Source organism: Enterobacter cloacae complex sp. I1M, assembly GCF_014982425.1.
Lineage (GTDB): Bacteria > Pseudomonadota > Gammaproteobacteria > Enterobacterales > Enterobacteriaceae > Enterobacter > Enterobacter intestinihominis.
In genome coordinates this window covers 1-57,671 of the sequence record NZ_JADCLG010000018.1, presented here as the reverse complement: position 1 = coordinate 57,671, position 57,671 = coordinate 1, and the positions used below count along the sequence as shown (strand labels likewise).

Here is a 57,671-nt window from a genome sequence, read left to right as displayed (position 1 = left end):
AAACTCCGCGACAATAGACTTAGGAAGCGCACGAGGCTTCATTATGGTTGGATCAACACAGACAATCAGGACTTCAGCTGAGTTCAGTACCGTGTTCTCTGCATTGACTATCCGCTGCGTGAAAACCAGTGAAGTTCCGCGCATTGATGTAATTTCTGTTTGGACTTCGAGCATATCGTCGAGTCTGGCAGGCGCAAAATACTCAAGCGTCATCTTGCGTACCACGAAGGCAACTCGCTCAGCCAACAGCACCTGTTGACTAAAGTGATGATGGCGCAGCATCTCTGTGCGTGCCCGTTCATAAAAAGCAACGTAGCTGGCGTGGTAGACCACACCACCGGCATCGGTATCTTCGTAATAGACACGTACCGGCCATCGAAACAGCGTTGTATTCACTTTACATCCCGGTAATACAAGAAAAGTTGGAGCTTTCAAACTTCGCTACTATACGCGCGGGAATGATGGTTTGGAATGGGGGAAAGTAAACGGAGAGTAAATTTTTATGGGCTCGGGTAAGCCCATATCATTAACGGACATTTCTTATTCAGAAGAAGAAGAAAATCAAACCGGCGAGAAGAACCAGATCGGCAATCAGCGGGCAGAAGATACCCTGCCAGTGAAGCGCTTTCGGATGAAAGCCGACACCGTGAATCACACCTGCACACACCGCCCACATAATCAGGAAGCCGTGCCAGATCTCAAGCTCGCTGGTTTTAGCCGCGAAGCGCGACGGGTCCCAGAAGATACAGCCCGCCAGCAGTAATGCCATAATGAGGGAAAGCGCCCGCAGGGGGCGCTTGTCCATTACCGCATATAACGTTGCGATAATATTCATTAGTGCTTATCTTCACCTGCTTTAGACGCTTCTACATGCTCAAGCGCCAGGGCAGTGATGACACCAAATGCACAGGCAAGAAGCGTCCCTAAAATCCATGCGAAATACCACATATTCAGCTCCTTACTTAATACATAGAGTGGGTGTTGCTTTCGATATGTTCTTTAGTGATGCGACCGAACATTTTCCAGTAACACCAGGCGGTGTAGAGCAGGATAATCGGCACGAACACGCAAGCAACGTACGTCATCAGGTTCAACGTCAACTGGCTGGACGTTGCATCCCACATGGTCAGGCTAGCATTCATCATGGTGCTGGATGGCATCACGAATGGGAACATAGCAATACCTGCCGTCAGGATAATGCACGCAAGCGTCAGGGAAGAGAACACGAACGCCATAGCGCCTTTCTCCAGACGAGACATTAACACTGTCAGCAGTGGCAGCAGCACACCCAGAGCAGGGATAGCCCACAGCGCAGGCATATTGTTGAAGTTCACCAGCCATGCGCCAGCCTGACGCGCCACCTCTTTGGTCAACGGGTTAGACGGTGCGGTATGGTTAATGGCGGAGGTCACCACGTAGCCATCAATACCGTACACGACCCACACGCCTGCCAGCGCGAAGCAGACCAGCGTCACCAGCGCCGCCACCTGAGCGGTCGCACGGGAACGCAGGTGCAGTTCACCTACGGTACGCATCTGGAGATAGGTTGCGCCCTGGGTGATGATCATCGCCACGCTCACCACGCCCGCCAGCAGACCAAACGGATTCAGCAGCTGGAAGAAGTTACCGGTGTAGAACAGACGCATATATTCGTCGACGTGGAACGGTACGCCCTGTAACAGGTTACCGAACGCCACACCAATGACCAGCGGTGGAACGAAGCTACCAATGAAGATGCCCCAGTCCCACATGTTACGCCAGCGGGTGTCTTCAATCTTGGAACGGTAGTCGAAACCCACCGGACGGAAGAATAAAGAGGCCAGCACCAGAATCATCGCCACATAGAAGCCGGAGAACGCAGCCGCGTAAACCATCGGCCAGGCAGCGAACAGCGCGCCGCCTGCGGTGATCAGCCACACCTGGTTACCGTCCCAGTGCGGGGCGATGGAGTTGATCATGATTCGACGCTCGGTGTCATTACGACCGAGGAAACGGGTGAGCATGCCCACGCCCATATCGAAACCATCGGTGACCGCAAAACCAATCAGCAGAACGCCGATCAACAGCCACCAGATAAAACGCAATACTTCATAATCGATCATTTGATGACTCCTGTCTTAGCGTGCCGGCTGAGTAGTCGTAACAGACTGCTCGTAGTGGTAGCGACCGGTTTTCAGGCTGCTTGGGCCAAGGCGCGCGAACTTGAACATCAGGAACAGTTCAGCCACCAGGAACAGGGTGTACAGACCGCAAATCAGCAGCATGGAGAAGATCAGGTCGCCTGCGGTCAGGGAGGAGTTCGCTACCGCTGTTGGCAGCACCTCACCGATCGCCCATGGCTGACGGCCATATTCCGCAACAAACCAGCCGGACTCGATAGCAATCCATGGCAGTGGGATACCGTACAGCGCGGTGCGCAGCAGCCATTTTTTCTCACCGATACGGTTACGAATGACTGACCAGAACGAGGCCGCGATGATCAGCAGCATGATAATGCCGCAACCCACCATGATGCGGAACGCGAAGTACAGCGGCGCAACGCGTGGAATAGAGTCTTTGGTTGCCATCTGAATCTGCGCTTCCGTCGCGTCGGAGACGTTCGGGGTATAGCGTTTCAGCAGCAGACCGTAACCGAGGTCTTTCTTCACGTCGTTAAATTGATCGCGAACGGCCTGGTCGGTAGAGCCGGCGCGCAGCTGTTCCAGCAGCGAGTAGGCTTTCATCCCGTTACGGATACGCTCTTCATGCTGCACCATCAGATCTTTCAGGCCAGTCACCTGTTTGTCGACGGAGCGCGTGGCGATAATACCCAGAGCGTAAGGAATTTGAATGGCGAAGCGGTTTTCCTGCGCTTCCTGGTCAGGCACGCCGAACAGGGTAAACGCTGCCGGTGCCGGCTGGGTTTCCCATTCAGCTTCAATTGCGGCGAGTTTGGTTTTCTGCACGTCACCCATTTCGTAACCGGATTCATCACCCAGAACAATAACGGACAGAATCGCGGCCATACCGAAGCTTGCTGCGATAGCGAAAGAACGCTTGGCGAACGCGAAGTCACGGCCGCGCAGCATATAGTAGGAGCTGATGCCCAGCACGAACATCGCGCCGCACACATAGCCAGACGCCACGGTGTGCACGAATTTAACCTGGGCAACCGGGTTCAGGACTAGCTCAGCGAAGCTGACCATCTCCATACGCATGGTTTCGAAGTTGAAATCAGATGCGATTGGGTTTTGCATCCAGCCGTTCGCCACCAGGATCCACAGTGCGGACAAGTTGGAGCCTAATGCCACCAGCCAGGTTACCGCCATATGCTGGACTTTACCCAGACGGTCCCAACCGAAGAAGAACAGACCTACAAAGGTGGATTCGAGGAAGAAGGCCATCAGACCTTCAATGGCCAGCGGCGCACCGAAAATATCCCCTACATAGTGGGAATAGTAAGACCAGTTTGTCCCGAACTGGAACTCCATGGTCAGACCGGTTGCCACGCCCAGCGCAAAGTTGATACCAAACAACTTGCCCCAGAACTTGGTCATATCTTTATAAATCTGTTTGCCGGAGAGGACGTAAACCGTTTCCATGATGGCCAGCAGGAACGCCATACCGAGCGTCAGCGGCACAAAAAGGAAGTGGTACATCGCGGTCAAGGCAAACTGTAAGCGCGACAGTTCGACTACGTCTAACATTATGACTCCTTGCTCATCGCATGAAGACTCCGAGAGTGAACCCCGTTAGATAAGGATCCACACGCATGCCCCAATACAAAGTTATCTGCTTCCCTTCTTCGTTGCTTATTCTCTACAGGAGGAAAAAGCAATGATGAAAGGTTACAAATACGTTAAGAAAAAACCAAATTGATCCCGTAAATATAATACGCTGCAAAACCCTTACAATAAACAGGTTTTTATTCGAACAGATTTACGTTTTTCGACGGCGATCAATTTATAGCAAAATTACCACTTTTCGGCCATTTTGATCGGGAACAATTTAACGCCTTTTGGAGCCTTTTTCCAAGGATTAAACATTGATTTAAATCAAAAACAGTCGGTACTGTTAATGATGTTTCTTTGTGACATGGATAGTAAAAACCTTGTTAATAACATGTATATTTAAAGGCATTAATGGTTATAAAAGCCAGAAGATAATATAAACAGTTGTGATTTTTATTAACGCGTGTGAAAAAAGACCTTTTTGCAGGGAGAGAAACATATAATGTTATCCGCTTCACAGTATTTTTCTTTCGTTTTACTACCCGCCTAAAAGATTACATTTCATTCACCTTCGCTAATCTTAAAATTAACACCCTTTGGTGACTATTTGATGAAATAAAGGCCGCAGGGGATGCGGCCTTGATATTGTTCTTGAGATTATCTTTCAATTTTTATGCTGAAGGTCCGTGACTGGCCTGGCCTGAAAGGCCCCGTAATGGCTGAGCCCTCCTCCCCTTGCGCTTTGCACACCTCATTCATGTCCGTTTCGCAACAGGCCTGGACCTCACGGTTCACAGACAAAGCCACGTCACAGGAGCGGGTCTCCGAAGGGTTGTACAGACGAAGAATCATCTCGTCACGATCCTCCGCTTTTTTCAGCGCACTGAGTACACATCCGTTAGGCGCCAGCGTTAGCAGGCTATAGCTACAGGGTGTGGTGAAAGAGGCACGGTTAAGCTTCATCGCATCCCACGGAATTTTGTTATAACAGTGCACTGGCGTTAACCACGACTTCGCCTGCTGCGCAACGCCAGCACTGACGGGCGTACCATTAAAACTGAACAGGCTAAAGCGACAGGTTAACTGGCCCCGCATCTGCGAATCAGGCACCGGCATTTTGATCCCGGACGGCCTGCCAGGGCGCAGAAGTAAGTCTTCCTTCCCAAGCAACCCGACGCCGCGAAGCAACGTCAGGGCAAACGTGTTTTGACGCTCACCTGTTACTTCAAATTCGCGCAACCCTTCGGTAAAAAGCGCCATCCCGTTACGCCGTTCCTGGAGCACTGCGTAGTTGAGCAGATTCCACACCGGCAGCGGCGCTTCCTTCCATCCCTCCTCCTGCCAGTTTGCCATCGCTTCATCCTGTACAGGGCGCGTCAGCGAACCAAACTGGGTATCGGCTAAGACCGTCTCTGTGGTGAATGGTGTCGGGATCAGCACCCGCACACGGTGGTCATCCGCGTGATTTCCGAGACGTGCCTTGACGTCGATACGTCGGCTGTTATGGCTGAGCGTGACCGTGAGTTCTGCCTCAAGCGTTCCCGTCTGCTGACGCGCAGAACGTTCAGCGAGATCCGCTGGCACCGCCATTCGATGGCGGATCACCGCCCTGCTCTGCCAGGCCTCGTGGATCACCTCAACCTCATGTTCGCCCTGCGCGGAAGAGAGTCTCCACTCTTCCCGTGAAGGCGAGTAGTCGTACTCATCGCCATCATCCGAGCTCTCTTCAATTTCCAGCGCGCGGTCATAGATAAGCCCGGACGCTTTATCGAGCAGACGCAAAGTACCGTCCTCGTTTAACGTTACTTCCCAGAAAGCATTTTCCAGTAACGCCTCCGGCGATTTATCTGGCGTCTGCAGTTTGCCGGCCACGTGCGGCTCGATATAGAGCGTGCGGTAACCCATAGATGGCAGGATCTGGTTGAGCTGGATGTCAAACTCCATGAAGGGATCGTAGTTGCCGTAATGCACTATCTGCCGGTCAATCAGCCCGGGGTCTATCTCACGCGCGCTGCGGAGATAATAAGGGATTTCATTTCCCTTTTCGTCCAACAGGCGGAACTGGCTGGCGCGCAGACGTATCGTGGTGTTGATCACTTCCTCACGCGGCCAGGGCGTGAGGTTAAACATCACCAGTTTGTCTTCCTCGCTCTGCGGCATGTTGTCGACAATCTTGCGCATATAGAAGCACGTCAGGTTATCGGCCATGTCTTCCGCCAGCTCAAAGCGTGACATCACCTCGCGATGCACTTTATCGCTGCAGCAGCAGCCGATACTGTCGTGGGCGTGATTCTTGAGGATCTCTTTCCACATTTTTTCCAGCAAGCCGTGGTGATAGTCAAAGCCCAGCGTCCAGGCAAGCGTAGCCAGCGGCTCAAGGACGTTGACGATTTTATTCTCTATCCGGGCGTGGGCGATTTTGATGTCCATCCTCGTGGAGCCGATCGTCCGGTGCACCCGCATATATTTACCGTCAATAAATTCCCCTTTCAGCGTCGCCAGTTCATCTCGGTGCGCATCGATATGGTCAAACACCTCCTCGAAGCGGCTCATCACAAACTGACGCTGCGGGTAGATTTTGCGCAGCTTATCCATCACCGCAAATATGTTCTGCTGGAGCGGCATCTGATCATGGCCGTTAGGCAGCAAAATTTCTTTCGTCACGGAGGCTTTTTCGAGCACCTCGAAGTAGTTGTCGAGCCGTTTGCGCAGTCCGGCTTCATCCTCCGGTAAGTACTTACCAATCGCGTAGCCCAGCGGCAGTACCTGTGCCGTCACTTCGCTACCGTCCTGGCTTTGCCAGAGAAATTCGGTTTTATCGGTACCGTGCCGCTCGGAACACCCGCGCCAGAACATGGTGCGCGTGATGCCAAAACCGTTGTAAATGTGTGGCAGCTGGGAAGACATGCCGAAGGAGTCCGGCAGATAGCCAATTTTCATCGGCTCACCAAAGGCCAGACAGTCGCGCATGCCGTACATCAGATTGCGCACAATCGACTCGCCGGAGACAAGGGTGGTGTCCGTCTGGGTATACCACGGCCCGATAATCAGCTTCCCGGCCGCCACCAGCGCCTTCACGCGTGGCCTGTTTTCCGGTTTCACGGCAAAATAATCTTCCAGCACCGCCGTCTGGCCGTCGAGAACGTAGTATTTATACTCTGCGTCCTGCTCAAGACGGGTGAGGATCTCTTCCATATTATTGACCAGAAGAATACGTGACGCTTCGGTGGTGAAGTACCACTCCCGGTCCCAGTGCATATGTGGCGTGATATGAACGCGAGATACAGCTTTCATCTTCGTTTCCTGTCAGTGCGTGTTTAGGATGGTATGTCTTCAGTCACGTAGGTACCGCTCTTCACGGCCTGGCGTCGCCAGAGCAGTAAAATGAGCGTAGAGATTGCGGCGCCCACCAGCGCGGCGCCAAACCACCCGGCAGCGGCTATCACGCCGCCCAGCCCGGCATCATGCAGTAAGAAGAGAGAGAAAATGCCCGCGCCCGGGGTGGAGAGCCCAATACCCATCGCTCCGACAATCGCTCCGGTCGCCATTGACCCCAGAACAAATGAGCCGATGACTCGCAACGGATCCTCGATAGCCATCGGAATTGCCCCTTCGGTGATGCCCGCCAGCCCCAGCAGCCAGGTGGATTTTCCGGTCTCAATTTCGAACTGTTTAAACAGATTCGGAGCCAGCATCGTTGATGCCGTCACGGTAAAGGCCGAAACCATTTTGACGGAGGCGAAGATCGCATAAGGCCCGTATACGCCGTTGGCCATCGCGCCCAGACAGAACGCGTAAGAGGCTTTGTTGACCGGACCGCCCAGATCGAACGAGCACATAAAGCCCAGGATCGCCCCCAGCAGCAACGCGTTCGCGCCGGAGAGACCATTAAGCCAGGCGGTCAGGGCGTTATTGATCCAGGCCACCGGTTCGCCGATCACAAACAGCATCAGGCTGCCTGCGCCCAGTACGCCAATCACCGGATAGAGATAAAAGGTCAGAAAGCCGTTGTAGCGGCTACTCAGCCGGATGTGGTTTTTCACCCAGCGCATCAGGTAGCCCGCAATCAGCCCGCCGACGATGGCCCCCAGAAAGCCGGAGCCGATCATATTGGCGGCAAGGCCCGCCGCAAAACCCGGCGTAAGCGCAGGTTTATCCGCCAGCGAGTAAGCGGTATAGGCCGCCAGAACAGGGACCATCAGAATGCCGAGCATCCCACCGCCCAGTTTGCGGTACATCCACAGCCACGAGTTTTCCTGATCGAACAGGTGCTGCAAGCCCAGGATTTGCGCCAGGAGTACCGACACGGCCAGCACCGTGCCGCCAGCGACAATCAGCGGCACCGCAAAGGAGATACCGCTGAGCAGCGCTTGCTTGAGTTCGGTTTTAACGGACTTTTTCGCGTCCGAGTCGACATGCGCAGGACGCGCATCGGATACAGGCTGTAGCGCCAGCGCACGCTCAATGAGCGCTTCCGCATGGCGCAAGGGTTCCGCGACGGGCACGGAAATGGCGGGGATCCCCTGAAAACGCTCACGCTCTTTGATCGCCACTTCCGCCGCGAAGATACACGCTTTTGCCTCCTGCAAATGCTGCGCGGTGATGCGCCCCTCAATACCGTTTGCCCCCTGCTTTTCGACCACTACATTGACGCCGAGCTTACGTCCCGCTTTTTCGAGATATTCCGCCGCCATGTAGGTATGGGCGATCCCGGCCGGACAGGCGGTAACGCAGACGATCGTCGGGGCATTCTCTGCGACGGCGGTTTCTTGCGCCTCAGGCGCCGTTTCCAGCGCAGCAAGCACCGCTTCCGCGCTGGTCGCCGTCATCACGTGCGCCCTGAGATCGTCATCCGCCAGGCGGGACGTCAGTTCCGTCAGCACCTGAATATGCGTTGATCCCGCTTGTGCGGGAGGAATGGCGAGCAAAAAAATCAGCTCGACTTCCTCCGGTCCGTCCACGCCTTCCCAGACCAGCGGCTCGCGCAGTGTTGCCACGGCAAAAGCCGCTTCCTTTACTGCCGCTGATTTACCATGGGGTACGGCCAGCCCCTCGCCCAGCGCCGTCGGGCCAAGCGATTCGCGATGGAAAACCTCTGCCAGAAACGTATCGGCGTCGGCTATTTTGCCCAACGCTACCAGCCGCGTCGCAAGCTGACGGATTGCCTCATCACGGCTGGTAAACTGCGCCTGCACGCAGACAGCACGGGGGTCGGTCAGAGTCGTCAGGTTCATAAGATCCTCACCTATCCAAAGTTATTGTCTGGGGAGGATTGTGGCAGACTGGATAATACATTTATGTAATCATTTTCACTAACAACGATATTTGTATTTAATTTGTATTATTTACAAATCAGTCACTGAAGGCATAATTCCCCTAAAAAGGTATTAAAAAGGCGTAACACAATGGGCAATAAACCGATGTACCGGCAGATCGCCGATGCGTTCCGCGAGAAGATTAACGCCGGGGAATTAAAACCCGGAGACGCGCTGCCGACGGAATCCAGCCTTCAGGAGGCATTTAACGTTAGCCGTGTCACCGTGCGGCAGGCTTTGAAGCTGCTCGCCGACGAGCAGATCATCGAAAGCATTCAGGGCAGCGGCTCGTATGTAAAAGAGGAGCGGGTGAATTACGATATTTATCAGCTTACCGGCTTTTACGAAAAACTGGCGGATCGCAACGTTGATACGCACAGCGACGTCAGCGTCTTCGAAGTGGTGAAAGCCGATGAGCGGCTCGCGGCAAAACTGGCGCTCAATCCGGATGATAAGGTCTGGCACGTCAAGCGCGTACGCTTCATCAGGGAAAAGCCGGTGAATCTGGAAGAGACATGGATGCCGCTGGCGATGTTCCCCGACCTCACCTGGGAAGTGATGGAACAGTCGAAATACCATTACATTGAGCAGGTCAAAAAGCTGGTTATCGATCGCAGCGAGCAGGAGCTGGTGCCAGTCATGCCATCGGACGAGGCGATTGCCGCCCTGGCGCTCGATCCGGCAAAACCAATTCTTGAAAAAGTTTCCCGCGGCTTCCTGAAAGACGGCCGGGTATTTGAATACAGTCGCAACGTGTTTAATACCGACGACTATAAATTCACTCTGGTGGCTAAACGCAGGCAATAAAAAAAGGCCGCTTTACAGCGGCCAACCATGTCGAAACGGACATTTTTTTATACTTCAACGCGCCCCATTCGGAGAGCAGAGAGGACTTACTTAATGATGGATTTCAGTGCTTCACCGATATCCGCCAGGCTGCGAACGGTTTTCACGCCTGCGGCTTCCAGTGCTGCGAATTTCTCATCAGCCGTACCTTTACCGCCAGCGATAATCGCACCCGCGTGACCCATACGTTTGCCTTTCGGCGCGGTCACACCCGCGATATAACCCACCACCGGCTTGGTCACATGATCTTTGATGTAAGCAGCCGCTTCTTCTTCCGCGCTACCACCGATCTCACCGATCATCACGATCGCTTCGGTCTGTGGATCTTCCTGGAACAGCTTCAGGATGTCGATAAAGTTAGAGCCTGGGATCGGGTCACCGCCGATGCCCACGCAGGTGGACTGGCCGAAGCCGTAATCGGTGGTCTGCTTAACCGCTTCATAGGTCAGGGTACCGGAACGGGACACGATGCCCACTTTGCCCGGTTTGTGAATGTGGCCCGGCATGATGCCGATTTTGCATTCGCCCGGGGTGATAACGCCTGGGCAGTTCGGACCGATCATGCGCACGCCTGCTTCGTCCAGCTTCACCTTCACGGTCAGCATATCCAGCGTCGGGATACCTTCGGTGATGGTGATGATCAGCTTAATGCCTGCGTCGATCGCTTCCAGAATAGAGTCTTTACAGAACGGCGCTGGAACGTAGATCACGGTCGCGGTTGCGCCCGTCGCTTCTACTGCTTCACGCACGGTGTTGAACACCGGCAGGCCCAGGTGCGTGGTGCCGCCTTTACCTGGCGTTACGCCGCCAACCATCTGCGTACCGTAGGCAATCGCCTGTTCGGAGTGGAAAGTCCCCTGGCTACCGGTGAAGCCCTGGCAGATAACCTTGGTATCTTTATTAATTAAAACGGACATTATTTCCCCTCCACTGCGGCAACAACCTGCTGAGCTGCATCCGTCAGACTTTTCGCTGCAATAATATTCAGGCCGCTGTCAGCCAGTTTTTTCGCGCCGAGTTCAGCGTTATTCCCTTCCAGACGTACAACAACCGGAACGTTAACGCCCACTTCTCCTACCGCGCCGATGATACCGTCGGCGATCAGGTCGCAACGTACGATACCGCCGAAGATGTTCACCAGAACCGCTTTTACGTTGCTGTCAGAGAGAATGATTTTGAACGCTTCGGTTACGCGCTCTTTGGTTGCGCCACCGCCCACGTCGAGGAAGTTCGCTGGCTCACCGCCGTGCAGCTTAACGATGTCCATGGTGCCCATTGCCAGGCCCGCACCGTTAACCATGCAGCCGATGTTGCCATCCAGCGCCACGTAGTTCAGCTCCCACTGGGCAGCCTGCGCTTCACGCGGATCTTCCTGAGACTGGTCGCGCATTTCGCGCAGATCCGCCTGGCGGAACAGCGCGTTGCCGTCAGCGCCCAGCTTGCCGTCGAGGCAGATCAGGTCGCCCTGGGTGGTGATCACCAGCGGGTTGATCTCGATCAGCGCCAGATCGCGCTCCAGGAAGATGGTCGCCAGCCCCATGAAGATCTTGGTGAACTGCTGAACCAGCTTGCCTTCCAGACCCAGTTTGAACGCCAGCTCACGACCCTGGTAAGGCATTGGGCCCGCCAGCGGATCGATTGCCACTTTGTGGATCAGGTGCGGGGTCTCTTCCGCCACTTTTTCGATTTCCACGCCGCCTTCGGTAGATGCCATGAACACCACGCGACGGGAGCTACGGTCTACGACTGCGCCGAGGTACAATTCTTTCGCGATGTCGGTTGCCGCTTCAACCAGGATCTGGTTGACCGGCTGGCCATTCGCATCTGTCTGGTAGGTTACCAGACGCTTGCCGAGCCAATGTTCAGCAAACGCACGGATCTCTTCTTTGCTCTTAACAACCTTCACACCGCCCGCTTTACCACGGCCACCAGCGTGAACCTGACATTTAACTACCCACGGGCCGGAACCGATTTTAGATGCGGCTTCTTCTGCTTCACGCGGGGTAGTACAGGCATAACCCACCGGAGCCGGTAAGCCTGACCTGGCAAACAGCTGTTTGGCCTGATATTCATGTAAGTTCATGTGTTCTATCCATCCTTCAGGGTAATCGTTATCTTCAAACCTGTAGACCGGCGCTACGCTTATCCGGCCTACAGGGCAGGTGATGCTAAATAGTTACTAAACGTCCAGCAGCAGACGCGTTGGATCTTCCAGCAGCTCTTTAATGGCAACCAGGAAGCCTACGGACTCGCGGCCGTCGATCAGGCGGTGATCGTATGAGAGCGCCAGGTACATCATCGGCAGGATCTCAACTTTACCGTCTACCGCCATTGGACGATCTTTAATGGCGTGCATACCCAGGATCGCGCTCTGCGGCGGGTTGATGATCGGGGTAGACATCAGCGAGCCGAACACGCCACCGTTGGTAATGGTGAAGTTACCGCCGGTCAGGTCTTCAACGGTCAGCTTGCCGTCGCGGCCTTTCACGGCCAGCTCTTTGATTTTCTTCTCAATGTCAGCCATACCCAGGGTGTCCACATCACGCAGAACCGGGGTGACCAGGCCGCGTGGGGTAGAAACCGCCATGCTGACGTCGAAGTAGTTGTGGTAAACCACGTCATCGCCATCGATAGACGCGTTCACTTCCGGGTAGCGTTTCAGCGCTTCAACTACCGCTTTCACGTAGAAGGACATGAAGCCCAGACGGATACCGTGACGTTTTTCAAACGCGTCACCGTACTGCTTGCGCAGGTCCATGATTGGCTTCATGTTGACTTCGTTGAAGGTGGTCAGCATCGCGGTGGAGTTTTTCGCTTCCAGCAGACGCTCGGCCACGCGCTTGCGAAGGCGGGTCATCGGCACGCGTTTTTCGCTACGTGCGCCCAGAGCTGGCTGTGCCGCTGGTGCTGCCGCAGGGGCTTTCGCTTCCGCTTTCGCCTCTGAAGGCGCTTTTGCCAGATGCTTGTCGATATCTTCGCGAGTCAGACGGCCACCCACGCCGGTACCTTTGATGGCTGCCGGATCGAGGCTGTGCTCAGCCAGCAGGCGACGGATCGCCGGGCTGAGCGCGTCATTAGTTTGCTCTTCCAGAGACGCCTGCTGGCGCTGGGCTGGGGTAGACGCTTTCTCTTCAGATTTCGCGCTGGACTCTTTGCCCGCGCTGTTGCCTTCACGCAGGCGACCCAGGATCTGGCGAGAAGTCACGGTCGTACCTTCGTCTTCCAGGACTGCATCCAGAATGCCATCCGCTGAAGCCGGTACTTCCAGTACCACTTTGTCAGTTTCGATTTCTACCAGCACTTCGTCACGGGTTACCGCGTCGCCTGGTTTTTTGTGCCAGGTGGCGACGGTTGCATCTGCTACGGACTCAGGCAGGTCGGGAACAAGAATATCTACGCTACTCATTATGTATCCTTTAATTAATCGACGTTCAGCGCGTCATTGACCAGATCTTGTTGCTGCTTCTGGTGAACGGACATATACCCTACCGCCGGAGAGGCGGAGGCCGGGCGACCTGCATAACGCAGGGCAGACCCAAATGGAATCACTTCACGGAAATGATGCTGGCTGCAATACCATGCGCCCTGGTTGAGCGGCTCTTCCTGGCACCAGACAAAATCATGAACGTGAGCGTACTGTTTCAGCACTTCCTGCATCGCCTGATGCGGGAACGGATAAAGCTGCTCGATACGCACGATGGCGACATCTTTCTGATCGTTCTTACGGCGCTGTTCCAGCAGGTCGTAATAAACCTTACCAGAACACATTACGACACGCTTAACGGCCTGCGGATCCAGCTCGTCAATTTCACCGATGGCTGGCAGGAAGGTGCCGTTAGCCAGTTCATCCAGGCTCGAAACCGCCAGCGGATGACGCAGCAGGGATTTTGGCGACATGACCACCAGCGGACGGCGCATACCGCGCAGCGCCTGACGACGCAACATGTGGTACACCTGAGCCGGGGTGGACGGCACGCAGACCTGCATGTTCTGCTCGGCGCAGAGTTGCAGATAACGCTCCAGACGCGCGGAGGAGTGCTCCGGCCCTTGTCCTTCATAGCCGTGCGGCAGCAACATCACCAGACCACACATACGGCCCCACTTCTGCTCACCGGAGGAGATGAACTGGTCGATGACGACCTGCGCACCGTTGGCGAAGTCACCGAACTGCGCTTCCCAGATAGTCAGGGTGCGGGGTTCTGCGGTGGCGTAGCCGTATTCGAAGGCCAGAACCGCTTCTTCTGACAGCACGGAGTCCCAGACCTTGAACTGGCCCTGACCGTTATGCACGTGCTGAAGCGGAGTATAGGTTGAACCGTTAGACTGGTTGTGTACAACCGCATGACGGTGGAAGAAGGTGCCACGACCCGCATCTTCACCGGACAGACGAACCGGAATACCTTCGTCAACCAGCGTCGCATAGGCCAGCGTTTCCGCGCCGCCCCAGTCGAACAGCTTCTCACCCGCCGCCATGGCCTGGCGGTCGCCATAGATCTTGGCCACGCGGGATTGCATTTCGATCGCTTCCGGCACGGTGCTGATGCGTTTAGCCAGCTCCTGCAAACGCTTCATCTCAACCTTGTTCGGGTAGCTCTCGTCCCACTCGTGGTTGAGGTACGGCGACCAGGTAAAGGAGTGCATGTTCATTGGGCGCAGCTCTTTGACCACGCATTCACCCGCGTCCAGCGCGTCGCGATAAAGATTGACCATTTCGGTCGCATCTTCCAGCGTCGCCACTTTTTCGCTTTCCAGCTTGTCAGCATAGATTTTACGCGGCGTCGGGTGTTTTTTGATTTTCTGGTACATCAGCGGCTGGGTTGCACTTGGCTCATCCGCTTCGTTGTGGCCGTGACGGCGGTAGCAGAAGAGGTCAATGAACACGTCGCGCTTAAAGGTGTTACGGAAGTCCAGCGCCAGACGGGTAACGAAAGCAACGGCTTCCGGGTCATCCGCGTTTACGTGGAAGATTGGCGCCTGAACCATTTTACCGATGTCGGTGCAGTACGGGGTAGAACGCGCATCCAGCGGGTTAGAGGTGGTGAAGCCCACCTGGTTGTTGATTACGATGCGAACGGTACCGCCCACTTCATAACCACGCGCTTTCGACATGTTCAGGGTTTCCTGAACCACGCCCTGCCCTGTGACTGCCGCATCACCGTGAATGGTGATTGGCAGCACTTTATTGCTGCTCGGCTCGTCCAGACGATCCAGACGCGCACGCACGGAACCGATAACCACCGGGCTGACGATTTCCAGGTGCGACGGGTTAAACGCCAGCGCCAGGTGAACCTGACCGCCCTCGGTTTCGATATCCGACGAGAAACCCATGTGGTACTTCACGTCACCGGTGCCGAGGTGCTCTTTATGTTTACCCGCAAATTCGTCGAACAGATCCTGCGGTTTTTTACCCAGCACGTTAACCAGCACGTTCAGACGGCCACGGTGCGCCATGCCCAGCACCACTTCGCGCGTGCCGCTCTTACCGGCATGACGAATCAGCTCTTTCAGCATCGGGACTAACGCATCGCCGCCCTCCAGTGAGAAGCGTTTTGCGCCCGGGAATTTCGCGCCCAGATAGCGCTCAAGGCCTTCGGCTGCCGTCAGTTCGCTGAGGAAACGTTTTTTCTCGTCTGCTGAGAAATTCGCGTGACCCGCCACGGATTCGATACGCTGCTGGATCCAGCGTTTCTCTTCGGTGGAGGTAATGTGCATATATTCCGCGCCGATGGAGCCGCAGTAGGTTTGCTTGAGCGCATCAATCAGATCGCCCAGTTTCATCGTGTCTTTGCCGATGGCAAAGGAACCTACGTTAAAGCTTTCCTGGAAATCGGCCTCGGTCAGATCGTGATAAGCCGGATCGAGATCCGCTACACGTTCCTGCTGCCACAGTCCCAGCGGATCGAGATTCGCATGCTGGTGACCACGGAAGCGATAAGCGTTGATAAGCTGCAGGACTTTTACCTGCTTCGCATTGGTGTCAGGGTCGGAAATCGCAGAAGAGTAACGTGAGGCATCCTTCGCCAGACGACGGAAATAATCACGTGTTTTTGAATGGAATTGATCCGGTTTGACCCCTGTACCAGGCAACTGCTGGAACATGGAACGCCAGTTTGCGTCCACTGAGTCAGGATCGGTTAAGAAGTCTTCATAGAGCTGTTCTATCCAGCTCTGGTTTGAACCAGAGAGGTAAGAAGAGTCCAGCCAGGCTTTCATTGCGCCGTTCTGCATCGTGATCCCTTAAGCATTTTTATGCTTACTTTCGCCGTAGAAACTACCACGCACACCACGTGTACGTGCCGGGGTTCACCTGCGAGCTCTTTTCATTTGGCCCGCGAAGGAACCTTTAGAAACTGTCTAAACTTCAGGGCAGTTTTTAAAGGTTTCTGCAATTTGCCCGGTGGCGCTACGCTTACCGGGCCTACTGTTACGTAGGCCGGATAAGCGCAGCGCCATCCGGCGTTGTTACTTACGCACTGCGCTGCAACAACATCGACTTAATATGGCCGATGGCGCGCGTCGGGTTCAGCCCCTTAGGACACACACTGACGCAGTTCATGATGCTATGGCAGCGGAATACGCTGAAAGCGTCACTTAACCCTTCCAGACGATTCTCGGTTTCGGTATCGCGGCTGTCGATCAGGAAGCGATAGGCAGCCAGCAGACCCGCAGGGCCGATAAATTTATCCGGGTTCCACCAGAATGACGGGCATGACGTTGAACAGCATGCACAGAGAATACACTCGTACAACCCATCGAGTTTTTCACGCTGCTCAGGCGACTGTAAGTGCTCGCGAGCGGGTGGATTTTGCCCATTATTCAATAAGTAAGGCTTAATCTTCTCATATTGTGCATAGAATTGCCCCATGTCCACCACCAAATCACGCACGACCGGCAGGCCAGGCAGAGGACGGATGACAATTTTCTGGCCTGCACGCTGTAGCGCTGAAATTGGCGTGATACAGGCCAGACCGTTTTTGCCGTTCATGTTTACACCGTCAGAGCCACATACCCCTTCACGGCAGGAGCGGCGGAACGACAGCGTAGGATCTTTTTCTTTCAGCTGGATTAAAGCATCCAGCAGCATCATGTCACGACCTTCTTCCGCTTCGAGGGTGTAATCCTGCATACGCGGAGCATCGTCTACATCCGGGTTATAACGATAAACTGAGAATTCGAGTTTCATTATCCTGTCTCCGCATTAGTAAGTACGAATCTTCGGCGGGAACGCCGGACGCAGTTTCGGTTCCATGTTAACGCTACGACGCGTCATGGTTTCCGACTCTGGCAGATACAGGGAATGGCACAGCCAGTTTTCGTCATCACGATCCGGGAAGTCGAAGCGGCTATGGGCGCCACGGCTTTCGGTACGGAAGTTTGCCGACATCGCAGTGGCGAACGCGGTTTCCATCAGGTTATCCAGCTCCAGGCACTCAACGCGCTGGGTGTTGAACTCGCTCGAGGTATCGTCCAGACGGGCATTCTTCAGACGCTCGCGGATCGTTTTCAGCTGCTCCAGCCCTTTGGCCATCGCGTCACCTTCACGGAATACCGAGAAGTTGTGCTGCATACACTCTTGCAGCGCTTTACGGATTTCCACCGGATCTTCGCCGTTACGGTTGCCGTTCCAGCGGTTGAGGCGCTCAAGAGAGGCATCAATCTCGTCGTCGGTCGCATCACGCAACGCGCCCTGCTCGGCAATAGATTCCTGGAGATGCAGCCCCACCGCACGGCCAAATACCACCAGGTCCAGCAGGGAGTTGCCGCCCAGACGGTTTGCGCCGTGCACGGATACGCAGGCAATTTCGCCTACCGCGAACAGACCAGGGATGACCACGTCTTCACCCTGCTCGTTCACGGTCAGCGCCTGACCGGTCACTTTGGTCGGAATACCGCCCATCATGTAGTGACAGGTTGGGATAACCGGAATCGGCTCTTTCACCGGGTCGACGTGGGCGAAGGTGCGGGACAGTTCCAGAATGCCCGGCAGACGGGATTCCAGCACTTCTTTACCCAGATGGTCGAGTTTCAGCTTCGCGTGCGGGCCCCAAGGGCCGTCGCAGCCGCGGCCTTCACGGATTTCGATCATGATGGAACGCGCCACCACGTCACGGCCCGCCAGGTCTTTCGCATTCGGGGCATAACGCTCCATAAAGCGCTCGCCATGTTTGTTCAGCAGATAGCCACCTTCACCACGGCAGCCTTCTGTCACCAGCACGCCCGCACCGGCGATACCGGTTGGGTGGAACTGCCACATCTCCATGTCCTGCACCGGCACGCCAGCGCGGATAGCCATCCCAACGCCGTCACCGGTGTTGATGTGGGCGTTGGTAGTGGACTGATAGATACGGCCTGCGCCGCCGGTGGCCAGCACGGATGCGCGCGCTTTGAAATAGACCACTTCACCGGTTTCAATGCACAGTGCGGTACAACCCACCACCGCGCCATCGGCGTTTTTCACCAGATCCAACGCATACCACTCGGAGAAGATGGTGGTGTGGTTTTTCAGGTTTTGCTGATAAAGGGTATGCAGCAAAGCGTGACCGGTACGGTCAGCCGCTGCTGCGGTACGTGCCGCCTGTTCGCCGCCGAAGTTTTTCGACTGGCCGCCAAACGGACGCTGATAGATGGTGCCATTTTCCAGACGGGAGAACGGCAGACCCATGTGGTCCAGCTCCAGAATCGCTTCCGGGCCGGTTTTACACATATATTCGATGGCATCCTGGTCGCCGATGTAGTCGGAACCTTTTACCGTATCGTACATGTGCCATTCCCAGTTATCTTCATGGGAATTACCCAGCGCAACGGTGATACCGCCCTGCGCAGACACAGTGTGGGAACGGGTCGGGAATACTTTAGAGAGCAGCGCACAGGTCTGGCCGCTCTGGGAAATTTGCAGTGCGGCGCGCATACCTGCGCCACCCGCACCAATCACAACAGCATCAAATTCTCTGACTGGCAGTTTCATTACACACCCCACACCACAACAAATCCATAAATGACGTAAACCAGCAGAGCAACAACAATAATCAGTTGCAGCGGAAGGCGAATCGCCAGCGGTTTAACGTAATCGGTCAACACCTGCCACATGCCAATCCAGGCATGAATAAGGATGGAGAACAGGGCCAGCAGGGTGAACACTTTGGTGAAGGCCGATCCGAAGAAACCACTCCAGATTTCCCACGTCAGTGTGCCGCTAGTGGCGAAGAAACCGATCATATAGATGATGTAGAGCGTGAGGACGATGGCGGTAGCGCGGACCAGGATGAAGTCATGTACGCCGTTGCGTCCTAATGCGGAGGCGTTGCTTACCATACGAGAACTCCTGCGAGAAGTGAAAGCACGACAGTGATCACAAATGAAATGTTAGCGGTACGTTTACCGGCCTCGAACGTCTCTTCCAGGTAACCAAAGTCCATCAGCATATGGCGAACGCCGCCAACCACGTGATAGGCCAGCGCGGTCAGAATGCCCCACATGATAAATTTCACGAAGAAGCTGTTCATGATGGCTGAGGCCTGGAGGAATCCTTCAGGAGATGAGAGGCTGGTTCCCAGTAACCACAGCAAGATACCAACCGCCACAAACGTAATCACACCAGAAACACGGTGCAGAATGGACGCTATTGCTGTTACAGGGAATCGGATCGTTTTGAGATCCAGATTGACAGGTCTTTGTTTTTTCACATTTCTTATCATGAATAACGCCCACATGCTGTTCTTATTGTTTCCTTCCTCCGGACTGCGATGCGGGTCAGACAGCGTTCCTTTTCTATAACTGCGCGTCATGCAAAACATTGCTTCCAAATGCTAAAACGACACGTTACAACGCTGGGTGGCTCGGGATTGCAGGGTGTTCCGGAGACCTGGCGGCAGTATAGGCCGTTCACAAAATCATTACAATTAACCTACATACAGTTTGTTGGGTTTTCTCTGGAACAGTGATCGGGGTCACGATAACAACATCTTTTTAATTTTTAATCATCTGATTTGACAAATGTTAAACAATATTGTTACAAACGTCATCAGAAAAGGCATATAATGCGCAAAAGTTATGAGGTCTCTCTTTCACCTGACAAATAGTTATGTAACAGTGTGATGGTATTGACCGAAGTTATCAGGACAGTTATTAGTGATATACAGGTTTGAATAATTCGGACTGCAAAAACGCTGATTTGCTGTTGTTTCACTGATATTTCATTCGTTTACCTGCAAGGCGCCATAGCTCTGTACCCTGGTTTCTCCTCGTGAGCTGAGCGGTAAGCCAAATAACAATCTGGTAACGATGATTAACAGCTGAAAGCAAATCCGGTAAAGCGCAGTCTTAAGCATAAGGCGCTAAGGAGACCGTAAATGGCTGATACAAAGGCAAAACTCACCCTAAATGGTGATGATGCTATTGAACTGGATGTGCTAAAAGGCACGCTCGGTCAGGATGTTATTGATATCCGTACGCTGGGTTCCAAAGGGGTATTCACCTTTGACCCTGGATTCACCTCCACCGCATCTTGCGAATCCAAAATCACCTACATTGACGGTGACGAAGGTATCCTGCTCCATCGCGGCTTCCCCATCGATCAGTTAGCCACCGAATCCAACTATCTGGAAGTGTGCTACATCCTGCTGAACGGCGAAAAACCGACGCAGGCCCAGTACGATGAATTTAAAACCACCGTGACCCGTCACACCATGATCCATGAGCAGATTACCCGTCTGTTCCATGCGTTCCGTCGTGACTCTCATCCGATGGCGGTCATGTGCGGTATTACCGGTGCGCTGGCGGCGTTCTACCACGATTCTCTGGACGTGAATAACCCACGTCACCGTGATATCGCGGCGTTCCGTCTGCTGTCCAAAATGCCTACTATGGCGGCGATGTGTTACAAATACTCTATCGGTCAGCCGTTTGTGTATCCACGCAACGACCTCTCCTACGCAGGTAACTTCCTGCGCATGATGTTCTCCACGCCGTGTGAAGAGTATGAAGTGAACCCGGTGCTGGAACGCGCGATGGACCGTATTCTGATCCTGCACGCTGACCACGAACAGAACGCCTCGACCTCTACCGTCCGTACCGCAGGCTCTTCCGGCGCGAACCCGTTCGCCTGTATCGCTGCGGGTATCGCCTCCCTGTGGGGACCGGCGCACGGCGGCGCGAACGAAGCAGCACTGAAGATGCTAGAAGAGATCAGCTCCGTTGAGCACATTCCTGAGTTCGTGCGCCGCGCGAAAGACAAGAATGACTCCTTCCGTCTGATGGGCTTCGGTCACCGTGTTTACAAAAACTACGACCCTCGCGCGACCGTTATGCGTGAGACCTGCCATGAAGTGCTGAAAGAGTTGGGCACCAAAGATGATCTGCTGGAAGTGGCGATGGAGCTGGAACACATCGCGCTGAACGACCCGTACTTCATCGAGAAGAAACTCTACCCGAACGTCGATTTCTACTCCGGTATCATCCTGAAAGCGATGGGCATTCCGTCTTCCATGTTCACCGTGATCTTCGCCATGGCGCGTACCGTGGGCTGGATTGCGCACTGGAACGAAATGCACAGCGAAGGCATGAAAATCGCCCGTCCTCGTCAGCTGTATACCGGCTACGAGCAGCGTGATTTTAAGTCTGACATTAAGCGCTAAAAAACACGCCCGGCGGCGCTTCGCTTGCCGGGCCTACAAGTGCGAGATGTAGGCCGGGTAAGGCGTAGCCACCACCCGGCTTTTTTACATCTGGCACCCAGGGCACCAGTAAAACGGCCTGGAAGAGATCGTCGCTTTCTCAATCATCCCGCCGCACCGCTCACACTTTTTACCTGCCCGATGAAACACCTTGAAGCGGAACAGCGCCCCGTGATGCTTGTTCTCATCCACCACGCCGCGCGTGTTGTACGACAGCCGTGGAATATCCAGTAACGCGTACGACAGCGCCTCCAGCTGTTCATCGCTTAGCTGCGACGCTTTGCGCTGCGGCGCCAGCCCCACTCCCCAGAGGATCTCCACCCGCAGGTAGTTTCCCAGCCCCGCCAGAAATGCCTGATCGAGCAACAGCCTGGAAAACTGCCGGTTGCGGAATGTGGGCGATAACAGCCGGGCTTTCACATCGCTTGCCGTCAGGCGCATATCCAGCACGTCCGGCCCAACCCGCTGTAAGAACGGGTGCGTGAGCAACTGCTCCGGCGTTAACATTTCGATATCAGAAGCGCTATAGAGCAGGATCGCCTTATCCGCCGTTTGTAGCCGCACGCGCAGCACGCGGGTCGTTTGCGGCTGCTCGTCCGCCTTTACCACCCGCCAGACGCCGTAAAGCTGATTGTGGCTATATAACGTCAGGTTATGGGAAAAGTGGGTGAGTAACGCTTTGCCGCGCGTTTCAATGTGGGTCACCGTCTGTCCCACCAGCTCTGTTTCAAACGGTTTGAGTTGAGGAAAGGCAAACCAGACGTGTGTCAGAGTTTTGCCCTTTATCGCCGCCTCCAGGCTATCCGCCGCGCGGCGGATCTCCGGACCTTCTGGCATGTTATTGTCCTTTCATGATTATTCTGCGCTGACAACAATGCCCTCTTCCGAGAACGCCGCCCGCAGGCGTCGTGCAAACTGGAGCGCATGCTCGCCGTCACCGTGTAAGCACACCGTATCAGCCTGAACGTTTGCCGTTGTACCCTCCGTTGAGGTTACTCGCCCGAAGCGCACCATCTCCAGCGTCTGCGCCAGCGCTTTACCTTCGTCGGTGATCAGCGCACCGGCCTGCGCACGCGGAACCAGGCTGCCGTCCGGCAGGTATCCCCGATCGGCAAACACTTCCTGCCGCGTGGTCAGCCCCAGCCGTTCGCCGGCACGGATAAGCTCGCTGCCCGCCAGGCCCACCAGCACCAGACGCGGATTGCAGTCCCGTACCGCGCGGGCAATGGCGTCTGCCAGCGCCGGATCTTTTGCCGCCTGGTTATAGAGCATGCCGTGCGGCTTGACGTGGCGCATCTCGCCCTTCTCAGCGCGCACTATCGCCTCCAGGGCGCCGATCTGGTAGAGCATTTGCGCGTAAACCGTCTCAGGCGCCAGATCCATCGCCGTGCGACCAAAGTTTTCCCGGTCCGGAAAGCTGGGGTGAGCGCCTATCGCCACGCCGTTTTTCATGGCATTGCGCACGCTCGCCAGCATGGTCTGCGCATCGCCGGCATGAAACCCACAGGCGATGTTCACCGAGGAGACCAGCGTCATCAGCGCCGCATCGGCGCTGCTGCCCTCCCCCAGATCGGCGTTTAAATCAATCTTTACCATCGAGCCTCCACGCCAGCTGTTCGAGATAACGCTGCTGATCCTGACGGGCTTTCAGCGCCTCCTCCAGCGAACACTGCACAAAATGAATGGGCTGACCGAGAGGAATTTGCGCCAGATGGTAGCGATCCGCTTCAATAATGCAGGCAATACGCGGATATCCTCCCGTGGTTTGCGCATCGTTCATCAGTACGATAGGCTGGCCGTTGCCCGGCACCTGAATCACCCCCGGCAACAGACCATGGGAAAGCAGCTCCCGGTCAGTCGTGCGGGTCAGCGGCTGGCCCTGAAGCCGGTAACCCATGCGGTTACTCTGCGGGCTGATCTTCCATGGCGAGCGCCAGAAAGACTCTTTTGAGGCCTCATCGAACTCATGATATTCCGGCCCCGGCAGGGCGCGGATCAGGTTCCCCCACAACAGCTGCTTCACGCCCTGCGTGATGGTGAAATGGCGCGCTGATGGCTTAATCGCCAGGCGATCGCCGTCGCGCAGCAGCCGTCCTTCATGTCCGCCCATTCCCGCTTTCTGGTCGGTGCTGGATGAGCCCAGCACCTCCGGCACGTCGATACCTCCCGCCACCGCAAGATAGCTGCGCACGCCGTGCAGAGGACGCTTGAGCGTCAGACGCTGTCCGGCTTTCGCCCGCAGGCGCCAGCCGGTCCACACCGTTTTGCCGTCCAGCGTCGCGTCACAGCCCGCGCCGGTTAAGGCAAACCAGGTTTCCTGACCAAACTCAATCACGCACTGACCCAGCGTAATTTCTAACGCCGCCGTGCTGCCGGCGTTGCCTACCAGCAGGTTGGCAATCTCCAGCGAGGGACGATCAAGCGCACCGCAGTAGCTCACGCCCGACTGACGCAGGCCAAAGCGCCCGGCATCCTGTACCGAGGTGTAAAGCCCTGCGCGAATAAGCGTTAACATATCCCCTCCTTTTGCGGGATAAAGCGCAGGGTATCCCCCGGACGCAGGAGTATGGGCGCGTCCTGGCCAGGTTCAAATAACGGCGTGGATGTGTGCCCGATAAGCTGCCAGCCTCCCGGCGAGGCGAGCGGATAAATTCCCGTCTGTTCGCCACCAATCGCCACGCTGCCCGCCGGTACGCTCAGGCGCGGCTCAGCCCGGCGCGGCGTATGCAACTGGGGCGATAACCCGCCCAGATAGGGGAAACCCGGCTGAAATCCCAAAAACCAGACAACATAGTCGACTGAGCTATGCAGCTCCACAACCTGCTTCTCCGTTAATCCACAGTGCTCGGCCACGACGCCAAGGTCGGGGCCTCCCTTGCCGCCATAGACAACCGGGATCTCAATCGTCCGCGATTCCGGCTCCAGCGCCTCGCTCTCCTCCCACCAGCGTTGCAGGCGCTCAATGGCATCCAGCGCCCCCGTGTGCGGATCACGCAGCACCACGGTGATATTATTCATACCCGGAATAGCTTCAACCACGCCAGGTAGCTCGGGCAGTCGTTGAGCCAGACGCCAGATACGCTTTTGCGTGGCAAGCGTCACCGGAGGCTCAAGTTCCAGAACCACTGCGGTTTCACCCAGAAGATAACAACGCGCTCGCTGCACTTAACTACCTCTCATCAGGCCGGATTAGGGATATCAATAAACGTCACATCCAGATCGGTATTTTCCGTCAGCCACTCGCTGAGGGCGCGGATGCCGCCACGCTCGGTAGCGTGATGGCCTGCCGCGTAAAAATGCAGGCCTTGTTCACGGGCAGAGTGAATGGTCTGCTCGGAAACCTCGCCGGTAATGAAGGCGTCGACACCGAAACGCGCCGCGCTATCAATAAAGCCCTGGCCGCCGCCGGTGCACCATGCCACGCGCTTCACGGTATCCGGCCCGGTGTCGCCGCACCACAGCGGACGACGCCCCAGGCGTGCTTCGATCCACGATGCCAGCTCCAGACCCGGAACCGGCATCGACAGTTCACCCCACGGCACCAGGGGTTCAATTTCGCCCATCACGGTAATCCCCAGCAGCTGCGCAAGCTGAACGTTATTCCCCAGTTCAGGATGCGCATCGAGCGGCAGGTGATAGCCGTACAGGTTGATGTCATTCGCCAGCAGCGTTTTGAGACGGTTGCGCTTCATGCCGCGAATAATCGGTGATTCGTTTTTCCAGAAATAACCGTGATGGACTATCACCGCGTCGGCTTCCTGACGCACAGCCTCATCCAGCAGCGCCTGGCTTGCCGTTACGCCGGTGATGATTTTTTGCACCGTCTCGCGCCCCTCCACCTGCAAGCCATTCGGACCGTAGTCGCTAAACGAGGCCGTGTTGAGTTTTTCGTTAATCAGGCGTTCCAGTTCACTGTTTTTCATCATCATTCTCTCAAACTTTTCGGGCGGTTTCGTACGCCGCCAGCGTGGCGACACGCGCCTGTTTATGGTCGACAATGGGACGGGGATAGTTCAGGGTAACACGCTGTTTATCCGCCCATGCCCAGGGTTCATGAATGGCTTTAGCGGGGACATCCTTAAGTTCAGGCAGCCAGCGACGGATAAACTCGCCGTCGACGTCAAATCGTTGTCCCTGCGTGGTCGGATTAAAGATCCGAAAATAGGGAGCCGCATCCGTGCCGGTGGAGGCCGCCCACTGCCAGCCGCCGTTATTTGCCGCCAGATCGCCATCGATCAGCTGAGAGATAAAATAACGCTCTCCGGTTCGCCAGTCGATAAGCAGATCCTTTACCAGGAAGCTGGCGGTAATCATACGCAGACGGTTATGCATCCACCCGGTTTCATTGAGCTGCCGCATAGCCGCATCAACAATCGGGAAGCCGGTGAGCCCACGCTGCCATGCCTTCAGCAGCTTATCATTCGACTGCCACTGTACCTTATCGGTCCAACGAATGAAGGGGCGATGTTTACATAAATCAGGATGATACGTCATCAGATGGCGATAAAACTCACGCCAGATCAGTTCGTTCAGCCACACTGCGCCCGCCCCCCCGTCTACCGCCTGAGGCTGTTCCGCCAGTAGCCGATGTAAACACTGGCGCGGGGAGAGCGCGCCCAGCGCTAAACAGGCCGACAGGCGGCTGGTGCCTTCAATCGCTGGAAAATCCCGCCGCGCCTCGTAATCCGCCGCCCCCTGCGCGCAGAACTGACGCAACCGGGCGATAGCCGCTTTCTCGCTGGCGGGGAATACTGTTTCATCAAACGACTGCTGGGGATAATTCAGCCTGATGTCCTGCAGATCCGTTATCGTTTCCCCTCTTATGGCCGGGGCGGGAACGCATTCTGGCAGCCCCTCTTTCAGGCGTTTGATAAAAGCATTTTTAAATGGCGTGAAAACTTTATACATCTCGTGACTGCCGGTCATCACGCTGCCCGGTGCGAGCATCACGCTGTCATCAAAGCCTTCACAGACCACGCCCGTAAGGTTTTTCTCCAGCTGACGATCCCGCTGCTGCTCGTTAAATTCATACTGGTAGTTGTAAAAAAGACGCGTTACCGCGTGCTGCTTACAGATTGCCTGCACCATCTCAAGCTGTGCGGCAAAATCATGGGCCTCTTTATAGATCAGCGGAATGCCTTTTTCGGCCAGTGAATGTTGCAGGTCATTCAGATACGCGCTGAGTAATGCCGCTTGCCGGGGCGCCATGTCATGCTGCCGCCACTGTTCAGGCGTGGCGATAAACAGGGCCAGCACATTCGCGTCTTTAGCGCGGCAGGCGGCCGCGAGAGCGAAGTTGTCGTGAATGCGTAAATCCGCGCGAAACCAAACCAGATGGGTGGGCATAAAACTCCAGGCAATTGTCCATTATGTCCGTAAGGGCATGCCGTAAAAGGAAAAAGGCACGCATTGAACTACTTTGCCATGAAGTGTAGACGGGATGAAATAAAAAAGGCCGCCCGAGGCGGCCTTAACGCTACTTGTCCTGCGCTATCGGGGTAAAGGCAATAAACACATCCGGTTTATCACTCTTTACAACGAGTGCGCTGGCGACAATGAACGCGATGCATAAATAGCGTTTCACTATGCGGTCCCTGCTGCTAACCGCTCCACCTATCACCACCGGTGATAAATCGGTGGACACAAGCTCTGTGTGGAGCCTGACTCACGGTTGTGGTAACACCTTTCCCGGGACCGGTGCCCATTTGCGAGATGGCGGAAAGGGACGCTGCATAGTAGGCATCACGTGAGCAAAACGTAATCCATTGAACGTGTTTTTAAGAATTTATTTAGGAGTGAAGCGTTTGCTTATTAAACCAGCAGAAGTATGCTTGTAAACCTCTGTGTGAGAGCTTGAAAACCACCCAACGGACCGCGAATCCCGAGGGACAAAAAAACCGCCACTTTGCTGTAGGCGGTTTTTTTATGGCTACGATGTCACAACGTATCAGTAGAAATCGCAGGTTGCTTTCTCGGCCTGATCCATCCACACCGGCTTTTCGCTGGTTTTCGCCCAGACGCGGTGCAGATAGCTGTAAAAACGTGCGCGATCTTTCCAGAACAGCATCACCGGCAGGGCCAGCACGCCAGCCACTACGGCGAAAGTGCGACGCATGAACACGATATGAGCCGGATACTCTTTATAAAGATCCATATTTTTCTCCCCTGTAGTTGGCCGGAAACCTTCTCCGGAAAATGTGAAATCTGTGACCTGGTTAAAATAATACCGCTTTGTTTGTAATTTTACTACTCATCCGACCACTTATTTTCATCCATTTCGTGAATATTTACATTCAAGCCTGTAATTAAGTTACAAAAAAGTTAACGGCTTACTTACCAATAGTTAAATTGTGGTCTTTCCCATTTTTATACTTTTTTTACACCTGCCCTTCTGATTTTTGCGAAATCTTTGCGCCACAAATCCTACCGTTTGTACAACAACAAAAGTCACCCGGAGGTGGAGTGTGAGTGCAGGTCTGATTGCCGGCATCGTGCTGGTGTTCCTGTTATTGGGTTATCTGATTTATGCCCTGATTAATGCGGAGGCATTCTGATGGCTGCTCAGGCGTTTTTGCTTATTGCCAGCTTTTTACTGCTGCTGTTTATGCTCGCCAGGCCGCTGGGAACAGCGCTGGCACGGCTGATAAACAACGTGCCACTGCCGGGTACGCGAAAAATTGAAAACGTGCTCTGGCGCATTTCAGGTATCAGCGACCGGGAAATGAGCTGGGGCCAGTACCTGATGGCGATACTGCTTCTGAATATCGTGGGGCTTATTGCCCTCTTTACGCTGCTCATGCTCCAGGGCAATTTGCCGTTGAATCCGCAGCAGTTACCAGGTTTATCCTGGCATCTGGCGCTGAACACGGAGGTCAGCTTTGTCACCAATACCAACTGGCAGTCTTACGCCGGTGAAACCACGCTCAGCTACTTCAGCCAGATGGCAGGGTTAACCGTGCAAAACTTTCTGTCTGCAGCCAGCGGTATCGCGGTGATCTTCGCCCTGACGCGCGCGTTTGCCCGTCAGAATGTCAGCACGCTCGGCAACGCGTGGGTTGATGTCACGCGCATCACCCTTTGGATCCTGGTGCCTGTTGCGCTGATTATTGCCCTGTTCTTTATACAGCAAGGCACTCTGCAAAACCTGCTGCCTTATACCCCTTACACCTCGCTTGAAGGGGGCAGGGAACTCCTGCCAATGGGGCCAGTGGCGTCGCAGGAAGCAATCAAGATGCTGGGCACCAACGGGGGCGGCTTCTTCAACGCCAACTCATCGCATCCGTTTGAAAACCCAACGGCATTAACCAATTTTGTACAGATGCTGGCGATCTTCCTGATCCCCGCCGCGCTCTGCTTCGCCTTTGGCGATGTGGTTAACGATCGCCGCCAGGGCCGTACGCTGCTGTGGGCCATGTCGTTAATCTTCGTGGTCTGCGTAGCACTGGTGATGTGGGCCGAATGGAACGGCAACAGCCACTTCATGCAGCTGGGGGCTAACAGCAATATCAACCTGGAAGGCAAAGAGAGCCGCTTCGGCATTCTTGCCAGCAGCCTCTATGCGGTGGTCACCACGGCGGCCTCCTGCGGGGCGGTGAACGCCATGCACGACTCTTTCACCGCGCTTGGCGGCATGATCCCGATGTGGCTGATGCAGATTGGCGAGGTAGTCTTCGGTGGGGTCGGTTCGGGGCTGTACGGCATGCTGTTGTTCGTTCTGCTCGCCGTGTTTATCGCCGGGCTGATGATCGGCCGCACGCCGGAATATCTCGGCAAAAAAATCGACGTCCGCGAAATGAAATTAACCGCGCTGGCAATCCTGGTCACCCCCGCCCTTGTGCTGCTCGGTACCGCGCTGGCGCTGATGACCGACGCCGGGCGCAGCGGCATCTTTAACCCGGGCATTCACGGCTTTAGCGAAGTGCTTTACGCCGTTTCGTCTGCCGCAAACAACAACGGCAGCGCCTTTGCAGGGTTAAGTGCCAACTCACCGTTCTGGAACTGTCTGCTGGCGTTCTGCATGTTCTTCGGTCGTTTCGGCGTGATTATTCCCGTCATGGCGATCGCCGGAACACTGGTGAATAAGAAGATCCAGCCGACCACTACCGGTACGTTACCGACTCACGGCGCGCTGTTCGTCGGCCTGCTGATTGGCACCGTTCTGCTGGTAGGTGCCTTGACCTTTATCCCCGCCCTCGCGTTAGGCCCGGTTGCGGAATATCTCTCTTTACGCTGATTTTGCGGAGAATTTGTCATGAGTCGTAAACAACTGGCCCTGCTCGAACCGACGTTAGTTCGTCAGGCCCTCATGGATGCGGTAAAAAAACTGAGCCCGCGCGTGCAGTGGCACAACCCGGTGATGTTTATTGTCTGGACTGGAAGTTTACTCACCACCGCACTGGCGATTGCCATGGGAACGGGACACCTTTCAGGAAATGCAACCTTTACCGGCGCCATCAGCCTGTGGCTGTGGTTTACCGTGCTGTTCGCCAACTTTGCCGAAGCGCTGGCGGAAGGCCGCAGTAAGGCGCAGGCCAACAGTCTGAAAGGGGTCAAAAAAACCGCCTTTGCGCGCAAATTACGCGAACCTAAATACGGCGCGCAGATGGACCACGTTCCGGCGGATGAACTGCGCAAAGGTGACGTGGTGCTGGTGGAAGCCGGGGACATCATCCCCTGCGACGGGGAGGTAATTGAGGGCGGCGCGTCGGTAGACGAAAGCGCTATTACCGGGGAATCCGCGCCCGTGATCCGTGAGTCGGGCGGAGATTTCGCCTCAGTTACCGGCGGAACGCGCATTCTTTCCGACTGGCTGGTGATCCAGTGCAGCGTTAACCCGGGCGAAACCTTTCTCGACCGGATGATCGCCATGGTGGAAGGCGCACAGCGTCGTAAAACGCCGAACGAGATCGCCCTGACCATTCTGCTGGTGGCGCTCACCATTGTGTTCCTGCTGGCAACGGCGACCCTGTGGCCCTTCTCCGCCTACGGCGGTACAGCGGTCAGCATCACCGTACTGATCGCCCTGCTGGTCTGTCTGATCCCCACCACTATCGGCGGCCTGCTTTCCGCGATTGGCGTGGCGGGGATGAGCCGTATGCTGGGCGCGAACGTCATCGCCACCAGCGGACGCGCCGTTGAAGCGGCGGGTGACGTAGACGTACTGCTGCTGGATAAAACCGGGACCATCACCCTGGGTAATCGTCAGGCCTCTGACTTTTTACCTGCTCCCGGCGTGGATGAAAAAACGCTGGCCGACGCGGCGCAGCTTTCTTCGCTGGCCGATGAGACGCCGGAAGGTCGCAGTATCGTGATCCTCGCCAAGCAGCGCTTTAACCTGCGCCAGCGCGACGTACAAAGCCTGCACGCCACGTTCGTGCCCTTTACGGCGCAAACCCGCATGAGTGGAATTAACATTCAGGACCGGATGATCCGTAAAGGGTCCGTTGATGCCATTCGCCGTCATATTGAAGCCAATAATGGACATTTCCCTCCGGAAGTCGACCACCTGGTGGAAAGCGTGGCGCGTCAGGGGGCAACCCCGCTGGTGGTGGCGGAAGGTGCAAGCGTTCTGGGGGTTATCGCTCTGAAGGATATCGTTAAAGGGGGTATAAAAGAGCGTTTCGCCCAGATGCGTAAGATGGGCATTAAAACGGTGATGATCACCGGGGATAACCGTCTGACTGCGGCGGCCATTGCCGCCGAAGCGGGCGTGGATGATTTCCTTTCCGAAGCGACACCGGAAGCGAAGCTGGCACTCATTCGCCAGTATCAGGCGGAAGGTCGTCTGGTGGCGATGACCGGCGACGGCACCAACGACGCCCCGGCGCTGGCGCAGGCCGACGTGGCGGTGGCGATGAACTCCGGTACCCAGGCGGCAAAAGAGGCGGGCAACATGGTGGATCTCGACTCGAACCCGACCAAGCTGATCGAAGTGGTGCATATCGGGAAGCAGATGCTGATGACGCGCGGCTCGCTGACCACGTTCAGTATCGCCAACGACGTGGCGAAGTATTTCGCCATAATCCCGGCGGCCTTTGCGGCAACCTATCCGCAGCTGAATGCCCTGAACGTAATGCACCTGCACTCTCCAGCCTCGGCCATTTTGAGCGCGGTGATCTTCAACGCGCTGATTATTGTCTTTCTTATTCCGCTAGCGCTGAAAGGGGTGAGCTATAAGCCGCTGACGGCCGCCGCCATGCTGCGCCGTAACCTGTGGATTTACGGTCTGGGTGGGCTGGTGGTGCCCTTTATTGGGATCAAGGTTATCGACATGTTGTTAATGCTGTTCGGGCTGGTTTAAAAGGTGAATCTCATGACGATGTTACGTCCCGCTATACTGTTGTTTATTCTGCTGTCTCTGATTACCGGCGGGCTTTACCCGCTGATGACAACCGCGCTGGGCCAGTGGTGGTTTGAGGACCAGGCCAACGGCTCGCTGATTATCCAGAACGGTGAAAACCGCGGCTCGCGTCTGATTGGGCAAAACTTTACGGACCCGCGCTACTTCCAGGGACGCCCTTCCGCCACTGCGGAAAGCCCGTATAATCCAATGGCCTCCGGCGGCAGCAATCTGGCTGGCAGTAATCCTGACCTGGACAAAGCCGTTGCTGAACGCGTTGCCGCCCTGCGCGCCGCGAATCCGCAGGCCAGCCGTGAGGTGCCGGTTGAGCTGGTCACCGCCTCCGCGAGCGGGCTGGATTACAGCCTGACGCCGGACGCAGCGGCGTGGCAGATCCCACGCGTGGCCGCCGCCCGTCAGCTGACCGTCGAGCAGGTGAGCCAGCTGGTTGCAGAACATACGCAAAAGCCGCTGGTCAGCTTCATCGGCATGCCGGTAGTGAACATTGTTGAGCTGAATCTGGCGCTGGATGCGCTAAGGAAGAATTAAATGACCGATGAGCCCATGCGCCCGGATCCGGACAGGCTGCTTGAACAAACGGCTGAAGCCCACCGCGGCAAGCTGAAAATTTTCTTCGGCGCCTGCGCGGGCGTCGGGAAAACCTTCGCCATGCTGACGGAAGCCCAGCGGCTTCGGGCGCAGGGGCTTGATATTCTCATCGGCGTGGTGGAAACCCACGGTCGCAAAGAGACGGCGGCGCTGCTGACGGGGCTGGCGACGCAGCCGCCCCAGCGTATCAGCCATCGCGGTCGGCTGGTGACGGAGTTCGATCTTGATGCCGCCCTCGCCCGCCGCCCCGCGCTGATCCTGATGGACGAACTGGCGCACAGCAACGCGCCTGGCTCACGCCACCCGAAGCGCTGGCAGGATGTTGAGGAGCTGCTTGAAGCCGGCATCGACGTCTTCACCACGGTGAATGTTCAGCATCTGGAAAGCCTGAACGACGTGGTGAGCGGCGTAACCGGTATCCAGGTTCGGGAAACCGTCCCCGATCCGTTTTTTGATTCTGCCGATGAAGTCGTACTGGTTGACCTGCCGCCGGACGATCTGCGCCAGCGCCTGCACGAAGGCAAGGTGTATATTGCCGGCCAGGCCGAACGCGCCATCGAACATTTTTTCCGCAAAGGAAACCTGATTGCCCTGCGCGAGCTGGCCCTGCGCCGCACCGCCGATCGCGTAGATGACCAGATGCGCGCCTGGCGGGACCTGCAGGGGCGGGAGCGCGTCTGGCACACGCGTGACGCCATTCTGTTATGCATTGGTCACGGCAGCGGCAATGAAAAACTGGTCCGCACCGCCGCCCGGCTTGCGGCGAAGTTTGGCAGCGTCTGGCACGCGGTGTATGTCGAAACGCCACAGCTTCACGGCCTGCCGGAAAATCAGCGTCGCGCCATTTTGAGCGCGCTGCGGCTGGCGCAGGAGCTGGGTGCCGAAACCGCAACCCTGTCCGATCCGCAGGAAGATAAAGCCATTCTGCGCTACGCGCGCGAGCATAACCTGGGCAAGATTGTCATTGGACGTCGCCAGCATCGCCGCTGGTTTAGCCGCGAATCTTTTGCCGACAGGCTGGCACGCCGCGCGCCGGATCTGGATTTAGTCATCGTCGCGCTGGATGACAAGCCCGCCCCCCTGCCCGGCCGTACGCCGGACGCACGCAACTTTGGCGATAAATGGCGCGTCCAGATCCGGGGCTGCCTCGTGGCCGTGGTCCTTTGCGCCCTGATTACGGTGATTGCCAGCCAGTGGCTAATCGCCTTCGATGCCGCTAATCTGGTCATGATTTATCTGCTGGGCGTCGTTGTGGTCGCGCTCTTTTATGGCCGCTGGCCGTCGGTGCTGGCAACGGTGATCAACGTCATCAGCTTCGACCTCTTTTTTATCGCTCCGCGCGGGACGCTTGCTGTCTCGGACGTGCAGTACATTCTGACCTTTGCCGTGATGCTTACCGTCGGGCTGGTGATCGGGAATCTGACGGCAGGCGTACGCTACCAGGCACGCATTGCCCGCTATCGCGAGCAGCGCACCCGCCATCTGTATGAGATGTCAAAATCGCTGGCGGTCGGCCGCACGCAGCAGGATATCGTCCAGACCAGCGAGCAGTTTATCCGTTCGACCTTTCATGCCAGTAACCTGATTTTGCTCCCCGACGAGAAGGGGCGCCTTCACCCGCTGACCTCCCCTTCGGGGATGACGCCCTGGGATGAAGCGATTGCCCGCTGGAGCTTTGATAAGGGTTTACCTGCCGGTGCCGGCACCGACACTCTGCCCGGGGTGCCTTACCAGATCCTGCCGCTGCGCAGCGCGGATAAAAATCACGGGCTGGTCATCGTCGAGCCGTCTAACCTGCGTCAGCTGATGATCCCCGAGCAGCAGCGCCTGCTGGAAACCTTCACCCTGCTGGTCGCAAGCGCCCTTGAACGGCTGGCGCTCACCGCCAGCGAAGAGCAGGCGCGGCTGGCAAGCGAGCGCGAAAGTATTCGCAATTCGCTGCTGGCAGCGCTGTCTCACGATTTGCGCACCCCGCTTACCGTGCTGTTTGGTCAGTCCGAAATTCTGACGCTGGATCTGGCGGCGGAAGGATCAAAACATGCGATGCAGGCCAGCGAAATTCGTCAGCACGTGCTAAATACCACGCGTCTGGTGAACAACCTGCTGGACATGGCGCGCATTCAGTCCGGCGGGTTTAACCTCAAAAAAGAGTGGCTCACCCTTGAGGAGGTTGTCGGCAGTGCGCTGAAGATGCTGGAGCCGGGTCTCGGCGGGCGCCATATCGAGCTGGACATGCCGGAACCCCTGACGTTAATCCATGTGGATGGCCCGCTGTTTGAGCGCGTGCTGATTAATCTTCTGGAAAATGCCGCTAAATACGCCGGGGCAAAGGCCCGGCTGGGGATTGCTGCCAGGGTGGATAAACGTGTGCTGCGGCTCGATGTCGGGGATACCGGGCCGGGTATTCCGGCCGGCCAGGAGCGCGCCATATTCGAAAAATTTGCGCGCGGTAATAAGGAATCTGCCATTCCGGGCGTCGGGCTGGGGCTGGCGATCTGCCAGGCGATTGTTGACGTGCATGGCGGCACCATTTCCGCAGAGAACCGCCCGGAAGGTGGGGCACGCTTTTGTGTTACACTTCCTCTTGAAACCCCACCAGAACTTGATGAATTACCAGAGGATTTGTGATTAACGTTCTGATTGTTGAAGATGAGCTCGCTATCAGCCGATTTCTGCGTACCGCGCTGGAAGGCGACGGTTTGCGCGTTCATGAAGCCGGAACGCTTCAACGGGGGTTAATTGAAGCCGCCACCCGCAAGCCAGATCTGGTGATCCTGGATCTGGGACTCCCGGATGGCGATGGCATCGATTTTATTCGTGAGGTGCGTCAGTGGAGCCAGATGCCCATTCTGGTGCTCTCTGCCCGCACCGAAGAGACGGATAAAATCGCCGCGCTGGATGCCGGAGCGGATGATTATCTGATAAAACCGTTTGGCATTGGCGAGTTACAGGCCCGGCTTCGTGTGGCGCTGCGTCGACACAGTGCCACCACTCCTTCTGAACCGGTGTACGTCTTTGGCGATATCCGCGTCGATCTTGCCGCCCGCCGCATCGTGCGAGGGGAAGAAGAGATCCACCTTACGCCTATCGAGTTTCGTCTGCTGGCCGTGTTGCTCAGTAACCACGGAAAAGTGTTAACGCAGCGACAGCTGTTAAGCCAGGTCTGGGGACCGAATGCTGTCGAACATAGTCACTATTTACGCATTTATATGGGACACCTTCGCCAGAAACTTGAAGCCGATCCCGCGCGTCCTCGTCATTTATTAACAGAAACCGGTATCGGATATCGGTTTATGATCTGAATAAGTATTCACTTTAATTTTAAATAAAGAACACACCAGCCTGAATATAGCCATGAAAATAACGACGAGATTATTTTCATGCCTATATTCGCCCTCACTAAACATAATTAGAACACCAATTTAACACCAAACCAACAAAACAGCATTTTGATCTGCGTTATTCACTCATAACGACTAATTATTTCTGAAATGATCGGTTATTGGTGATCTATTTCACAGTTAATCCCTTTTTCCTGGATAAAATGACCGTGCTTTCAATTACTGAAAGGAAAATGAACATGGAAAACAATAATCGTTTAATGCCCCATATAAGGCGGACAACACATATCATGATGTTTGCCCACCGAAACTGTTTTGACTTTCATCTCTTTAACGCCCGGTAGTCCTTCGACTTCTGGCGCATCTGCTTACAGGTTATCCTGAAAAACGCTATTTTACAGGCTGTTGCCTGTGAACACCTGCGCTCATTCCTTGTGATTCAGATTCTCCGCAACCGGGCGGACTGAATTCTACTCAGCAAAAAAGCAATTAACTGATTTCGTATCAGCGGACACGCTTTGCTTTTTTTTCCGGAAAAAATCGATTTCTTTACCGCAAGAAGTCGAGGGACCCATATTGCCTGAAATAAAGAGATAAAGATGAAAACGTTAAAAATTGCCGTCAGCCGTGCCTGCCCTGAATGCTTTACCACTTCGCGCGAGATCGTGGATATCACCGCATCAGATTATATTGATGTGGCAGCCGTGGTTCTGGCCGTCAGTGATATTTTCAATGGCGCCATAGAAGAAATAGAAGCCACGGGATTCGGTATTCCGGTGTTTATTGCCACACATAAAGAAGAAAGGGTTCCGGCTGAATTTCTGTCGCGTATTCACGGCGTTTTTGAGTACTCCGACACCAGCAATGCGTACTACGGACGCCAGCTTGAAGCGGCTGCGCAGAAGTACGAAACCCAGCTCCGCCCGCCGTTCTTCCGCGCGCTGGTCGATTACGTCCAGCAGGGGAACAGCGCGTTTGACTGCCCCGGACATCAGGGAGGCCAGTTCTTCCGCCGCCATCCGGCCGGAAACCAGTTTGTCGATTTCTTTGGCGAAACGCTTTTCCGCGCCGATCTGTGTAATGCCGACGTGGCAATGGGCGATCTGCTGATCCATGAAGGTGCGCCATGCATCGCCCAACAGCATGCGGCAAAAGTCTTTAATGCGGATAAAACCTACTTTGTGCTGAACGGCACCTCCTCTTCCAATAAGGTAGTGCTCAATGCCCTGCTCACGCCAGGCGATCTGGTGCTGTTCGATCGCAATAACCATAAATCTAATCACCACGGAGCACTGTTACAGGCGGGAGCGACGCCGGTGTATCTGGAAACAGCGCGCAACCCGTACGGGTTTATCGGCGGTATTGACGCACACTGTTTCGACGAGAGTTACCTGCGGGAACTGGTGTCAGAGGTCGCGCCTGGTCGCGCGCGGGATGAACGTCCCTTCCGTCTGGCAGTGATCCAGCTGGGCACCTACGACGGTACCATTTATAACGCCCGTCAGGTGGTGGATAAGATTGGTCACCTGTGCGATTACATCCTGTTTGACTCCGCCTGGGTGGGTTACGAGCAGTTTATCCCGATGATGGCCGACTGCTCGCCGCTGCTGCTGGAGCTGAACGAAAACGATCCGGGCATTCTGGTTACCCAGTCGGTGCATAAGCAGCAGGCAGGCTTCTCGCAAACCTCGCAAATCCATAAGAAGGACAGCCACATAAAAGGCCAGCCGCGCTATGTTCCGCATAAGCGCCTCAACAACGCCTTTATGATGCACGCCTCCACCAGCCCGTTTTATCCGCTGTTTGCCGCCCTGGATATCAACGCCCGCATGCACGAGGGGCAAAGTGGGCGCAACATGTGGATGGACTGCGTGGTGACGGGTATCGAAGCGCGAAAACTGATCCTTCAGAACTGTCAGTTTATTCGCCCGTTCGTGCCGGAGACGGTGGATGGCCGTCCGTGGGAAAGCTGGGATACGGCGGAGATCGCCACCGATCTGCGCTTCTTCCATTTCGTTCCGGGCGAACGCTGGCACGCCTTTGAGGGATATGCCGAGCATCAGTATTTTATTGATCCCTGCAAACTGCTGCTGACCACGCCAGGCATCAACGCCCGCACCGGCGAGTATGATGATTTCGGCGTGCCCGCCACCATCCTCGCCAACTTCCTGCGTGAAAACGGCATCGTGCCGGAAAAATGCGACCTCAATTCCATTCTGTTCCTGCTCACCCCGGCGGAGGACATGGGCAAATTGCAGCAGCTCGTCGCCCAGCTGGTGCGCTTCGAAAAACTGCTCCAGAGCGATGTGCCGCTGAAAGAGGTTCTGCCCTCTCTTTATAAGCAACATCCGGAACGTTATGCGGATTATTCCCTGCGTCAGATTTGTCAGGAGATGCACGACCTCTACGCCCGCCATAACGTGAAGCAGTTGCAGAAAGAGATGTTCCGCAAGTCTCACTTCCCGCGCGTCATGATGAACCCGCAGGAGGCGAACTATGCCTATCTGCGCGGTGAGGTCGAGCTGGTGTCACTGCGCGACGCGGAAGGCCGTATCGCCGCGGAAGGCGCGCTGCCTTACCCACCGGGGGTGTTGTGCGTGGTTCCGGGGGAAGTCTGGGGCGGTTCCGTGCTGCGCTATTTCGCCGCGCTGGAAGACGGGATCAATCTGCTGCCGGGCTTTGCGCCGGAGTTACAGGGGGTTTACGTCGAGGAGTGTGACGGGCGCAAACAGGTACGCTGCTACGTCATTAAACAACCCGCCGCTCAGCCGTCTCTGCTGAAAGGAGAAAAATTATGAGTAAGTCCAACAAGATGGGCGTGGTACAACTCACTATCCTCACCATGGTGAATATGATGGGGTCCGGGATCATCATGCTGCCCACTAAGCTCGCTGAAGTGGGGACGATTTCGATTATCTCCTGGCTGGTAACGGCAGTCGGCTCAATGGCGCTGGCGTGGGCGTTTGCCAAGTGCGGGATGTTCAGCCGTAAGTCTGGCGGCATGGGCGGCTATGCCGAATATGCGTTTGGCAAGTCGGGCAACTTTATGGCCAACTACACCTACGGCGTGTCGCTGCTGATCGCCAACGTGGCGATTGCCATCTCCGCTGTCGGTTACGGTACGGAGCTGTTTGGCGCGACGCTGACCCCGGTGCAGATTGGGCTGGCGACCATCGGCGTGCTGTGGATCTGCACCGTCGCCAACTTTGGCGGCGCGCGCATCACCGGACAACTCAGCAGCATCACCGTCTGGGGCGTGATCATTCCGGTAGTCGGTCTGTGCATCATCGGCTGGTTCTGGTTCAGCCCGACACTGTACGCCAATTCCTGGAACCCGCATCACGTACCGTTCTTCACCGCCGTGGGATCGTCCATCGCCATGACGCTATGGGCTTTCCTCGGGCTGGAGTCAGCCTGTGCGAATGCGGAAGTGGTGGAAAACCCGGAAAAGAACGTGCCGATCGCGGTACTCGGCGGGACGCTGGGGGCGGCGGTGATCTATATCGTCTCAACCAACGTGATTGCGGGAATTGTGCCCAACATGGATCTCGCCAACTCCACGGCGCCGTTCGGGCTGGCGTTTGCGCAGATGTTTACGCCAGAGGTAGGGAAAGTGATCATGGGTCTGATGGTGATGTCCTGCTGCGGCTCGCTGCTGGGCTGGCAGTTCACCATCGCCCAGGTATTCAAATCCTCCGCTGACGAAGGTTATTTCCCGAAAATCTTCTCCCGCGTCACCAAAGCGGATGCGCCGGTACAGGGTATGCTGGCGATTGTGATTTTCCAGAGCGGTTTGTCGCTGATGACCATCAGCCCGTCACTGAACAGCCAGTTTAACGTGCTGGTCAACCTGGCGGTGGTGACGAACATCATTCCGTACATTCTGTCGATGGCGGCACTGGTGATTATTCAGAAGGTGGCGAAGGTGGAACCGCGCAAAGCCCGGGCGGCCAATATCGTGGCGCTGATTGGGGCGATTTACAGCTTCTATGCGCTCTACTCGTCCGGTCAGGAGGCGATGCTGTATGGCGCGATGGTGACCTTTATGGGCTGGACGCTGTACGGTCTGGTATCGCCGAGATTTGAACTGAAGAATAAGCATAGTTAAAAAAGAAGCCCGGTGGCGCTAACGCTTACCGGGCCTACGAGATCAATGTTTTCTCCCTCTCCCTGTGGGAGAGGGCCGGGGTGAGGGCATCAGCCCGCACCAGACACCATTTACGCGTTTTTCAGCACTTCGCTGACAATCTCTACCGCTTCTTTCTCAATCTGCTGGCGGTGCTCAGCGCCGAGGAAGCTTTCGCAATAGATTTTGTACGCATCTTCCGTACCGGATGGACGCGCGGCGAACCAGCCATTTTCGGTCATCACTTTCAGGCCGCCGATGGATGCGCCGTTACCCGGTGCCGCCGTCAGACGCGCGGTGATCGGGTCACCTGCCAGGGTGCTGGCGCTGACCATCTCCGGAGAGAGTTTGGACAGAGCGGCTTTCTGAGCAGAGGTAGCGCCAGCCTGAATACGGTTATAGCTTGGCGCACCAAAGCGTGCTGCCAGGTCGTTGTAATGTTCCTGCGGGTTCTTACCGGTAACCGCGGTGATTTCCGCCGCCAGCAGGCACATGATGATGCCGTCTTTATCGGTTGACCATGGGGTGCCGTCGAAGCGCAGGAAGGATGCCCCCGCGCTCTCTTCACCACCAAAGCCGAAGCTGCCGTCGTGCAGACCGTCAACAAACCACTTGAAGCCCACCGGCACTTCCACCAGCTTGCGGCCCAGCGCATCGACCACACGGTCAATCATGGCGGAAGAGACCAGCGTTTTACCCACCGCAACCTCTTTGCCCCACTGCGGACGATGCTGGAAGAGATAATTGATCGCCACAGCCAGGTAGTGGTTCGGGTTCATCAGCCCAGCCGGGGTGACGATACCGTGGCGGTCGTAGTCCGGGTCGTTGGCAAACGCCAGGTCGAACTTGTCGCGCAGCGCCAGCAGGCCAGCCATTGCGCATTCGGAGGAGCAGTCCATACGGATCGCGCCGTCTTTGTCCAGGTGCATAAAGCGGAAGGTCTGATCGACGTGATCGTTCACGATGGTCAGATCCAGCTTGTAGTGCTCGGCAATGCGTTTCCAGTATTCAATACCGGAGCCGCCCAGCGGATCCACGCCCAGCTTCAGACCGGCTTTCTGGATAGCGGCCATATCGACGATATCCGCCAGCCCTTCCACGAACGGCTGCACCAGATCCTGCTCTTTCACGTGGCCGGACGCCATGGCTTCATCCAGCGAGATGCGCTTCACGCCGTTCAGACCGTTAGCCAATAACGCGTTGGCGCGATCTTCCACCACTTTCGTGACGTTGGTATCCGCCGGGCCACCGTTAGGTGGGTTGTACTTGATGCCGCCATCTTCCGGTGGGTTGTGGGACGGGGTGATCACAATACCGTCCGCCTGCGCGCCACCTTTTTTGTTGTGTACCAGAATAGCGTTAGAAACCGCAGGCGTTGGCGTGAAACCGTTGTTCTCCTGAACAATCACGTCTACGCCGTTTGCCGCCAGTACTTCCAGCACGGAGATAAAGGCAGGTTCAGACAGGGCGTGGGTATCTTTCCCAACATAGCACGGACCGGTGACGCCATTTTTGGCGCGCTCTTCCGCGATGGCCTGAGCAATGGCCAGAATGTGCGGTTCGTTAAAGCTGTGGCGCGCCGCGCTGCCGCGGTGGCCAGATGTACCAAACTTCACTGCGTGTTCTGCGTTGCCCACCACCGGCTTCAGCACGTAGTACTGCGCGGTCAGTTGAGCGACGTTAATCAAATCGCGTTGTTGTGCAGGTTGTCCTGCACGGCTGTGATTTGCCATTGCCTGGTCCTTCTGATGCAAGGGTTAAATTGTACCGCAAACCTTTTCGATCAATTCCGCCGGGAACTGCATGGACTGCATGATATGTTCGATCATGCTGCACTTGCGGCCCGTATTGGTATTGGTGATCACCCAGTATGGCGTACCGGGAACATGTTTGGGTTTGGTTTGGTTGCCATTTTGCAGCAGGGTCTGCTCGTCACCTGCGAAGTAAACGCGCGTGCGACCGTGCAGCGACTCTGTCGCTTCTGCAAATGCGTTGTTATCCAGTGAGTAAAGTGTAGACAGCACCAGCATAAAGCGGTTAACCGCCTTTTTCTGCTCTGCATATTCATCGGACAGCAGCAGCTCGCGCATCGCGCGCACTTTGTCTTTTGCCGGCATGACGGCAGGTTTTACTTGTGCAACAACGCTCGGCTGAGACACGACATCTTTAGTGACAGGAGTGGGCTGTGAGGCGGCGGAAATTTTAAGCATGCGCCGTAAAATGTCGGACGCGCTCTCCCCAATATGCCGCGTCTGGCTGGCAATATACTGATAGAGTTCGTCATCAACTTCGATTGTTTTCATCTTAATCCAGTGCGATATCTTATCTGAATACAAGTCGTTGAGATTATAAGGTCTAATCCCAACAGCGGATAGCGTCAAACCAGGTTGGCGGCAAAAGTCAGATTAAACTGGATCCTTGCCCCCGGGCGGCAGAATGGTCAACATGATACCCTAACCTGACAAACCTAAAAAAAGAACTTTGCCATGAAATTGAATACCCGAGCGCAAACTGCACAATCGCCGAACAATAATTCTCCCATCGTACTGGTTCACGGCCTGTTTGGTAGCCTGGATAACCTGGGCGTGCTGGCGCGCGATTTAGTGACCGATCACGAGATCCTCCAGGTTGATATGCGCAATCACGGTCTTTCAGGGCGCTCTGAGGAGATGACCTACGCAGCCATGGCGCAGGATCTGCGGGACACCCTCGATGCGAATAATATCCAGAAAGCGACGCTCATCGGGCATTCAATGGGCGGTAAAGCGGTGATGGCGCTTACAGCGCTGGCCCCTGAGCGAATTTCCGGTCTGGTGGTCATTGACGTTGCGCCCGTCAATTACGACGTTCGCCGTCACGATGAGATTTTCGCTGCGATCAATGCCGTGACAGAGTCAGGCGTCTCCACACGCCAGCAGGCGGCAGCCGTTATGCGCGAGCATCTCGATGAAGAAGGCGTGGTCCAGTTCCTGCTGAAATCCTTTGTTGACGGACAATGGCGCTTTAACGTCCCGGTACTGTGGGATCAGTATTCGCATATTGTGGGGTGGGAAAATGTCCCCGCCTGGCCGCACCCTACCCTCTTTATTCGCGGTGGCAACTCCCCTTACGTCACTGACGCGTACCGTGACACGCTGCTGGCGCAATTTCCGCAGGCTCGCGCTCACGTCATCGCCGGTGCCGGGCACTGGGTCCACGCGGAAAAACCGGATGCGGTCCTGCGCGCCATTCGCCGCTATCTTACTGATACAGCGAATTGATTAAAAAGCCAGCGACCGGAAGACGACGGGCTTCCAGTCGTTGGCGTGTGGATTTGGGTGATGTATGATGGCGCGCTTATCGCCCGGGCATTAGCAGGGCGGCGTGTTTCCCCCGAAGTCTCAGAATCATGGCCAAAGAACAAACGGACCGTACGACACTAGATCTGTTCGCGAATGAGCGTCGACCGGGACGACCGAAAACGAATCCGCTTTCGCGCGATGAACAGCTGCGTATCAATAAACGCAACCAGCTTAAACGCGATAAAAATCGTGGGCTTAAGCGTGTCGAACTCAAGCTGAATGCCGATGCCGTCGATGCGCTTAACGAGTTAGCTGACGCGCGCAACATCAGCCGCAGCGAACTGATCGAAGAGATGCTGATCGCCCAGCTTGAGACGTTACGCGGCAAGGCGTGAGTCAGAAAATCCCCAATATTGCCTTTTTCATGTAGCACAGAGTGCAGTCCTGCGTGATAGCTGTTTCCGCAGGGTTGCCTGTTCTGCTATTATTGCCCTTATCCGTGGACAATTTGCGCCACCATACCATTAAGTTTCAAGAGGTTATTTTACTCATGGCAATCATCGGCATTTTCTTTGGCAGTGATACCGGCAATACTGAAAATATCGCAAAAAACATTCAAAAACAGCTCGGTAAAGACGTTGCTGATGTGCATGACATCGCCAAGAGCAGCAAAGAAGATCTCGAGGGCTATGACATCCTGCTGCTGGGCATCCCGACCTGGTACTACGGTGAAGCACAGTGTGACTGGGACGATTTCTTCCCGACGCTGGAAGAAGTCGACTTCAACGGCAAGCTGGTTGCCCTGTTTGGCTGTGGCGATCAGGAAGACTACGCTGAGTATTTCTGTGATGCGCTGGGCACTATTCGCGACATCATTGAGCCGCGCGGTGCGGCGATCGTTGGTCACTGGCCAACAGCGGGTTACCACTTCGAAGCTTCCAAAGGTCTGGCAGATGACGATCACTTCGTTGGCCTTGCCATTGATGAAGACCGTCAGCCAGAGCTGACCGCAGAGCGTGTAGAAAAATGGGTTAAGCAGGTTCGTGAAGAGCTGAACCTGGACGATATCCTTAACGCCTGATATCCCTGCGGCGCAACTCCGGTTGCGCCCGTTGTCCAGGTAAAACCGATTAAATTAATTGCTACAAACTTTTAACTTTTTCGTCCAGACCTGTACAATATCCCCCTGGTAAAAAGTGGGTGCCATCGAACAAGTTTGTTGGTGATACCGCGTTTTTATAAGCATACTTTGCTTGAGACTTGCAGTTTTCATTTAGCCATGGCAGTTCTATAATGAGACGCATTATCCCAAGTGCATTTTCTGTCACTTCTTCTTTTGAAGTGAATCGTTTAGCAACAGGACAGATTCCGCATGACTGACAACAATACCGCATTAAAGAAAGCTGGCCTGAAAGTAACGCTTCCTCGGTTAAAAATCCTTGAAGTGCTTCAGGGGCCAGACAATCACCATGTCAGTGCGGAAGACCTTTATAAGCGTCTTATCGATATGGGTGAAGAGATTGGGCTGGCAACCGTCTATCGTGTGCTGAACCAGTTTGATGACGCGGGCATTGTTACTCGTCATAATTTCGAAGGCGGTAAATCCGTGTTCGAGCTGACTCAGCAACACCACCACGATCACCTGATCTGCCTCGACTGTGGCAAGGTCATTGAATTTAGCGATGATTCCATTGAATCACGCCAGCGTGAAATCGCCGCCCGTCATGGCATCCGCCTGACCAACCACAGCCTGTACCTGTACGGTCACTGTGCTGAAGGGGATTGCCGCGAAAATGAACATGCGCACGACGCAAAATAAGTCAGTGTTCATACTCTGAGCCAGCCGTGAGGTTGGCTTTTTTTTGCCTGGAAAAAGCCCGGTAAGCGCAGCGCCACCGGGCGTAAAGCAACTTATTTATTGTTATTGCGAATCTCGTCCCAAATCTTATCGCAACGCTTCGCCACTTCCTGATCGTTACCGGTTTTACGCGCCTGAATACAGGCCTGGTAATCCATCACGCGAACGTTTTCCTGCGTGGCGAATTGCTCATGGGCTTTGTCTTTTTTTAGCTCGTTCAGCACGCTTTGACAGGCTTCAATCTTCTCAGGTGAACCTTGTGCGGTATTGATGCAAGCGCTATACGCCTCTTTCAGACGGGAGTCTTCTTTCGGCGCCTGATCCTGCGCGCACGCCACCAGCCCGAATGCCAGCAGCGCAACGATTACCCTTTTTTTCATCATGTTCAGTCTCCATAACGGCGGGACACAGCCCGCCGCAGCATTCATCAGAAGATGGTAAATGGCGCAATGACCATGAATTTCACATCGCGCTCATCCTGGAAGATGTTGCCGTAACCGCCCGCGTAGCTCGGGATATCGGAGTGGTTGTCATACTGCGTGAAGTGCAGTTTGAACATCGTGCCTTTCGCACGCCCCTCCTGCAGGGTGTAAATCGCATCCAGACTGTATGAAGACTCTTTCAGACGGTAGTTCGGATCGTAGTAGGCGTCTGGCGTAGCCATATCCGCTGGCTTCGCGTCCCAGGCGTACGCGTAGGACGCACCCACTGCCCAGCCAGGCAGGTTCCAGTTCTTCAGGTCATACATTGCGCCGAGGAAGACCGCCTTTTCGCCGTCGGCGTTGAAGTCAGAGCGGTTATCCCACCAGATATCCAGACGACCGTTGGAAGAGGCGTAGGTTGGCGTCATACGTTGCAGGAAGTAGCCCTGCTGCCCTTCTGCCTTAACCCATGTACCCTCCAGACGCAAATCAACCTGACCCACCTTGTAGCCGAAGGTCAGCGCCTGTAACCACGCGGTGCCGTCATAAATATCATTTACGCTGCCATCGCTGACCTTGTCGCGCGTACCGTAGAACTGATAGCTGGTGCTCAGCGGGCTACCTGCGATATCAAATTTGTAGCTGGCTTTAGCAAAGTACTGATCGATATAGCCTTCAGCCTGACCAAAAGCCGCTTCCAGCACCAGATCGTTTTTGAAGTCGTACTTCGCCCCCAGCGAGTGGAGATAATCAACTTTGGTTTTTTTATCGTTTTGATAAAACTTGTCCATCTCAATGTGCCACGGCGCTTTGTACCTGTTGGTCCACATATAGGAGAAGCTCAACGCCCCCGCATCGCCGTAGTCAAAATTAGCACCGGCTTCCGCGCCCTGATAGGTACCTGGCATAAAGCTCCAGTGCGGCGCTAACAGCGTCTGACCGGTTGGCTGGATATAACCACCACGCGCCCAGACCGGGCCATATTTGAATTTTGCAGCCGCTTTATACAGGCTGATTCCGCTTTTATCGCCGGACCAGTCTTCGTCGTAAGCTTTATTGCTGGAGGAAAACGCAATTTCGTTCGGATGGCCGCTGTCGCCATTTTCGGCCATTTCAATTGCGGTGAACGCTGCAATATCGATCCCGAACATATCGGCGGCATATCCCGACTGGAAATCCAGGTTGGCGTTCCAGGTCGAGTGAGAAAGGTTAGTTTTGTATTTATCTTCAGTGACGTCTTTACGGTCACGCTCACGTTGCCAGTAATAAATACCGCCCGTAAGGGTGGAATCTTCAATGAAACCTGCTGCTTTTGCCTCTGGCGCAACCACCAGGCCCGACATTGCTGTCACACCGGCGATAGCCAGCGCCAGCGCACTACGTTTGCCACTGAACGTACGCATAGATTATTCCTCTTTGACGAATTAAAACGCCTTAAACGGCGAAAAACAGAAAAGACCAAATGGTCAGGGGTAGTCAGAAATACCCTCGAATTAACTACCGTCTTTAGGTTATTTTTCGCGACGCGAATTATCAATGCTTTTAATCAGGCAAAAGTCAGGATTATGACGAAGAGCACATATTTCGTAGTGCTTTGTAACATTTACCGTGAAGCGAGTACTGGCGGGGGAATACGCTAATTTTCAGTAAGTAACATTGAGATTGAGAATATATTTTTCAGCGTTTTTGTTTTTGAAAAACAACGAACTTTTTTTAAATAAAATAAGTAGCACCACATTGACCTGGAATGTTGGCTTTAAAAGATTATCCCGATGCTTAACGACATGATCGTTAAATAAAAAAACGCCGCATTACGCGGCGTTTGTTTCTCATTGACCAGAGCAGCGTTATTATTCGCCGATCTTAGTCCAGGTATCACGCAGACCCACGGTACGGTTAAATACCGGTTTTTCTGCCGTGCTGTAACGGCTGTCCAGGCAGAAATAACCCTCACGTTCGAACTGGAACGCTTTACCGGCTTCAGCGGCTTTCAGAGACGGCTCGGCATACCCCTGCTTGATAATCAGAGACTCAGGGTTAATAACCGCCAGGAAGTCTTCCGCTGCGCCTGGGTTAGGCACGCTGAACAGACGGTCGTAGAGACGGATCTCAACCGGCAGCGCATGCTGCGCGCTCACCCAGTGGATTACGCCTTTCACTTTACGGCCATCCGCCGGATCTTTGCTCAGCGTCTCTGCGTCGTACGTACAGAAGATGGTCGTGATGTTACCTTCCGCATCTTTCTCTACGCGCTCGGCTTTGATTACATAGGCGTTACGCAGACGTACTTCTTTGCCCAGCACCAGACGCTTGTACTGCTTGTTCGCTTCTTCGCGGAAGTCGGCACGATCGATCCAGATTTCACCGCTGAACGGCACGTCGCGGGTGCCCATTTCCGGTTTGTTCGGATGATTAGGCATAGAGACCAGTTCGCTCCCGCCCTGCGGATAGTTTTCGATAACCAGTTTCACTGGATCGATCACCGCCATCGCGCGCGGCGCGTTTTCGTTCAGGTCTTCACGAATGCAGGATTCCAGAGACGCCATTTCGATGGTGTTGTCCTGCTTGGTGACGCCAATACGTTTGCAGAACTCACGAATGGACGCAGAGGTGTAGCCACGACGACGCAGGCCAGAAATGGTCGGCATACGTGGGTCGTCCCAGCCTTCAACGTGCTTGTCAGTGACCAGCAGGTTCAGCTTACGCTTGGACATCACGGTGTATTCCAGGTTCAGACGAGAGAACTCGTACTGACGCGGATGCACAGGAATGGTGATGTTATCCAGCACCCAGTCGTACAGACGACGGTTGTCCTGGAATTCCAGCGTGCACAGAGAGTGCGTAATGCCTTCCAGCGCATCGCTGATGCAGTGGGTGAAGTCGTACATCGGGTAGATGCACCACTTGTTACCGGTCTGGTGGTGTTCTGCGAACTTAATGCGGTACAGCACCGGATCGCGCATCACGATGAACGGAGACGCCATATCGATTTTGGCACGCAGACACGCTTTACCTTCTTCAAAGCCACCGGCACGCATTTTTTCAAACAGCGCCAGGTTCTCTTCCACGCTACGATCGCGGAACGGACTGTTCTTACCAGGCTGAGTCAGCGTACCACGGTATTCACGGATTTCGTCAGCAGAGAGCTCGTCGACGTATGCCAGACCCTTGTTAATCAGTTCAACCGCATAGGCATACAGCTGATCGAAATAGTCTGAGGAGTAGCAGATATCGCCAGACCAGTTGAAGCCCAGCCATTGCACGTCGTTTTTAATCGACTCAACGTATTCGATGTCTTCTTTTACTGGGTTGGTGTCATCGAAACGCAGGTTGCACTGCCCCTGGTAGTCTTGCGCAATACCAAAGTTCAGGCAGATCGATTTGGCGTGACCAATGTGCAGGTAGCCATTTGGCTCCGGCGGGAAACGCGTGTGGACTGTGGTGTGCTTACCACTGGCCAGATCTTCATCGATGATCTGACGAATAAAGTTACTCGGGCGGGCTTCTGCCTCACTCATCGTGGATTCCTCAAAGCGTAAACAACGTATAACGGCATATGATCTTATAAGCCGGACGTAGTGACAACCCTTAAAACGTCCCGGAAGAAAATAATGGGGGCAATTGCTGCAAAAAAAAGCGGCGGAGGATATCCCCCGCCGCTAAAGGCATAACTCTACTCAGGAGCGATTACTTGCCTTTAATCTCATACAGTGGCGTTTGGCCTGCAACTACCTGCCCCTGCGCCTGGATCACCAGACCGCTGAAGTCGTCGATGTTGCTGCACACTACCGGGCTTATCATGGAGCGCGCGTTGGCGTTCAGGAACTCCAGATCCATTTCCAGAATCGGCTGGCCTGCCGCCACTTCAGCGCCCTCTTCCACCAGGCGAGTAAAGCCCTGACCGTTCAGCGCAACGGTATCGATACCCATATGGACAACGATCTCCGCGCCTTTTTCCGTTTCCAGGCAGAACGCGTGGTTGGTGTTGAAGATTTTCACGATAGTACCGGCTGCCGGAGAGACCACGGTTTTGTCCGTTGGTTTCACCGCCACGCCATCACCGACCGCTTTGCTGGCGAACGCTTCGTCAGGCACCTGCTCAAGCGCAACAACGTCACCTGTCACCGGAGAAACCAGCGCAGCGATGGTCACCGCATTTGGCACAGCCTGCGGTTTTGCAACCGGCGCGTCAGCTACTGGCGCGTTATCCGTTGAGGCGGCAGCGACCGGCCCACGGGCAACCACTTTTTTCATTTCATCGCCGATAGATTCGGCTTTCGCACCCACGATAACCTGGATGGTTTGTTTGTTCAGCTTCACCACACCAGACGCACCAAGGCGTTTGCACATTGCATCGCTCACGCGCGCGGAGTCGCCCACGGTCAGACGCAGACGGGTAATACAGGCATCGATCGCTTTCAGGTTGTCAGTGCCACCCACAGCGGCAATATAGCTGGTTGCCAGCTGGGTTAAACCCTCTTCGGTATTGCTGTTGGCTTCACTGGTCACAACATCATCTTTCGTATCTTCGCGGCCCGGCGTCTTCAGGTTAAACATACGAATAACCGCGCTGAACAGAACGAAGTAGATAACGAAGAAGATCAGGCCCATCACCACCAGCATCCAGACGTTGCTGCTTGCCGCCGGCAGGTTGTACATCAACACATAGTCGATAGCGCCTGCGGAGAAGGAGAAGCCTGCATGGATACCCAGAAGGGTGGCAACGAACAGGCTGATACCGGTCAGGATCGCGTGCATCAGATACAGCAGCGGAGCCAGGAACATGAACAGGAATTCCAGTGGCTCGGTCACGCCGGTCAGGAAGGCGGTGATCGCAACGGACAGCAGCATCCCGCCAACCATTGGGCGACGCGCTTTCGGCGCAGCCAGGTACATTGCCAGCGCGGCGCCAGGCAGACCAAACATCATGATTGGGAAGAAGCCGGACATGAACATGCCCGCGGTGCCGTCACCTGCGTAGAAGCGGTTGATATCACCGTGGAATACCGCGCCAGCCGCGTTGGTGAACTCACCAATCTGGAACCAGGCGATGGTGTTCAGTACCTGATGCAGACCGGTGGGGATCAGCAGACGGTTAATGAAACCGAAGATGCCCGCGCCCATTGCGCCCGCAGATACGATCCACTCGCCACCCGCATGGATAGCATGCTGAACCGGTGGCCAAACGTAGCCAAAGATGGCGGCGAGGATCAGACAGAAAAAGCCCGTCGCAATCGGCACAAAACGTTTACCGCCGAAGAAGCTCAGGAAGTCAGGCAGTTTGATACCCGCCCAGCGGTTGTACACGGCGCCACCGACCAGACCGGTAATGATACCCGCCAGTACACCCATGTTGATTTCCGGGTTGATGGTTACCATCGCTTTCGTGAGGATGAAGTAACCTACCGCCCCTGCCAGTGCCGCAGCACCGGCGCTGTCTTTTGACCAGCTTGACGCCACGCCGATGGCGAAAATCAGCGCAAGGTTGTCAAAAATGGCGCCGCCTGCCTGGGCAATAAACGGCACATTAAGAAGATCGGGTTGCCCGAATCGCAGCAGCAATGCTGCAACCGGTAGCACGGCGATAGGGAGCTGCAAAGCCCTACCGAGGCGCTGGAAAAAACCTAAAATATTCATCCTATTCCCCCTACGAGACCCTTTGTTAAGACTCGCGCATAAACTATGTTTTTATTGTGTCACGAACGATAGATACTGTTGATGATTCACTGGCAGTGTGAGTGTGTGAAAAATTAATTCGTATCGCAAATTAAACACCTATTTTTTGTGATTATTGTCACCAAATATCGTATTAAACCCTCCCTTTCACTGGCTAACCACGAAAACTTATTTTATCATTCAAAAAATCAAGACGGATTGATCCGGCCTGAAAGGTTCCAGGTTACGCTTAGTTCAGGTTGCACTAATCATCCGCCCACTTTTACTTAAACTTTAGAGGTGAATAATGAGACTGATTCCCCTGGCAACAGCTGAACAAGTCGGAAAATGGGCTGCTCGTCATATCGTTAACCGCATCAACGCGTTCAAACCAACAGCCGATCGTCCTTTCGTACTCGGTCTTCCAACCGGTGGTACTCCCCTGACCGCGTATAAGGCTTTGGTTGAAATGCACAAAGCGGGCCAGGTTAGCTTTAAACATGTTGTGACCTTCAACATGGACGAATATGTCGGCCTGCCAAAGGAACATCCGGAAAGTTACCACAGCTTTATGCACCGTAATTTCTTCGATCACGTTGATATTCCGGCTGAAAACATTAACCTGCTGAATGGAAACGCGCCTGATATTGACGCAGAATGCCGTCAGTATGAAGAAAAAATCCGTTCTTACGGTAAAATCCACCTGTTTATGGGCGGCGTAGGCAACGATGGTCATATCGCGTTCAACGAACCGGCATCTTCACTGGCTTCCCGTACCCGTATTAAAACGTTGACCCATGACACGCGTGTGGCTAACTCCCGCTTCTTTGACGGCGACGTCAATCAGGTGCCTAAATACGCGCTGACCGTGGGTGTGGGTACGCTGCTGGATGCCGAAGAAGTGATGATTCTGGTGCTGGGCGCAGTGAAAGCGCAAGCGCTTCAGGCTGCCGTTGAAGGCAACGTGAACCATATGTGGACGATCAGCTGCTTACAGTTGCATCCAAAAGCGGTTGTCGTGTGTGACGAACCGTCCACCATGGAGCTGAAAGTGAAAACGCTGAAATACTTCAACGAGCTGGAAGCTGAGAACATTAAAGGTCTGTAATTGAATAACCGCCTCTTTTATCAGGGGCGGTCGCTTTTTTAACCGGGGGTCGATATGTACGCTTTAACCCACGGTCGGATTTATACCGGCCATGAAATTCTGGATGACCATGCGATTGTAATCGCCAATGGCCTGATTGAACGTGTTTGCCCGCTGGCGGAACTGCCGCCGGAGATCGAACAGCGTTCCCTCAATGGAGCAGTAATCTCCCCCGGTTTCATCGACGTACAGCTTAACGGCTGCGGCGGTGTCCAGTTTAACGATACCGCAGAGGCGGTAACGGTTGAAACGCTGGAAATCATGCAAAACGCCAACGAGAAATCGGGCTGCACCAGCTATCTGCCAACGCTGATTACCAGCAGCGATGACCTGATGAAACAGGGTATCCGCGTCATGCGTGAATACCTGGCAAAACATCCGAATCAGGCGCTGGGTCTGCACCTGGAAGGACCATGGCTGAATATGGTCAAGAAAGGCACCCATAACCCGAACTACGTGCGCAAACCGGATGCCGAGCTGGTGGATTACATGTGCGCCAATGCCGATGTGATCACTAAAGTGACGCTGGCACCGGAAATGACCGGCACGGACGTTATCAGCAAACTGGCCGCCGCCGGGATTGTGGTATCTGCGGGCCATTCGAACGCGACGCTTAAAGAGGCGAAGGCCGGTTTCCGCGCAGGTATTACATTTGCCACACACCTTTATAACGCGATGCCGTATATTACCGGTCGCGAACCGGGACTGGTTGGCGCAATTCTGGATGAACCAGACGTCTACTGCGGCATTATCGCCGATGGTTTGCATGTCGATTACACCAACATCCGCAACGCCAAGCGCCTTAAAGGCGACAAGCTCTGCCTGGTCACGGATGCTACCGCTCCGGCAGGAGCGAATATTGACCAGTTCATTTTTGCTGGTAAAACAATATACTACCGGAATGGACTGTGTGTGGATGAGAACGGCACGCTGAGCGGTTCTTCTCTGACGATGATCGAAGGGGTACGTAACCTCGTTGAACATTGCGGCATTGCGCTTGAGGAAGTGCTGCGCATGGCCACGCTTTATCCGGCGCGCGCTATTGGCATCGATAAACAGCTCGGCGGTATTGCGCCAGGTATGGTTGCAAACCTGACGGCGTTCACACACGATTATAAAATTATTAAGACCATCGTTAATGGTAACGAGGTCGTCACTGAGTAAGCAAAAGTATGACACCAGGCGGACAAGCTCAAATCGGTAATGTCGATCTCGTTAAACAACTTAACAGCGCGGCAGTTTATCGCCTGATTGACCAGCACGGGCCAATCTCACGCATTCAGATAGCCGAACAAAGCCAGCTTGCTCCCGCCAGCGTGACAAAAATTACACGTCAGCTTATTGAGCGCGGCCTGATCAAAGAAGTGGATCAGCAGGCCTCCACCGGCGGCCGCCGCGCGATTTCCATCGTCACTGAAACCCGCAATTTTCAGGCCATTGGCGTTCGCTTAGGCCGTCATGACACCACGCTTACGCTCTACGATCTGAGCAGCAAGGCCATTGCCGAAGAGCACTACCCCCTTCCTGAGCGCACACAGGAGACGCTCGAACACGCGTTACTGAATACCATCGCGCAGTTTATCGAAAGCTGTCAGCGCAAGATCCGTGAACTCATCGCCATCTCGGTGATTTTACCCGGTCTGGTTGACCCGGAAAGCGGCGTTATTCGCTACATGCCGCACATTAAGGTAGAGAACTGGGGGCTGGTTGAGGCGCTGGAAAAGCGCTTCAAGCTGACCTGCTTTGTTGGTCACGATATCCGCTCGCTGGCGCTGGCGGAGCACTACTTTGGTGCGAGCCAGGACTGCGAAGACTCTATTCTGGTGCGCGTTCACCGTGGTACAGGTGCGGGTATCATCTCGAATGGCCGCATTTTTATTGGTCGTAACGGTAACGTAGGCGAGATCGGTCATATCCAGGTGGAACCGCTTGGCGAGCGCTGCCACTGCGGTAACTTTGGCTGTCTTGAAACCGTTGCCGCCAATGCCGCCATTGAACATCGCGTCCGCCACCTGCTGGAGCAGGGTTATCAGAGCCGCGTCACGCTGGGCGACTGTAAGATCGGTGCCATCTGCAAAGCGGCAAACAAAGGCGATGCGCTGGCCTGCGAAGTGATCGAACAGGTAGGACGCCACCTGGGTAAGACCATCGCCATTGCCATCAACCTGTTTAATCCGCAAAAAGTGGTGATTGCCGGCGAGATCGTTGAAGCCGAAAAAGTATTACTGCCTGCCATTGAAGGCTGCATCAATACCCAGGCGCTGAAGGCATTTCGCCAGAATTTGCCGGTGGTGCGATCTACGCTCGATCACCGCTCGGCAATTGGCGCATTCGCCCTGGTAAAACGTGCCATGCTCAACGGGATCCTGCTGCAACATTTGCTGGAATCCTGATCGGACCTTATAGTAACGCCTTCTTTTTTTGATGTCGGATTGTCCATGACCATTAAGAATGTAATTTGTGATATCGACGGCGTGCTAATGCACGACAACGTTGCCGTGCCAGGTGCTGCGGAGTTTCTTCACCGCATCATCGACAAAGGAATGCCACTGGTTCTTCTCACGAACTACCCTTCACAGACTGGTCAGGATCTGGCAAATCGCTTTGCTACCGCGGGTGTCAACGTCCCGGACAGCGTGTTTTATACCTCTGCGATGGCGACCGCGGATTTCCTGAAGCGTCAGGAAGGCAAAAAAGCCTACGTGGTTGGCGAAGGCGCGCTGATCCACGAGCTGTATAAAGCGGGCTTCACCATCACCGACGTGAATCCGGACTTTGTCATCGTGGGCGAAACGCGCTCCTTTAATTGGGAGATGATGCATAAAGCAGCCTACTTTGTCGCCAATGGTGCACGTTTTATCGCCACTAACCCGGATACGCATGGTCGTGGTTTTTATCCCGCCTGCGGTGCGCTGTGCGCCGGTATCGAAAAAATCTCAGGCCGTAAGCCGTTTGTTGTCGGCAAACCGAGCCCGTGGATCATCCGCGCTGCACTGAATACGATGCAGGCACACTCAGAAGAAACCGTCATTGTTGGCGACAACCTGCGCACCGATATTTTGGCCGGCTTCCAGGCCGGGCTTGAAACCATCCTGGTGCTTTCTGGCGTTTCACAGCTTGATGACATTGATACGATGCCGTTCCGGCCAAGCTGGATTTACCCCTCTGTCGACGAAATCGACGTTATTTGATTCAGAACCACGCCTCAGGGCGTGGTTTTTCATTTCTGCTGCCTGAAAATATCACTTCATCTAACGAAATCAGCTCTTCATTGATAAATCATCAATAGAATGGCTTAATGCATACTCTTTTTTTAAGATTCGGCAATTGCCATTGCACTTTTTACGTTTTCATCGGTAAAACGCTTGCGCCCCCTCCCCTTTTTGCGGCATTTTCATAAGCAAGCAACATCACAACGCAACAGGGTTAACGGAGAAGGTTATGTGTTCTATTTTTGGCGTACTGGATATTAAAACTGACGCGGGCGAACTGCGTAAAAAAGCACTCGAATTGTCCCGCCTGATGCGCCATCGCGGTCCGGACTGGTCAGGCGTTTACGCCAGCGATAAAGCGATTCTGGCTCACGAACGTCTTTCCATTGTTGATGTCAACGCTGGCGCACAGCCGCTGTATAACGAGAAAAAAACGCACGCGCTGGCTGTTAACGGTGAAATTTACAACCATCAGGCGCTGCGCGCTGAGTACGGCGATCGCTACGCGTTTCAGACCGGCTCAGACTGCGAAGTGATCCTGGCGCTGTATCAGGAGAAAGGCCCGGAGTTCCTCGACGACCTGCAAGGTATGTTCGCCTTCGCGCTGTACGACAGCGAAAAAGACGCTTACCTGATTGGCCGCGACCATATTGGTATTATCCCGCTGTACATGGGACACGATGAACACGGTAACTTCTACGTTGCCTCAGAGATGAAAGCCCTGGTACCGGTGTGCCGCACCATCAAAGAGTTCCCGGCAGGTAGCTACCTGTGGAGTAAAGACGGCGAGATCCGTCCGTACTACCAGCGCGACTGGTTTGATTATGAAGCGGTGAAAGACAACGTGACGGATAAAGCCGAACTGCGTCAGGCCCTGGAAGAGTCAGTGAAAAGCCACCTGATGTCAGACGTACCTTATGGCGTACTGCTCTCCGGCGGTCTGGACTCCTCCGTGATCTCCGCGATTACCAAGAAATTCGCCGCACGTCGCGTGGAAGATCAGGAGCGCTCTGAAGCCTGGTGGCCGCAGCTGCACTCCTTTGCCGTGGGTCTGGAAGGGGCACCTGACCTGAAAGCCGCCCAGGAAGTGGCGAACCATCTCGGCACGGTGCACCATGAAATTCACTTCACCGTACAGGAAGGTCTGGATGCGATCCGCGATGTGATCTATCACATTGAAACCTATGATGTGACCACCATTCGCGCCTCCACGCCGATGTATTTGATGTCGCGGAAGATCAAAGCGATGGGCATCAAGATGGTGCTCTCCGGCGAAGGTTCTGACGAAGTGTTTGGCGGTTATCTCTATTTCCACAAAGCGCCAAACGCCAAAGAGCTGCATGAAGAAACGGTGCGTAAGCTACAGGCGCTGCACATGTTTGACTGCGCGCGCGCCAACAAAGCGATGTCCGCCTGGGGTGTGGAAGCCCGCGTGCCGTTCCTCGATAAGAAATTCCTCGATGTGGCGATGCGCATCAACCCGCAGGACAAAATGTGCGGCAACGGCAAAATGGAGAAACATATCCTGCGTGAATGTTTTGAATCCTACCTGCCGGCGAGCGTGGCGTGGCGTCAGAAAGAGCAGTTCTCCGATGGCGTAGGTTACAGCTGGATCGACACCCTGAAAGAGGTGGCGGCAAAACAGGTTTCTGATCAACAACTGGAAACTGCGAGCTTCCGCTTCCCGTACAACACGCCAGCCTCGAAAGAAGCGTATTTGTACCGTGAGATCTTTGAGGAGCTGTTCCCGGTTCCAAGTGCAGCCGAGTGCGTACCGGGTGGTCCATCGGTCGCCTGCTCTTCTGCTAAAGCCATTGAATGGGATGAATCCTTCAAAGCCATGAACGATCCGTCAGGACGCGCAGTGGGCGTTCACCAGTCTGCCTATAAATAATGTTCAGAGTATCATCAGGCCCTCCGGGGCCTGTTTTTTTTTCCTCTCTTTTCCCCGCATAAAATCGATTAATAACCAATAATTGTCGAATATTCGGCCTCGCTGTTCGCAACCTAACCAAACAGTCACATTCCGGCTATTTTCATTGAAAAAGGTGTTGACGCTGCAAGGGTCTATACGCATAATGCGCCCCGCAACGCCGATAAGGTAACGCGAAAAAAAGATGGCTACGTAGCTCAGTTGG

Annotated in this window: 49 protein-coding genes (1 of these 49 running past the window's edge); 20 read left to right on the top strand and 29 right to left on the bottom strand. The window is 54.9% G+C overall.

Translation table 11 applies throughout. The annotated features are described in order from the left end of the window. The 7 genes from ybgC to mngA form a co-directional block, all read right to left on the bottom strand. Nucleotides 1-396, bottom strand: partial view of a tol-pal system-associated acyl-CoA thioesterase gene (gene ybgC, locus INF86_RS11235; RefSeq protein WP_003858593.1) — the 5' portion only. 9 nt of this gene lie to the left of the window's left edge; only the first 396 of its 405 coding nucleotides appear in the window; its start codon is at nucleotides 394-396; its stop codon lies off the left edge, out of view. Nucleotides 397-544: 148 nt separating this feature from the next. Next, a complete protein-coding gene (gene ybgE / locus INF86_RS11230) occupies nucleotides 545-835 on the bottom strand; it encodes a cyd operon protein YbgE (protein WP_023305710.1) in 291 nt (96 codons plus the stop codon). Continuing rightward, the gene (cydX, locus tag INF86_RS11225; protein WP_014169181.1) at nucleotides 835-948 is read right to left on the bottom strand and encodes a cytochrome bd-I oxidase subunit CydX; all 114 of its coding nucleotides are present in this window, start codon (nucleotides 946-948) and stop codon (nucleotides 835-837) included. The genes ybgE and cydX overlap by 1 nt, the downstream gene beginning before the upstream one ends. A gap of 14 nt (nucleotides 949-962) precedes the next feature. Continuing rightward, a complete protein-coding gene (cydB, locus tag INF86_RS11220; protein WP_022647469.1) occupies nucleotides 963-2,102 on the bottom strand; it encodes a cytochrome d ubiquinol oxidase subunit II in 1,140 nt (379 codons plus the stop codon). 15 nt (nucleotides 2,103-2,117) lie between these two features. Next, on the bottom strand, nucleotides 2,118-3,686 hold the full coding sequence (gene cydA / locus INF86_RS11215) for a cytochrome ubiquinol oxidase subunit I (protein WP_032624645.1): 1,569 nt from the start codon (nucleotides 3,684-3,686) through the stop codon (nucleotides 2,118-2,120). Between the two features lie 681 nt (nucleotides 3,687-4,367). Beyond that, complete coding sequence (gene mngB / locus INF86_RS11210; RefSeq protein WP_193543547.1) at nucleotides 4,368-7,004, bottom strand: mannosylglycerate hydrolase; 2,637 nt, start codon at nucleotides 7,002-7,004, stop codon at nucleotides 4,368-4,370. Between the two features lie 23 nt (nucleotides 7,005-7,027). Beyond that, the gene (mngA, locus tag INF86_RS11205) at nucleotides 7,028-8,944 is read right to left on the bottom strand and encodes a PTS 2-O-a-mannosyl-D-glycerate transporter subunit IIABC (protein ID WP_193543546.1); all 1,917 of its coding nucleotides are present in this window, start codon (nucleotides 8,942-8,944) and stop codon (nucleotides 7,028-7,030) included. Between the two features lie 171 nt (nucleotides 8,945-9,115). On the opposite strand from mngA, the gene INF86_RS11200 reads away from it, so the two are divergent. Next, nucleotides 9,116-9,832 (top strand): GntR family transcriptional regulator, encoded by a 717-nt coding sequence (locus tag INF86_RS11200; protein WP_022647465.1) that lies wholly within the window; start codon nucleotides 9,116-9,118, stop codon nucleotides 9,830-9,832. Between the two features lie 86 nt (nucleotides 9,833-9,918). On the opposite strand, the gene sucD is transcribed toward INF86_RS11200, so the two are convergent. From sucD to sdhC, 8 genes are all read right to left on the bottom strand, one after another. Further along, nucleotides 9,919-10,788, bottom strand: a complete 870-nt coding sequence (sucD, locus tag INF86_RS11195) for a succinate--CoA ligase subunit alpha (RefSeq protein WP_006809578.1) — start codon at nucleotides 10,786-10,788, stop codon at nucleotides 9,919-9,921. Then, on the bottom strand, nucleotides 10,788-11,954 hold the full coding sequence (sucC, locus tag INF86_RS11190; protein ID WP_022647464.1) for an ADP-forming succinate--CoA ligase subunit beta: 1,167 nt from the start codon (nucleotides 11,952-11,954) through the stop codon (nucleotides 10,788-10,790). The genes sucD and sucC overlap by 1 nt, the downstream gene beginning before the upstream one ends. A 96-nt stretch (nucleotides 11,955-12,050) precedes the next feature. Further along, complete coding sequence (odhB, locus tag INF86_RS11185) at nucleotides 12,051-13,277, bottom strand: 2-oxoglutarate dehydrogenase complex dihydrolipoyllysine-residue succinyltransferase (protein ID WP_023299612.1); 1,227 nt, start codon at nucleotides 13,275-13,277, stop codon at nucleotides 12,051-12,053. 14 nt (nucleotides 13,278-13,291) lie between these two features. Then, nucleotides 13,292-16,099, bottom strand: coding sequence for a 2-oxoglutarate dehydrogenase E1 component (gene sucA, locus INF86_RS11180; protein WP_022647462.1), 2,808 nt, complete (start codon nucleotides 16,097-16,099; stop codon nucleotides 13,292-13,294). Nucleotides 16,100-16,337: 238 nt separating this feature from the next. Further along, on the bottom strand, nucleotides 16,338-17,054 hold the full coding sequence (locus INF86_RS11175; protein ID WP_022647461.1) for a succinate dehydrogenase iron-sulfur subunit: 717 nt from the start codon (nucleotides 17,052-17,054) through the stop codon (nucleotides 16,338-16,340). 15 nt (nucleotides 17,055-17,069) lie between these two features. After that, on the bottom strand, nucleotides 17,070-18,836 hold the full coding sequence (gene sdhA / locus INF86_RS11170) for a succinate dehydrogenase flavoprotein subunit (protein ID WP_193543545.1): 1,767 nt from the start codon (nucleotides 18,834-18,836) through the stop codon (nucleotides 17,070-17,072). After that, nucleotides 18,836-19,183 (bottom strand): succinate dehydrogenase membrane anchor subunit, encoded by a 348-nt coding sequence (sdhD, locus tag INF86_RS11165; protein WP_003858621.1) that lies wholly within the window; start codon nucleotides 19,181-19,183, stop codon nucleotides 18,836-18,838. Before sdhD ends, sdhA begins: the two co-directional genes overlap by 1 nt. Beyond that, nucleotides 19,177-19,581: a succinate dehydrogenase cytochrome b556 subunit gene (sdhC, locus tag INF86_RS11160; RefSeq protein WP_026080740.1), complete on the bottom strand. Its 405-nt coding sequence runs from the start codon at nucleotides 19,579-19,581 to the stop codon at nucleotides 19,177-19,179. Before sdhC ends, sdhD begins: the two co-directional genes overlap by 7 nt. A 639-nt stretch (nucleotides 19,582-20,220) precedes the next feature. On the opposite strand from sdhC, the gene INF86_RS11155 reads away from it, so the two are divergent. Next, nucleotides 20,221-21,504: a citrate synthase gene (locus INF86_RS11155; RefSeq protein ID WP_006809584.1), complete on the top strand. Its 1,284-nt coding sequence runs from the start codon at nucleotides 20,221-20,223 to the stop codon at nucleotides 21,502-21,504. An 84-nt stretch (nucleotides 21,505-21,588) separates the two neighbouring features. On the opposite strand, the gene nei is transcribed toward INF86_RS11155, so the two are convergent. The 7 genes from nei to INF86_RS11120 all read right to left on the bottom strand — a co-directional run bounded on the left by nei (nucleotide 21,589) and on the right by INF86_RS11120 (nucleotide 27,697). Continuing rightward, a complete protein-coding gene (nei, locus tag INF86_RS11150; RefSeq protein ID WP_193543544.1) occupies nucleotides 21,589-22,380 on the bottom strand; it encodes an endonuclease VIII in 792 nt (263 codons plus the stop codon). An 18-nt stretch (nucleotides 22,381-22,398) separates the two neighbouring features. Beyond that, nucleotides 22,399-23,139: a 5-oxoprolinase subunit PxpA gene (pxpA, locus tag INF86_RS11145; RefSeq protein WP_193543543.1), complete on the bottom strand. Its 741-nt coding sequence runs from the start codon at nucleotides 23,137-23,139 to the stop codon at nucleotides 22,399-22,401. Next, nucleotides 23,126-24,058 carry a 5-oxoprolinase subunit PxpC gene (pxpC, locus tag INF86_RS11140; protein ID WP_063150782.1) on the bottom strand — a complete coding sequence of 311 codons (933 nt, stop codon included), beginning with the start codon at nucleotides 24,056-24,058 and terminating at the stop codon, nucleotides 23,126-23,128. The genes pxpA and pxpC overlap by 14 nt, the downstream gene beginning before the upstream one ends. After that, nucleotides 24,052-24,708: a 5-oxoprolinase subunit PxpB gene (pxpB, locus tag INF86_RS11135; RefSeq protein WP_022647457.1), complete on the bottom strand. Its 657-nt coding sequence runs from the start codon at nucleotides 24,706-24,708 to the stop codon at nucleotides 24,052-24,054. Before pxpB ends, pxpC begins: the two co-directional genes overlap by 7 nt. Nucleotides 24,709-24,722: 14 nt before the next feature. Next, nucleotides 24,723-25,466 (bottom strand): type 2 GTP cyclohydrolase I, encoded by a 744-nt coding sequence (locus INF86_RS11130; protein WP_003858635.1) that lies wholly within the window; start codon nucleotides 25,464-25,466, stop codon nucleotides 24,723-24,725. Nucleotides 25,467-25,476: 10 nt separating this feature from the next. Next, nucleotides 25,477-26,889: a deoxyribodipyrimidine photo-lyase gene (gene phrB / locus INF86_RS11125; protein WP_046618876.1), complete on the bottom strand. Its 1,413-nt coding sequence runs from the start codon at nucleotides 26,887-26,889 to the stop codon at nucleotides 25,477-25,479. A gap of 601 nt (nucleotides 26,890-27,490) precedes the next feature. Beyond that, on the bottom strand, nucleotides 27,491-27,697 hold the full coding sequence (locus tag INF86_RS11120) for a YbfA family protein (protein ID WP_014069366.1): 207 nt from the start codon (nucleotides 27,695-27,697) through the stop codon (nucleotides 27,491-27,493). A 310-nt stretch (nucleotides 27,698-28,007) separates the two neighbouring features. On the opposite strand from INF86_RS11120, the gene kdpF reads away from it, so the two are divergent. The 9 genes from kdpF to potE all read left to right on the top strand — a co-directional run bounded on the left by kdpF (nucleotide 28,008) and on the right by potE (nucleotide 39,940). After that, nucleotides 28,008-28,097, top strand: a complete 90-nt coding sequence (kdpF, locus tag INF86_RS11115; protein WP_003858638.1) for a K(+)-transporting ATPase subunit F — start codon at nucleotides 28,008-28,010, stop codon at nucleotides 28,095-28,097. Next, nucleotides 28,097-29,776, top strand: coding sequence for a potassium-transporting ATPase subunit KdpA (gene kdpA, locus INF86_RS11110; RefSeq protein WP_193543542.1), 1,680 nt, complete (start codon nucleotides 28,097-28,099; stop codon nucleotides 29,774-29,776). The genes kdpF and kdpA overlap by 1 nt, the downstream gene beginning before the upstream one ends. 18 nt (nucleotides 29,777-29,794) lie before the next feature. Beyond that, complete coding sequence (kdpB, locus tag INF86_RS11105) at nucleotides 29,795-31,843, top strand: potassium-transporting ATPase subunit KdpB (protein ID WP_063149452.1); 2,049 nt, start codon at nucleotides 29,795-29,797, stop codon at nucleotides 31,841-31,843. A gap of 12 nt (nucleotides 31,844-31,855) precedes the next feature. Next, nucleotides 31,856-32,431, top strand: coding sequence for a potassium-transporting ATPase subunit KdpC (gene kdpC / locus INF86_RS11100; protein ID WP_022647452.1), 576 nt, complete (start codon nucleotides 31,856-31,858; stop codon nucleotides 32,429-32,431). Then, a complete protein-coding gene (gene kdpD / locus INF86_RS11095) occupies nucleotides 32,432-35,119 on the top strand; it encodes a two-component system sensor histidine kinase KdpD (protein ID WP_193543541.1) in 2,688 nt (895 codons plus the stop codon). Beyond that, the gene (kdpE, locus tag INF86_RS11090; RefSeq protein ID WP_022647450.1) at nucleotides 35,116-35,793 is read left to right on the top strand and encodes a two-component system response regulator KdpE; all 678 of its coding nucleotides are present in this window, start codon (nucleotides 35,116-35,118) and stop codon (nucleotides 35,791-35,793) included. The genes kdpD and kdpE overlap by 4 nt, the downstream gene beginning before the upstream one ends. A 278-nt stretch (nucleotides 35,794-36,071) precedes the next feature. Further along, complete coding sequence (speFL, locus tag INF86_RS11085; protein WP_003858645.1) at nucleotides 36,072-36,176, top strand: leader peptide SpeFL; 105 nt, start codon at nucleotides 36,072-36,074, stop codon at nucleotides 36,174-36,176. 255 nt (nucleotides 36,177-36,431) lie between these two features. Continuing rightward, complete coding sequence (gene speF, locus INF86_RS11080) at nucleotides 36,432-38,630, top strand: ornithine decarboxylase SpeF (RefSeq protein WP_022647449.1); 2,199 nt, start codon at nucleotides 36,432-36,434, stop codon at nucleotides 38,628-38,630. After that, a complete protein-coding gene (gene potE, locus INF86_RS11075; RefSeq protein ID WP_193543540.1) occupies nucleotides 38,627-39,940 on the top strand; it encodes a putrescine-ornithine antiporter in 1,314 nt (437 codons plus the stop codon). The genes speF and potE overlap by 4 nt, the downstream gene beginning before the upstream one ends. Before the next feature lie 110 nt (nucleotides 39,941-40,050). On the opposite strand, the gene pgm is transcribed toward potE, so the two are convergent. Both pgm and seqA read right to left on the bottom strand, forming a co-directional pair. Continuing rightward, entirely contained in the window at nucleotides 40,051-41,691 is a 1,641-nt protein-coding gene (gene pgm / locus INF86_RS11070; RefSeq protein ID WP_023305695.1) for a phosphoglucomutase (alpha-D-glucose-1,6-bisphosphate-dependent), read from the bottom strand. Nucleotides 41,692-41,715: 24 nt separating this feature from the next. Further along, nucleotides 41,716-42,261, bottom strand: a complete 546-nt coding sequence (seqA, locus tag INF86_RS11065) for a replication initiation negative regulator SeqA (protein ID WP_003858650.1) — start codon at nucleotides 42,259-42,261, stop codon at nucleotides 41,716-41,718. Between the two features lie 183 nt (nucleotides 42,262-42,444). Between seqA and ybfF the strand changes: the two genes are divergently transcribed. The 4 genes from ybfF to fur all read left to right on the top strand — a co-directional run bounded on the left by ybfF (nucleotide 42,445) and on the right by fur (nucleotide 45,058). Continuing rightward, the gene (ybfF, locus tag INF86_RS11060; RefSeq protein ID WP_022647446.1) at nucleotides 42,445-43,218 is read left to right on the top strand and encodes an esterase; all 774 of its coding nucleotides are present in this window, start codon (nucleotides 42,445-42,447) and stop codon (nucleotides 43,216-43,218) included. A gap of 128 nt (nucleotides 43,219-43,346) precedes the next feature. Then, nucleotides 43,347-43,634 (top strand): LexA regulated protein, encoded by a 288-nt coding sequence (gene ybfE, locus INF86_RS11055; protein ID WP_003858652.1) that lies wholly within the window; start codon nucleotides 43,347-43,349, stop codon nucleotides 43,632-43,634. A 155-nt stretch (nucleotides 43,635-43,789) separates the two neighbouring features. Then, nucleotides 43,790-44,320: a flavodoxin FldA gene (gene fldA / locus INF86_RS11050; RefSeq protein ID WP_003858653.1), complete on the top strand. Its 531-nt coding sequence runs from the start codon at nucleotides 43,790-43,792 to the stop codon at nucleotides 44,318-44,320. A 291-nt stretch (nucleotides 44,321-44,611) separates the two neighbouring features. After that, nucleotides 44,612-45,058 carry a ferric iron uptake transcriptional regulator gene (gene fur / locus INF86_RS11045; protein WP_003858655.1) on the top strand — a complete coding sequence of 149 codons (447 nt, stop codon included), beginning with the start codon at nucleotides 44,612-44,614 and terminating at the stop codon, nucleotides 45,056-45,058. Between the two features lie 92 nt (nucleotides 45,059-45,150). On the opposite strand, the gene chiQ is transcribed toward fur, so the two are convergent. The 4 genes from chiQ to nagE form a co-directional block, all read right to left on the bottom strand. After that, entirely contained in the window at nucleotides 45,151-45,477 is a 327-nt protein-coding gene (gene chiQ, locus INF86_RS11040; protein WP_023299602.1) for a ChiQ/YbfN family lipoprotein, read from the bottom strand. 47 nt (nucleotides 45,478-45,524) lie between these two features. After that, nucleotides 45,525-46,922, bottom strand: coding sequence for a chitoporin (gene chiP / locus INF86_RS11035; protein ID WP_193543539.1), 1,398 nt, complete (start codon nucleotides 46,920-46,922; stop codon nucleotides 45,525-45,527). A gap of 447 nt (nucleotides 46,923-47,369) precedes the next feature. After that, a complete protein-coding gene (gene glnS / locus INF86_RS11030) occupies nucleotides 47,370-49,037 on the bottom strand; it encodes a glutamine--tRNA ligase (RefSeq protein WP_015571127.1) in 1,668 nt (555 codons plus the stop codon). Between the two features lie 169 nt (nucleotides 49,038-49,206). Further along, nucleotides 49,207-51,156, bottom strand: a complete 1,950-nt coding sequence (nagE, locus tag INF86_RS11025) for a PTS N-acetyl glucosamine transporter subunit IIABC (protein WP_022647444.1) — start codon at nucleotides 51,154-51,156, stop codon at nucleotides 49,207-49,209. Between the two features lie 325 nt (nucleotides 51,157-51,481). On the opposite strand from nagE, the gene nagB reads away from it, so the two are divergent. The 5 genes from nagB to asnB all read left to right on the top strand — a co-directional run bounded on the left by nagB (nucleotide 51,482) and on the right by asnB (nucleotide 57,427). Beyond that, complete coding sequence (gene nagB / locus INF86_RS11020; RefSeq protein WP_003858663.1) at nucleotides 51,482-52,282, top strand: glucosamine-6-phosphate deaminase; 801 nt, start codon at nucleotides 51,482-51,484, stop codon at nucleotides 52,280-52,282. A 54-nt stretch (nucleotides 52,283-52,336) separates the two neighbouring features. Beyond that, nucleotides 52,337-53,485 (top strand): N-acetylglucosamine-6-phosphate deacetylase, encoded by a 1,149-nt coding sequence (gene nagA / locus INF86_RS11015; protein ID WP_045308847.1) that lies wholly within the window; start codon nucleotides 52,337-52,339, stop codon nucleotides 53,483-53,485. Between the two features lie 8 nt (nucleotides 53,486-53,493). Then, nucleotides 53,494-54,714 carry an N-acetylglucosamine repressor gene (locus INF86_RS11010; protein ID WP_022647442.1) on the top strand — a complete coding sequence of 407 codons (1,221 nt, stop codon included), beginning with the start codon at nucleotides 53,494-53,496 and terminating at the stop codon, nucleotides 54,712-54,714. A 45-nt stretch (nucleotides 54,715-54,759) separates the two neighbouring features. Continuing rightward, entirely contained in the window at nucleotides 54,760-55,512 is a 753-nt protein-coding gene (nagD, locus tag INF86_RS11005; protein ID WP_003858667.1) for a ribonucleotide monophosphatase NagD, read from the top strand. Between the two features lie 250 nt (nucleotides 55,513-55,762). Beyond that, complete coding sequence (gene asnB / locus INF86_RS11000) at nucleotides 55,763-57,427, top strand: asparagine synthase B (protein WP_015571128.1); 1,665 nt, start codon at nucleotides 55,763-55,765, stop codon at nucleotides 57,425-57,427. A 3-nt stretch (nucleotides 57,428-57,430) separates the two neighbouring features. On the opposite strand, the gene INF86_RS22440 is transcribed toward asnB, so the two are convergent. Further along, on the bottom strand, nucleotides 57,431-57,671 hold a 241-nt coding region (locus tag INF86_RS22440), incomplete at its 5' end, for a hypothetical protein (RefSeq protein WP_227414781.1).

Bases quoted from the DNA above. Each gene is read 5' to 3' on its own strand.
- sucD (WP_006809578.1), bottom strand. From the start codon at position 10,788: ATGTCCGTTTTAATTAATAAAGATACCAAGGTTATCTGCCAGGGCTTC.
- speF (WP_022647449.1), top strand. From the start codon at position 36,432: ATGAAAACGTTAAAAATTGCCGTCAGCCGTGCCTGCCCTGAATGCTTT.
- pgm (WP_023305695.1), bottom strand. From the start codon at position 41,691: ATGGCAAATCACAGCCGTGCAGGACAACCTGCACAACAACGCGATTTG.
- sucA (WP_022647462.1), bottom strand. From the start codon at position 16,099: ATGCAGAACGGCGCAATGAAAGCCTGGCTGGACTCTTCTTACCTCTCT.
- INF86_RS11120 (WP_014069366.1), bottom strand. From the start codon at position 27,697: ATGGATCTTTATAAAGAGTATCCGGCTCATATCGTGTTCATGCGTCGC.
- INF86_RS11200 (WP_022647465.1), top strand. From the start codon at position 9,116: ATGGGCAATAAACCGATGTACCGGCAGATCGCCGATGCGTTCCGCGAG.
- sdhA (WP_193543545.1), bottom strand. From the start codon at position 18,836: ATGAAACTGCCAGTCAGAGAATTTGATGCTGTTGTGATTGGTGCGGGT.
- INF86_RS11130 (WP_003858635.1), bottom strand. From the start codon at position 25,466: ATGAAAAACAGTGAACTGGAACGCCTGATTAACGAAAAACTCAACACG.
- kdpD (WP_193543541.1), top strand. From the start codon at position 32,432: ATGACCGATGAGCCCATGCGCCCGGATCCGGACAGGCTGCTTGAACAA.
- chiP (WP_193543539.1), bottom strand. From the start codon at position 46,922: ATGCGTACGTTCAGTGGCAAACGTAGTGCGCTGGCGCTGGCTATCGCC.
- cydA (WP_032624645.1), bottom strand. From the start codon at position 3,686: ATGTTAGACGTAGTCGAACTGTCGCGCTTACAGTTTGCCTTGACCGCG.
- sdhD (WP_003858621.1), bottom strand. From the start codon at position 19,183: ATGGTAAGCAACGCCTCCGCATTAGGACGCAACGGCGTACATGACTTC.
- chiQ (WP_023299602.1), bottom strand. From the start codon at position 45,477: ATGAAAAAAAGGGTAATCGTTGCGCTGCTGGCATTCGGGCTGGTGGCG.
- speFL (WP_003858645.1), top strand. From the start codon at position 36,072: ATGGAAAACAATAATCGTTTAATGCCCCATATAAGGCGGACAACACAT.
- kdpB (WP_063149452.1), top strand. From the start codon at position 29,795: ATGAGTCGTAAACAACTGGCCCTGCTCGAACCGACGTTAGTTCGTCAG.
- nagA (WP_045308847.1), top strand. From the start codon at position 52,337: ATGTACGCTTTAACCCACGGTCGGATTTATACCGGCCATGAAATTCTG.
- nagB (WP_003858663.1), top strand. From the start codon at position 51,482: ATGAGACTGATTCCCCTGGCAACAGCTGAACAAGTCGGAAAATGGGCT.
- fur (WP_003858655.1), top strand. From the start codon at position 44,612: ATGACTGACAACAATACCGCATTAAAGAAAGCTGGCCTGAAAGTAACG.
- phrB (WP_046618876.1), bottom strand. From the start codon at position 26,889: ATGCCCACCCATCTGGTTTGGTTTCGCGCGGATTTACGCATTCACGAC.
- nei (WP_193543544.1), bottom strand. From the start codon at position 22,380: ATGCCAGAAGGTCCGGAGATCCGCCGCGCGGCGGATAGCCTGGAGGCG.
- kdpC (WP_022647452.1), top strand. From the start codon at position 31,856: ATGACGATGTTACGTCCCGCTATACTGTTGTTTATTCTGCTGTCTCTG.
- INF86_RS11175 (WP_022647461.1), bottom strand. From the start codon at position 17,054: ATGAAACTCGAATTCTCAGTTTATCGTTATAACCCGGATGTAGACGAT.
- nagD (WP_003858667.1), top strand. From the start codon at position 54,760: ATGACCATTAAGAATGTAATTTGTGATATCGACGGCGTGCTAATGCAC.
- odhB (WP_023299612.1), bottom strand. From the start codon at position 13,277: ATGAGTAGCGTAGATATTCTTGTTCCCGACCTGCCTGAGTCCGTAGCA.
- sucC (WP_022647464.1), bottom strand. From the start codon at position 11,954: ATGAACTTACATGAATATCAGGCCAAACAGCTGTTTGCCAGGTCAGGC.
- mngB (WP_193543547.1), bottom strand. From the start codon at position 7,004: ATGAAAGCTGTATCTCGCGTTCATATCACGCCACATATGCACTGGGAC.
- potE (WP_193543540.1), top strand. From the start codon at position 38,627: ATGAGTAAGTCCAACAAGATGGGCGTGGTACAACTCACTATCCTCACC.
- cydB (WP_022647469.1), bottom strand. From the start codon at position 2,102: ATGATCGATTATGAAGTATTGCGTTTTATCTGGTGGCTGTTGATCGGC.
- kdpA (WP_193543542.1), top strand. From the start codon at position 28,097: ATGGCTGCTCAGGCGTTTTTGCTTATTGCCAGCTTTTTACTGCTGCTG.
- nagE (WP_022647444.1), bottom strand. From the start codon at position 51,156: ATGAATATTTTAGGTTTTTTCCAGCGCCTCGGTAGGGCTTTGCAGCTC.
- seqA (WP_003858650.1), bottom strand. From the start codon at position 42,261: ATGAAAACAATCGAAGTTGATGACGAACTCTATCAGTATATTGCCAGC.
- glnS (WP_015571127.1), bottom strand. From the start codon at position 49,037: ATGAGTGAGGCAGAAGCCCGCCCGAGTAACTTTATTCGTCAGATCATC.
- asnB (WP_015571128.1), top strand. From the start codon at position 55,763: ATGTGTTCTATTTTTGGCGTACTGGATATTAAAACTGACGCGGGCGAA.
- ybfE (WP_003858652.1), top strand. From the start codon at position 43,347: ATGGCCAAAGAACAAACGGACCGTACGACACTAGATCTGTTCGCGAAT.
- mngA (WP_193543546.1), bottom strand. From the start codon at position 8,944: ATGAACCTGACGACTCTGACCGACCCCCGTGCTGTCTGCGTGCAGGCG.
- INF86_RS11010 (WP_022647442.1), top strand. From the start codon at position 53,494: ATGACACCAGGCGGACAAGCTCAAATCGGTAATGTCGATCTCGTTAAA.
- pxpC (WP_063150782.1), bottom strand. From the start codon at position 24,058: ATGTTAACGCTTATTCGCGCAGGGCTTTACACCTCGGTACAGGATGCC.
- INF86_RS11155 (WP_006809584.1), top strand. From the start codon at position 20,221: ATGGCTGATACAAAGGCAAAACTCACCCTAAATGGTGATGATGCTATT.
- ybgE (WP_023305710.1), bottom strand. From the start codon at position 835: ATGAATATTATCGCAACGTTATATGCGGTAATGGACAAGCGCCCCCTG.
- fldA (WP_003858653.1), top strand. From the start codon at position 43,790: ATGGCAATCATCGGCATTTTCTTTGGCAGTGATACCGGCAATACTGAA.
- sdhC (WP_026080740.1), bottom strand. From the start codon at position 19,581: ATGTGGGCGTTATTCATGATAAGAAATGTGAAAAAACAAAGACCTGTC.
- ybfF (WP_022647446.1), top strand. From the start codon at position 42,445: ATGAAATTGAATACCCGAGCGCAAACTGCACAATCGCCGAACAATAAT.
- pxpA (WP_193543543.1), bottom strand. From the start codon at position 23,139: ATGGTAAAGATTGATTTAAACGCCGATCTGGGGGAGGGCAGCAGCGCC.
- cydX (WP_014169181.1), bottom strand. From the start codon at position 948: ATGTGGTATTTCGCATGGATTTTAGGGACGCTTCTTGCCTGTGCATTT.